Source organism: Undibacterium sp. Di27W, from assembly GCF_049340345.1.
GTDB lineage: Bacteria > Pseudomonadota > Gammaproteobacteria > Burkholderiales > Burkholderiaceae_D > Undibacterium.
Window position 1 is genome coordinate 1 of sequence record NZ_JBMPOS010000006.1, and the last position, 57,671, is coordinate 57,671.

Consider the following 57,671-nt stretch of genomic DNA (forward strand, 5'->3'; position numbering starts at 1 on the left):
TACCAGACAAATTGTTAATGCGACGGTAACCATTGATCCACCAGGCATCACCATTGTCATCATTGAGCTTGCCCTGGCTGTTGTAGGTGCGTAGCAGGGAAACATCACTGCCACGGCCTTCCATCACAGCATCGCTGTCTTGGACGACAAGGTTACCCGTACCGACGTTGACATAGGTTTTTTCTCCGGTCTTACCCGAAGAAGATTGCCCCAGGTTTCCGCGCCCTCCGAGTGGTGCCAAAGAAGCCTGACCTAAACCAGTACCATTTCCGCTGACAATCGCTACCATGTAATTTACCTTTTCTGTTCGTGCCAATTATTTTTACGACAATTGCAAGCCTGTTGCATGTCGCTTTCGTAAGTAATAATCCAAACATTTCTGAATTTGTTTAGGTGAAATCGAAAATAATTTGCATATCCGTTGATTATTTTTAAAATAATCCTAATTTATTATAAAAATATTGTTGATACTTATAATTAACAGAATAAATGATGGCAACAGCATTTTGTGAAAGGCGTGGTTTTTGAAGGTCAGGTAATGACACCTGGCTGAAATTAAGCGATCAAACGCGCATTTAAATCTGTAGGTGAGCTTTTTTCTGGCTAGAATGACGCCGTGTTTGCGTATTTGCAGCACTATTGCCCAAACCATTACCAGGACTTTATTGATGAATGCCACTACTGCCGCCAGCTTTGATGAGACCTTACAGGAGGCTTTGCGTATCAGCCAAGCTAATGATGGCCCGGCGGCGATCATGCTGTTTCAGCAAGCATTGGCGATGAATCCTCAATCAGCGACGACGTATTGTTTGCTGGCAGCGGAGTACATTACGCTGGGACAGGTAGCGGAGAGTGAAACAGCCTATGCAAATGCGCTGATGCTTGCACCTGACTTCCACTTGGCACGATTTCAGATGGGCCTGTTGCAGTTTACGTCAGCCCGGGTGGCGGTCGCGCTGTTGACTTGGCAGCCACTATTAGCTTTGCCGGATAACAATGCCTTGAAATTGTTTGCCATGGGCTTTGCACATATGGCGCAGGATGATTTCAATGCGGCGCTGGGATATTTTGAGCGGTGCATTATTTGTAATCTCGACATTCCACCTTTGAATACGGATATTGAGCGAGTGATTGCGGAGATTAAGTCCCTGCAGGAGAAATCTGACTTGGCGGCTTCGAATTCTGCTGAGGTATCTCCGGCTATTGCGCCGACTGAAGAAAAAAATGACAACGCGTCAGAGATAGAAACTAATGCGCATTTCTTGCTGAACAATTATCAGCAGCAGGGGCCAGCACATTGATTTTTCATCACTAGCAAATTAATTTGCTTTCAAATTTACCCGATTTTTTTAAATCTTCAATTTTGATGACCCCATGACTAACCCCTATCTGTTGATTTGCACTGAAAATTGACCCATTTTGCTGAATAAATTGCATCTATTGTGACCCACGTTTAGCAAGCTATCCTACTTATCTTGATGAGTAGGAAGCAGGAGTGATTGACGTAGCATTACTAGGTATTATTCGACGCTGGCACATTCGTGACCAGATTCCATTACGCGAGATCGCCAGACGACTGGGCATCTCTCGCAACACTGTCCGGCACTATCTACGCTCCGAAGTCACGGAGCCAGCCTATGCGGATAGACAAACAACAAGCACCATCGATAAATATGCATTGCAGCTTTCAAGCTGGCTTAAAACCGAAGCGGGTAAAAATCGTAAGCAGCGACGAAGCGTAAAGCAGCTTTATCTCGATCTGAAAGAGCTGGGATTTGAAGGTGAGTATGACCGGGTGGCAGCCTTTGCCAGGAAGTGGAAGGTGGATCAAACTGACAGGGTCAATTCAGCTAGCAAACGCACAACTTGGGCTTATTGATGAGCCCAAACAAACCATCAAGAGGATTTTGGACGGAACAAATCGCTCTGAAGTCGACTCTTTGCCAGATCAATTGCAACTTTTTGAGTCTTACTATGCAGGCGACTGAATACCAACCGATCTTAACGGACAGTTACTCAAGCGTCGCCGAATTTAACCCGGAAGCGGGAAGCCTCTATATTTTTGGCGAAGGAGTAGAAGAACGAACTTCGCACGTAACGAGACTTAAGAGCGAAAACCCGGATGTAATCTTTTTGCAGATAATTTCTGAGACGCAAAGTGAATTCAACGTGATTGGTGATAAAGAACCTTACTATCTTCGATCGCAGATAAGTTTCGCCAAATTCTGGGAGAAGGCGAAGGGAACTAGGAAAGTATACGTCGATATGACTGGACTTACACATCCAGTCTGGGCTGCTTTATTACGCGTAGCGTTGAAATTGCCTCAAGAAGTGCTGTTTGTGTATGTCGAACCTAATAATTACATCCGTAGTACTGCGCCTGTTGACGGACAGATTTTTGAATTAAGTGCTCGTATAACCGGAATAGCTCCGTTACCTGGCTTTGCTGTGCTCTCAGCAAAGAGCCACGTAGATCCACTTTTCGCATGCCTCCTAGGTTTTGAGGGAACCCGACTTAAGCACATTATTGAGAAAATCGATCCAAACTACGAGGATATTATTCCGATCATCGGTGTTCCCGGATTCAAGCCCTGGTATCTATTTGAGACCTTTCTGGGTAATCGCACCACTCTCTCGGAAAATTCTATATGGCAGTCAGTCTTATATGCGCCAGCCCACTGTCCATTCAGTTGTTTTTATACTTTAGGAGATTTGCATGAAGAGTTTCCTAACAGAGCAATAAAAATTGCCTTGGTTGGAACCAAGCCTCATGCTTTGGGAGCTGTTTTGTTCCATCTTGCTGATTTTTGCGCAACGGAATTGATTTACGATCATCCGATTCGCAAGCATGGTCGAACCGATGGAACAGAGAGATTGCACGTGTATCACGTATCAGCAATAATGAAATTAGCAAATCAAAAAATAATGCCCCGTTTACCGGGGGAAGTAGCAATGAACTAATATGCTGGACGCTCACTACACGCCGCCGGGAATAGCCCGGCAAATGATTATGGGACTGCCATCGCAGTTTTCTCCAAACTCCGTAGCGGATTTCGCCTGCGGAGATGGAGCACTATTGTCTGAAGCCTTTAAACGTTGGCCAAACTCTCAGTTCATCGCAAACGATATTGATATCAATCTCACTAGAAGGTTGCGCCGGATATATGGAGAATGGAACATAAGTGCTGCTGATTTCCTTTCTGACTCATCTTTGAAACGCTCCAAACTATCTTCACTCCAAAAGAAGATTGACTGTATTCTCATCAACCCTCCGTTTAGTGAAAAAGGAAAAGCGAGAATAAAATCTGAATTTTTTGACTCACAAGTGACTGCCGGTAGCACCATGACTTTTCTTCTCCGTGCGCTGCAGTTTCTTGCACCGAGGGGATATATGGTGGCGATCTTGCCGGATAGCTGCTTTATTAGTCAACGAGATAGGAACGCGTGGAATTTGATTAAGACTCACTTCGCTGTGCAGAAAATCCTATCAAATTCAAGCTCTACTTTCAAGGGTATCGCGGCGTCGACCACTGTGGCGATTCTACACTATCACCATGTTGGACGAGTGATATCACCAGCAGCAGTACCGGTTGTGCCTCGTGAACTAGAGATCATCAGGGGGAAGTTACAGATGCACTTGGTGGATGAGTGGGTGTCTGTAGATGGTTATCCTTTGGTGCACACTTCGAATTTGTCAAAAAATCTAGTAAGTCTACGCGGTTGTCGTACAGTAGACTACAAACACATAATGCATGGACCCGCTGTCCTCGTGCCACGAGTGGGATTAGTTACTCCAGAAAAGATTGCATTTCTACCGGAAGGTGTGTCAGTAGTGCTGTCTGACTGCGTTCTTGGTATTAAGTGCAAAATGAATACTAATGCAAGTCTGCTGAATCAAGCCATCTTGGATGACTGGGAAATTTTTCGAAGTGCTTATGGAGGAACTGGAGCTCCTTATACGACACTGGAGCGAATTCGTGAAGTACTATCAAGTTGCGTCAATGTCCAGTATGTGATGCAACCTCAATCCAAAAAAGCTCAAAGGAATGATAATTCCAAACCTAGAGTAACACTAGTTTTAGACTAATCAACGTACAGAATATTTTTAAAAACATGGTTCAAATTTTAGTGAATATCTAAAATACTGAGTCACGAGAATATAAAAATGCCTGCATTGTATGCAGGCATTTTTATAAATGAAGAAGGAAATACTGCACAACGGCACTAACTCAAAAAATGGAACCCTCAGCATTCCATTATAGGGCAACCATCAACGATGTCCGCAAAAAAACAACATATCTCATGCGATCCAAGCATGAGATGATCATCGAAATGCAATCTCACTTTTCAAGGCAGAAATCTCACCTTCTGCGGCAAGAATCTCACCTTCCGTGGCACTTTACGAACTCACAGATGTTGATAACAAACAGCCTAATTAAACTGGCTAAAATCCGGTTTGCGCTTCTGGAAGAAAGCCATGAATGCCTCTTTCGCTTCTGGCGCATTCAGCATGGCCGAGAAATATTTATTCTCCTCTGTCATCTTGTCACTGATAGCGGCAGGTTGATTGCCTTTCATTAAACGCTTGGTGGTGCGTATGGAGGCTGCTGGCAAGGCGACCAGTTTGGCTGCCTGTTGCTGGGCGTAAGGCAATAATGCCTCCAGTGGCAGGACTTTATTGACGAAGCCGATTTCAAAAGCTTCTGCCGCAGTGAAGGATTCACCCAGCATGAGTTTTTCTGCGGCGCGTTGGTAGCCGACGATTTGCTGGAATATCATGCTGGAGGCAAATTCAGGGCACAGGCCCAGTTGCGTAAAGGGCATGGAGAGTTTGGCATTGTCGGCCAGGTAAATCAGGTCGCAATGCATGAGCAGCGTGGTGCCTATGCCGACTGCTGCGCCGGAAACGGCAGCGATGACTGGTTTGCCTGATTCATTCAATGCCTGCATGAATTGATAGACAGAGGGAATAGCGTCTGACGATGTGATGCTGCTGGCATTCTTCATGAAATCTTCGAGGTCATTACCGGCAGTGAAAATTTCTGGTTTACCAGTGATGAGGATGGCGCGTACTGCCACGTCGGTTTCTGCATCGCGCAGTGCATCTGCCATGGTTTGGTACATGGCCTGGGTGATGGCGTTTTTCTTTTCTGGACGATTGAAGTTGATCGTCAAAATTCCGTTTTCTTTGTGGGTCAGGATATCCATAGTGCTAGTCTCTTTTTTATTGATCAAGTAGATTGTGGTGCGGTAGTCAGCCATTGTAAGGCTTGCTGCCAAAGTGTGTTGCGGAACTGTGGGCGGAAAAAGCCAAAATGCCCTATGCGTCTGGCATCGACGTCTTTGGGATTGATGTAACGGCGCTCTACCCTGGCATTGCTGTAATAGTCATGCATGCTGTCTATGCTGCGGCGGCTCATCATTTCATCGTCGGTAAAGCTCATGCAGAGTATGGGCTTGTGGATTTTATGGTGACCGGTTTGCATGGGGCTACCGTCTTTTTCGACAAAATATTCCGGGCTGCGGCACCAGCGTGACCATTGATAAATCACGCCCTTGGGCAAGTCACCGACCTTGCGCATTTTTTTTCCGGGGAAGTAACCCCAGATGCGGGTATACAAAGGCACGAGAAAATACCACATCAGCCACACCATGCGTTTCAATTGCGGCGCATTATCGCGCCAGTAGCCACTGCCGCAACCTACAGTCAGCATGCCGTCAATGAGATGGTTATCCGGTACCAGGCCAGGCAGTTGCCCGCCTAGCGAATGGCCAACGATGAGCAAGGGTACATCCGGCTGCCATTCTTTTGCCATTTTCAGGGCGGCATTGTAATCACGCTCTGCCCAGATCAGGATGTCGGCATCAAAACCGCGTAATGAATGACGGTATTGCTCGGGGATGGATTCACCCATGCCGCGGTAATCAAAACTCAGTACGGCAATGCCATTTTCTGCCAGGAATTCAGCAAAGGGTTCGTAAAAATTTTGCTTCACGCCCATGGCTGCCGGCATGACGACAACTGATTTTATTGTGCTTGTGGGTGTGAATTTTTTTGCTGTCAGCGCAGCGCCGTCAGCGGTGATAATTTGTACCGTCTCCATCATGGCTCCTTCAAACTCAGCTCATTAAAAAAAACCGCGCAGAAAATACAGTCTGCGCGGTTGTTTTTGCTCAGGCAGGCAGCTTACATGCGTTCAAAAATACCTGCTGCGCCCATACCTGTACCTACGCACATGGTAACCATGCCGTATTTGAGGTTGTTGCGATGCAGGGCATGGATAGTCGTTGCAGAACGGATCGCACCGGTTGCACCCAGTGGGTGACCCAGGGCAATCGCGCCACCCATAGGGTTGACCTTGGATGGGTCCAGACCCAGGTCTTGTACGACGGCCAGGGATTGTGCTGCGAAAGCTTCATTCAATTCAAACCAGTCGATCTGGTCTTGTGTGATGCCAGCGGCACGGCATGCTGCCGGGATGGCTTCTTTAGGACCGATACCCATGATTTCTGGTGGTACGCCACGTACTGCGAAAGAAGCGAAACGTGCCAGTGGTGTCAGGTTGAATTCTCTCAGGATTTTTTCGCTGACCAGGATCAGGGCACCAGCGCCGTCGGAAGTTTGCGAGCTGTTGCCTGCAGTGACGCTGCCTTTGGCGGCGAATACAGGCTTCAGTTTTGCCAGGCCTTCGATGGAGGTATCTGGACGTGCGCCTTCGTCACGGCTGACGGTACGGGTTTTCAGTTCGATTTCGCCCGTTGCCAGGTTAGGTACGCGGTCGATGATATCGACAGAAGTAGTCTCTGCATCAAAGTAGCCAGCGTTTTGCGCAGCGATGGCACGTTGATGTGATTGCAGGGCAAATGCATCTTGTGCTTCGCGGGATACTTTCCATTGCTGGGCGACTTTTTCTGCTGTCAGACCCATGCCGTAGGCCATGCCTACGTTTTCATCTTTCAGGATGGCCATGTTCATCGATGGGTTGCTGCCCATCATGGGGACCATGGACATGGATTCGACACCGCCAGCGATCATCACGTCAGCCTGGCCAACGCGGATGCGGTCTGCCGCCATCGCAACGGCAGTGATGCCGGATGCGCAATAACGGTTGATGGTAACGCCACCGATAGTGTTAGGCAAACCGGCCAGCAAGATACCCATGCGTGCCAGGTTCAGGCCTTGTGCGCCTTCAGGGAAAGAGCAACCGATGATCGCATCTTCAGCCAGTTTAGGATCAAGGTTAGGTACTTGTGCAAAAGCAGATTGCAGTACGCGCACCAGCAAGTCATCAGGGCGGGTGTTACGGAACATGCCACGACCAGATTTACCGATCGGGGTACGGGTAGCAGAGACGATGTAGGCGTCTTGGAGTTGTTTAGTCATTTTTGATTACCTCAATTCGTTAAGGTCAGCTAAAACTTATTCTCAACAAAGACCCCTCACCACAGAGGCACAGAGACACAGAGGAAAGGCGGAGAAGATCGAGTTGCCAGGTTATTCTCTGCGTCAACTCTGTGTCTCGGGGTTTCTGTGCTTCGGTGATGAGAGGTCTTGGATCTTAAGTTTTTCCTTTTTAGTTACGGACTGGCTTGCCAGTTTGCATCATGCCCATAATGCGCTCTTGTGTTTTTGGATGATTCAGCAATTCCATAAACGCCTTGCGCTCCATGTCGAGCAACCATTGTTCGCTGACCAGGCTGCCATTATCGATGTCGCCACCGCTGACCACTTCAGCAATCATTTTGCCCAGTTTGAAATCATGTGCAGAAATGAAACCGCCATCACGCATATTGATCAGTTGTGCAGCGATCGTGGCGATGCCATGACGGCCAGTGACTGGCACCAGTTTGCGCATAGGTGCGCGGTAACCGGCATCAAACATGGCGCGTGCTTCAACTTTCGCAACGTGCAGCAATTCGTAAGGATTGAAGACGATGACGTCATCCGCAGACAAATAGCCCATTTTCTGTGCTTCCAGCGCAGATTTGGAGACGGCGGCTGTGGCTGCATTGGTGAAGTAGTTTTTCAGGAATTGCAGCAGATCCGTACCTTTGGCATCTGCCGCTGCACGTACTGCTGCTTCTTTCAAACCACCACCACCAGGAACCAGGCCTACGCCCACTTCTACCAGACCGATGTAAGACTCTATGGATGCCACGCGTTTGGCTGTGTGCATCATCAATTCGCAACCACCACCCAGTGCCAGGCCAGATACGGCAGCAACTACAGGGATGTTCGCGTATTTCAAGGCCTGATGCGCATTTTGCAGGCGGGAGATTGCTGGTTCTATGGCTTTTACACCACCGGACATGAACAAAGGCAGCATCGCTTGCAAATCAGCACCGGCAGAGAAGGCGCCGCCGTCAGCCGCGTCTGCACTCCAGATGACCAGACCCTTGAAGTTTTTCTCGGCTTCAGCGATGGCTTTTTCCATGCCTTCGATCACGCCTGGGCCAATCACGTGCATCTTGGTTTTCAGTGACAGGACCAGTACGTCGTCATTCTGATGCCAGATACGGACGGATTCATCTTCAAAGAAAGTCGTTCCAGCAGTTGCGCCAGTTGCCACGCCTGTGCCCAGTACCGGCGCGCGGAAAGCTTGACGGTCATATACGGCCAATGTAGAACGTGGCACGTAAGTATTGCTGGCAGGTGACCAGGAGCCTTCTGCAGTATGAACACCCGTGCGGCCATCAAATACCCAGGCTGGCAGCGGTGCATTGCACAGTGCCTTGCCTGCATCGATATCTTCCTTGACCCAGCCAGCCACTTCTTGCCAGCCAGATGCCTGCCATGTTTCGAACGGGCCCACATTCCAGCCAAAGCCCCAGCGCATCGCAAAGTCGATGTCGCGTGCATTGTCAGCAATCGTTGCGCCGTGAACGGCGATGTAATGGAAGGCATCACGGAAAATCGCCCACAGGAACTGTGCCTGTACATTGGTCGATTCACGCAGGGTCTTCATTTTCTTGACCGGGTCTTTTTCTTTCAACATGCGGGCGACGACGTCGTCAGCCTTGGCGCCACCAGTCACATATTGTGCTGTAGCGAAGTCCAGGCGCTGGATGTCCTTGCCAACTTTTTTGTAGAAACCGGCACCGGATTTTTGACCGAGAGCACCTGCAGCGACCAGTTTGGCCAGCACTTCAGGTGTTTTATAGACAGCGAAGAAAGGATCATCAGACAGATTGTCTTGCATGGTCTTGATGACATGGCCCATGGTATCGAGACCAACCACGTCAGCAGTACGGAAAGTACCGGAAGAAGCACGGCCCAGTTTTTTGCCTGTCAGGTCATCGACGACATCGACAGTCAGACCAAATTTTTCTGCTTCATAAATCGTTGCCAGCATGCCGAAGATACCGACGCGGTTGGCGATGAAGTTAGGTGTGTCTTTGGCGCGAACGACGCCTTTGCCCAGTGTCGTTGTCAGAAAGCCTTCGAGCTGGTCGATGATTTCTGGACGGGTCGCAACAGTAGGTATCAATTCCACCAGGTGCATATAGCGTGGTGGGTTGAAGAAGTGCACGCCGCAAAAACGGGCTTTCAGTTCTGCATCAAAGCCATCAGACAGGGCAGTGATGGACAGGCCGGAAGTGTTGGATGCGAAAATCGCATTTGGTGCAATGTGCGGTGAAACCTTCTTGTACAGATCATGCTTCCAGTCCATGCGTTCTGCAATGGCTTCGATGATCAGGTCGCAACCGGCCAGCACGTCGAGGTTGTCTTCGTAGTTGGCAACTTCGATCAGTGCTGCATCATCCTTGTTGCCCAGCGGCGCAGGATTCAACTTTTTCAGGTTTTCGATGGCGCGCAGGACGATGCCGTTCTTTGGGCCTTCCTTGGCTGGCAGATCGAACAGGACGACAGGCACTTTTGCATTGATGCAGTGGGCAGCGATTTGCGCACCCATCACGCCAGCGCCCAGAACGGCGACTTTTTTAACGATGAAATTGGTCATTTTTAACCTCAAGAGTTTCGCGCCAGCCCATCCACATGGGATGGCGCGAATGTTTGATTAGAACAAGTCAGCTTCGAGTGACAACAGGTTGGCAGAACCAGAACGTGCCTGACGGATCAGCATCGCTGTTTCCGGATACAGGCGGGCAAAGTAGAAACGTGCTGTTGCCAGTTTGGAGACATAGAACTTGTCGCCAGAATCTTGTTTTTCAAGAGCGATCTTTGCCATTTGTGCAAAGAAATAGCTGTACACCAGATGACCGACTACACGCAGGTAAGGCACCGCAGCAGCGCCGACTTCATCCGGATTCTGGAAAGCTTTCATGCCGATTTCCATAGTCAGCTTGGTGACCTTGTCGCCCAGATCAGCCAATGGCGTGATGAATTCCGCCAGTGCTTCGTTAGTGCCATTGGCTTCAACAAAAGCCTGTACCTTGGCACCGAACTTGCGCAGTTTTGCACCGTTGTCCATGAGGATTTTACGGCCCAGCAAATCCAGCGACTGGATCGTGTTCGTGCCTTCATAAATCATGTTGATGCGGGCATCGCGTACATATTGCTCCATGCCCCATTCAGCGATAAAGCCGTGGCCACCGTAAACTTGCAGACATTCAGAAGTTGCAGTCCATGCATTGTCAGTGATGAAGGCTTTGATGACTGGTGTCAGCAAGGCGACTTCGTCAGCGCAATCTTTACGGACTTGTTCGTCAGGGTGATTGAATTCTTTATCCAGTTGCAGGGCAACATAAGAACAGAATGCACGTGCACCTTCAGCATAGGCTTTTGCTGTCAACAGCATGCGGCGTACGTCAGCATGAACGATGATAGGGTCAGCTGGTTTGTCCGGTGCCTTAGGGCCAGACAGGCTGCGCATCTGGATACGGTCTTTGGCGTAGACCAGGGCATTTTGGTAAGCCACTTCTGTCAAGCCTAGGCCTTGCATGCCTACGCCCAGACGTGCAGCATTCATGAACACGAACATCGCATTCAAACCCTTGTTCGGGCCGCCGATGAGCCAGCCAGTTGCACCGTCCAGATTCATCTGGCAAGTGGAATTGCCGTGGATACCCATTTTTTCTTCGATCGCGCCGCAGAAAATAGGATTGCGCTCACCAATGCTGCCATCTGCATTCGACAGGAATTTAGGAACGATGAACAGGGAAATACCTTTCGAACCTTCTGGTGCACCTGGCAGACGTGCCAGTACCAGATGGATGATATTCTCAGCCATATCATGTTCACCGGCAGAGATAAAAATCTTTGCGCCTGTGATTTTGTAGCTGCCGTCAGCCTGTGGCTCTGCTTTGGAACGCAGCATGCCCAGGTCAGTACCGCAATGTGGCTCGGTCAGGCACATGGTGCCAGTCCAGTCGCCAGAGATCAGCTTGGGCAGGTACAGGGATTTTTGTTCTGGAGTGCCATGCTCATGGATACATTCATAGGCACCATGGGACAAGCCTGGATACATGGACCAGGCCTGGTTGGATGAATTCAACATTTCATAGAAAGAATTGTTGACCACCAGTGGCAAGCCCTGGCCGCCGAATTCCGGGTCGCAAGACAAAGCAGGCCAGCCAGCTTCCACATATTGCTTGTAGGCTTCTTTAAAGCCCTTTGGTGTCGTGACAGTGTGGTTGGTCTTGTCGTGGTGGCAGCCTTCGCGGTCACCGGAGTGGTTCAGTGGGAACAATACATTGGCAGTGAACTTGCCGCCTTCTTCCAAAATCTGGTTGATGATGTCGCCATCAACATCAGCGTGCTTGGGCAGCTGTTTCAATTCTTCTTCTACATTCAACAGCTCATGCAACACGAACTGCATATCACGCAATGGAGCGATATATTGACCCATGATTTTCTCCTGACGGCAAAGTTAAAACGGTAAATGTGGATACTAAATTTTTGCGACTGTGCCAGCTCAGGCTGTGACCTGCACCGGCGCGTAATACTCGATCATTCGTTCAAATCCGATCTCGGCACGGCTTACACTGCCCGGCTTGCGCAAGAAACGCGCATCATGGTGCAGGGCTAAGATGAGGCCATACATTTCATACACAATCTGTTCAGGTTCGACATCATCACGCAAATGGCCCAGTTGTATCGCCTGTGCTGCGGCGCGGTGCAAGGCACCCTGCCACGCGTGGACCATACCAACCAGCTCATCCCTGATGGGCCCTGCCCTGTCATCGTATTCGGCTGCACCGCTGATGTAGATACAACCAGATGCAATCTCTACCGTGACGCGCTTGACCCATAAGGCAAACATGGATTGCAAACGCGGCAAGCCACGTTCTTCTTTCATGCTTGGATAAAACACCTCTTGCTCGAAATGATGGTGGTACAGCTTCAGCACTTCGATCTGTAAATCTTCACGCGAACCGAAATGGGCGAACACGCCAGACTTGCTCATGTTCATCTTGTCGGCCAGCAAACCTATGGTCAGCCCCTCGATACCATCACGGCTGGCAGCGTCCAGGGCTACATCCAGAATGGCGGCGCGGGTCAGTTCCCCCTTGCGCATGAATTTTGATGTCATATTCATATTACATTGATTGTGTTGAAAAGATTCATGTCTGCCCGTAGTGACCATTAAGTGAAGCAAAAAGTGATGCAAACAAATGAATTTATCGAACGCTCGTACTATTATGCACAGCGCATGAAAAGTCAAACCAGATTCCGTCTTTAGAGGAGAGTATCTATTATCAGGACTTACGCAAAACCGCCCCAGCTGCGTTGCAGCGCCTCGCCGTACTAAAGTACTGTCTTCGTTGCTGCGCCTTGCTGGGACAATTTTGCGTAAGTCCTGAGAGCTTTGCCTCCTGTTCTTTCTTTTTTTTGTTTTCTGCTTAATCCTGGCTCAACCCCGACCTAGTCTTGATTATGCGTCTGGTCCAGTTGTCGCCGGTCGCGCTTGGTGGGCCTGCTTGTCATGGTCGCAGTTGGTTCGCGGAAATACTTCCTGTCTTCTGCCACTTTGGCGCGTTTTGCTGCACTTTCTGCCGTTTCTTCATACATGGTCTGGGCAATGGTTGCCGAGCCACGGGTTTCCAGTATGCGCAAGACCCTGACTTGCCAGACCTGCTCAGCCTGCTGCACTTCGATCAGGTCGCCGACTTTGACATTGTGGGCAGGTTTGACGCGCTGCTCGTTCTGCAAAGCGCGGCCCAGCTCTATGGCATTGGTGGCCAGGCTGCGGGTTTTAAAGAATCTGGCTGCCCATAGCCATTTATCGATACGGGTGGTCTCACTCATGAAGGTTATCGCTTTTCAGTTCAGGATAAACTAGCTTTGTAAAGCAAGTATGACGTTAAAAAATACGTTCATTCTATTTTGATGCAATTTATGGCAGCTGTCAGTCAATTACAAGGCATTTTCGCCCAATGTTTGTGCATACAACAAAGCCTGCCATTAAGTTGAGCTATGTTGCAGTGCGCATAGACAATAAACTGAACGACCGTACAATTCGGCAAAGATTTGTATTAATTTATTTACATTCGCATGCTTGCCAATTTGGCCGGATCAGCCCATGAGCTCTGTTGAAGAACTAAGTGGAAAAAAACGCGCGATTCTCATTGCTGCAGAGAAATGCTTTGCCGCGCAAAGCTACGAAGGCGTATCCATCCGCGACATTGCCCATGAGGCTGCCGTACCCATCGCCCTGATAGGCTATTACTTTGGCGCAAAGAATGAGTTGTACCACGCCATCTATGAACACCACAGCGGCTATATCGCCGAGCGCCTGAATGGCTTGCGCCTCGCACGCACGCATAGTGCACCCGGTACCACGCTGGAAGCCATCATCGCCGCCTTTGTACTGCCGGTACTCAAGCTCAATGAAAAAGCCGAAGGGGCCAATTTTTCGCGCATGGTCATGCGCGGCGTCATCGATCAACATGAAGCCAGCGAACGCATCACCCGGGAATTCTACGACCCTATGGCTCGCGAATTCATCGCTGCCCTGCACGATGCCCTGCCCCATGCGTCTGCGGAGAGTGTCTACTGGAGTTATCAGTTCGCTCTTGGTGCCCTGCTACACCATGTCGTTGATACCCGCATAGAACGCCTGTCTGATGGCCTGTGCCCGGCCCGCCAGGCTGATCAGGCGGCACCACATCTGCTGCGCTTCATTACTGCTGGTATCAAGGCGGCTACGCAGGCTGGCTGAGCCAGGTTTATAATCAACTTTAAAATTCTCCAGAAAAACTTGTGAACTCAATGAGGCAGAAAGTAGCTGCAACCAGCTCACTTTCTGCCTCAAACTTAGCTGCTACATCTCAACCCTACACTTTATCAATCTCGATATTCGCTAGACGCTGACGAGTATTTTGATCAAAATATTTGCCAAGCAAACCTTCCGGGAAGTACGAACGATTACGTTCACCCTCAACCACCACCTCACCTGCATCAATACGGTCTATCAGGGACTGACTCAAGCGCAAACCCGCTGGAATTTGGCGAAATGCCTGGGAGCGGATCGCATAGAGCTTGTCTTGCCAGGGCTGATGCGCCACCCCTTTAGCGTCTGGTACAAGATCTTCATAAGGTTTGAAGATAACATGCTCCGCCAATCGTTGAAGCATCCAACGCAAGGCACCATCAGAAAGACCGCATTGATTGCTGATCTTGGGGTAACCACCGCCAACATCGGCATGTGCGCCAGGGAATAGCGTTTGGGTGATGCCTTCACGATTAGTCCAGAAGGTGGGCGTAAAATCCGTACGCTCTTCATCTGCAGCGATAGCATGAAAACCAAATTGCACTTTGGTATTGAGTTCGCCATTGGCAAACTCGAACAAATCAGTGGGTGTTCCATCTTCACCGACAAACTGCGGGATGCCGAGAGCGCCAACAGTATCCCATACCGCAATCGCCTTGATGCCTACTTCTTTTTGATAAATAGGCTGAGGCTCATGACTCAGTCCAGAAAGAATAGAGGCCTTTGCCAGATTGATAAAATTGTCTACACGAGCAATAAAACCAGGGCTGCGGCCATCAGGTGCCTTGCGAAATTCCGCCCAGGCTGTCATGCCCGCGGCATAGGCAGCAGGATCACCGCCATCACCGAAACGCATTTTTTTCCAGTCCAGCAATCCTTGTTTGACTATCAAGCCCGCAAGCGCACGGGCGGTATAAGCGCCACGCGAAAATCCTACGATCACGATATTGTCGCCCTCTTGCCAATAGCGTGACAAGAAGGTGTAAGCACGCACGATACGGGCAAGTATGCCTGCGCCTGTCGAGCCTTCTGCGTAGCGGGTCAGGATATTTTCGGAATCACCAACTCCATGCAGGTATTTGACCACCTGGACTTTATTGGTGGCGCTATCGCGATATTCCATCTCAAATTCTTCCTGAGCAGCTTGCAACGCTGGTGTGCCAGCAAGACGCTCAAATAACTTCTGTACATTCGATGGGGTGGGATTACCTTTTTTATCTTTTTCGCCAGGACCATTCCAAGTACCATCGAGGCAGACGACTATCGTTTTACTCATGCTGATCTCCTTATTAAAGTAATGCCTGCTGGTGCAGGTCTGTAAATGAGTTTGAAACTGCAAAAACAGGATGCATTTTTGCTGCCTCAGCCCCAAAATCTTTACCAGGCATACAGATGTTTTACTCAACAGTCGCTAAAGAATTGCCCAAGTTCCAGGGTCTGCCATATCCTCAGGCAGCAAGTCATGATTTGCTTCTTTAGCAAAAAACTACACTTCAAAACACAAGACTGTTAAAGCAAGGCCCAGCATGAATGTTCATAGTAAAATGTTGCCAATTAGTATTTATATTAAAATAATTTAACAGGCAGAATTGTACAATATTTTCTTACTGAAGTTTTATGTTTTTTACATCTACGCATGCATTCGGCAGTTTCACCATGCGCTTGCGACTTTGGGTTCAGTGTTCAATTTTGCCGCCATGTTTGTAATACAATGCCAGCCAAACAACTACACAGTCAGACAGTCAGGCAGAGGCAAGAATGGAAGCCATCATCTTCATAGGACTACAAGCGAGCGGCAAATCTTCTTTTTACAAAGAGCATTTTTTTAATAGCCACTTGCGTATCAGCAATGACTTGCTGAAAACAAAAAACCGCCAGGCCCGTTTACTGGAATTTTGCTTTGATACCAGCATGCCCTTTGTCATCGACAACACCAATCCAACAAAAGAAATCCGGGCTAGTTATCTGGAACAGATCAAGGCCAGACAATGGCCTGTGACTGCGTATTACTTCAAAACTGATTTGGAAAGAGCGCTGGCATGGAATAGCCAGCGGCAAGGCAAAGACCTGGTACCCAAAGTAGGCATACTGGATACCCATAGAAAACTGGAAATCCCCAACTATGACGAAGGCTTTGATCGCTTGTATTACGTCGATTTGATAGATGGCAAATTAACAGCCACAGATTGGAAAAAATGAAGTTTGATGAACTGGAAAAACTCATGCGCGGCTATGAAACTGCGCATGACGACTACGTCCCCAACGGGACGTATATGGTGGCGCGCATTGATGGCCGAGGCTTTACACGACTGACCAAAGAAACCTGCAACTTTGAAGCACCGTTTGACATCAGGTTTCGTGATCTGATGGTAGAAACCTGCAAGCATTTGAGGAATTGCGGCTTCAAGGTCATTTACGCCTACAACCAGAGCGATGAGATTTCCTTATTGTTTGACCTGCATATCAATGCCTTTGGCCGCAAATTAAGAAAATACAATTCCCTGCTGGCGGGTGAAGCATCGGCCAAATTTAGCCTCATGCTGGGCCAGGTAGCAGCCTTCGATTGCCGTATCTGCCAATTGCCCAGCCAAAACCTGGTCGTCGATTATTTTCGCTGGCGCAATGAAGATGCCAACAGAAATGCCTTGAATGCACATTGCTACTGGCAGCTCAGGAAAGAAGGCAAATCGCAAAACGAGACCACCAGCTTTATAGAAGGCAAGTCGCTGGCTGAAAAAGAAGCTTTACTGCAAAGCAGGGATATCAATTTCAAGACCCTGCCGCTATGGCAAAAACGCGGTACTGGTTTGTATATGATCGAAGAAGAAAAAATCGGCTTTAACCCAAAAGAAAATAAAGAAGTTGTTAGCACCAGAAAAGCCTTGAAGACAGACTATGAATTGCCACAGGGGGACGCATATAGTGAGTTCTTGTGGCAGCTACTAAAAGATAATGTCGACTGATCATCGTTCTGTACAGCAGGCCCCCTTGCAAGCCTATGCGCTGTCCCCCATGTTTGCACCGCTGATCTGGCTACTGGCTGGCGTCATGACAAACTTGGCTGGACGTGGTTTAGCCTGTATGCATTGGGGATGAAATCTATGTTCCTGATTTTGCTCCTGGCAGCTTCTTATCTGCTATGCATACCCTTGCTCTTCATCTGGGCCAGTTGTACACAGAAACTCAAAACAAGCAGATACGCGGGCTTCATTTTCGCGGTCATCACTGCGGCAGGCATGGGCTTTTTGTATGCCCAGCCACAATTCCAGGATGCGCGCCCCACTACCCGCAACCTGGTCTATCTGGCTTTCATGTTACTTACTTGCCTGGGCATGTTCGACAGTTTAAAAAACATTTTCGCTAGTAATGACAAATACCTGGCGCCCGCTGGTATTAGAAGGATGGGCCAATACCGCAGCCCATGGGGCATTTATTCCCTGCTCACGGGGAGCGTCGCCATCATCCTGATCGCTGGTGTCAATTATCTGAAATCCATCAACTTCCATCTGGATATTTCGCATTATTTCGCGCCTCAAAATGGAGGCGGCATGTTACCTGAAGAAGCTTACCTGGCGACCATCTTTGATATCAGCCCCAATCATTTAATCGACTGGTGTTTTTATGCTGCTATCGTCCTGGCCATGTCTGCGATTGCAGCTGCCCTGCTGGCAAGAATGAGGCTTGAAAATCCTCTGTACCGGGCAATCGGCTGCATCTGCGGTGTGCTGGCTTTTGCACTGATAGACCCAAGGCTGGCTGTTTATGCCGCGTTGGTCTACGGTCTTGCTGAGTATGCAATACACAGCAAGAGCGCAAGATAAAGCTGGTTCAATTGCCTAAACCCGATAATAAATCCTGAAACACTTCAGGAAGAAAATACCAGGTTGCGCAAGCGAGTATTGCGACCACGATGCCAGCACTGATCAGCCATTTTTTTGCCGTGGCCAGCCACTGCCGCATGTCGGATATTCTCTTGTATTTACCTTTGTATTTTTCCTTTTGCTTCTTCTTATGCGGCTCTTTTGTATTGCCGCCGGCTTGCAAGGTATGGCACATTTCAAAATAATTTAGCCACCATTGCACAGAAGCAGAATTGACTTCATAGACCAAAACATCCCTGGCTTCATCATGCAACTCCTGCATCAGTTTATGCATGGCCCGGAAATTCTCTGCATGTCGCAAAAACTCCTGAAATCTTGCCTCATGCGGCGGCGCACGCAAAAAACGGTATGCGATCGACGCAGGATTGCTGGCGGGCAGCTCAAGGGTGTGATTACTCCACTCACGTGCCCTGGCTTTACGTATCAACTCCAGGATGGCTTGTGAGTTTGCCCTTCCCTTCTTGCCTATGGTTTGCTGTTGCCAGTCGTAGTAAGCGATCAGGAGTTTGACCAACAGGTAACGGCTGTCAAATTCTTCATTAATCACCGTCACGAATGCTATCTCTAGCTTATTTTTGAAATCCAGATTTTCCCAACCTGCTTGCTGCAATAAATGCTTTAGTTTGCCTGCCCTTTGCCTGGCATCTGTCCTGAGCAGGCTTTTGCAAACGCTTGCAGCGGCAATATAGGGGTCTGGGCTCTTATCCAGATGTACGCCACCTGCCTTGCTGTCCGAACTATCGCTGCCTCCCAGGCTGACACCCGCTTTCTTGGAAAAATAGCGGGTCAGGGGCCGCGGGCCTGGTGCCCATTTTTGCGTCTGTTGCTGTTCAAGCTGCGTATCAGTTTCCAGGCTCAAATCCAGCTTGGGTTTCCAGTCCAGGGTTTGGTCCAGCAAGTGCGCAGGGAAAGTCTCAGCCTGGCGTTTTTCGTTTGCTGCATCAGCATGCCCGGCAATTTGCGCTTCCAGTTCTGCGGTGTCGGGCAACGCCGCTTCCTCGTGCAAATGTATGTCCGGCAGCATGGCGGCTTCTGTTGCCATGGCTGGCAAAGCCTGGACACCATTCGCCGCCTGGGACAGCGCTTCTTCATAGGCACGCCGCAAAGCCTGGAAACCTTCCGGGTCATCTTCAGGATGGGCTTGCTTGAGCAAAGCCGCATAAGCCAGCTTGATTTGCCGCTTGTCAGCGGTCGCTTCTATGCCCAAGCGCTGAAACGGGCTCATAGCAAGGGCGCGCCTTCAAAGCGTGTCAGCACTTCAGAAAAAACTTCATTGGCTTTGGCAATTTCCCTGGGGTTTTGCCTTTCCAGGATTTGCTCATATTGGCTGATGCGGGCTGCTACCCAGTCACGCCGGTTGCCAAGATTTTGCTCATACAGGCGCTTCATGCGTTCCAGTATGGATTGATTTTCAAGCTGGTCACGAGGATGAATTTTCAAGGTCTTCATGACTTGCTGACTATGCGCTATTTGTTCCTCAGACATGGAGCCAGGATTTTGTTCTATCAGCAAAATCTTGCTTTCACCAGTTTCCTTGACGGTCGCCTCTACCTCTAGCAAACCATTGATATCATAAGTAAAACGCACATCTACGCCGCGATCGACATCGGGGGCGAAAGGCAGGTAAACCTTGAGCGCACCCAGGGCAATATTGTCTTTCACTTCGCGGCTTTCACCCTGAAAGATACGGATATCTATGCATTCCTGACGCTCGTTGACAGGATAAAATTCTTTTGAACGGCTCACCGGCACGACGGTATTGCGTTCTATCAAAGGGCAAAAAAGACCAGTCCTGAGTTCGTTGCGACCATATTCTTCTGATACTGCTATGCCCAGTGAATAAGGGCTGACGTCTGTCATGACGACATCATTGAGGGCAGCGTCACGTGCTTTCAAGCCTGCTTGCACGGCTGCACCGATGACGATGGCTTCGTCAGGATCAATGTCGCGGCTGGGGAAGCGGCCAAATAAGCGGGTCAGCATGCGGTGCGCCATGTTGAGGCGGGTAGAGCCCCCCACCATGACGACACGGTCAAGCTCGGCAGGTTTGATATTCGAATCACGCAAGGCGCGCTCTACCGGTATGCTCAAGCGTTGCAGTAATTCTTCACTCAGCTTTTCAAACATGTCGGCGCTGACATCCCAGCGCACTTCACGCTCATTAAAGTAAAAAGAAAACACTTGCTTGTCGCCACTGGAGAAAGCACGCTTGACTCGTTCAGCCTCTATGCGCAATTGGGCAGACTGGGCTGGCGTCAATTGCTTTTCCACGATACCGGCAAGCTTGCCCGCCTCTGCCAGAAAGCCTTTCAGCAAGGCATCAGTAAAGTCTTCACCACCCAGGAAGTTATCACCGGCGGTAGCCCTTACTTCCATGATGCCAGCAAACAATTCCAGTATCGAGACATCGAAGGTACCACCACCCAGATCAAACACCAGGAACTGCGATTCTTTGGGTGCATTATGCAAACCATAGGCCAGTGCGGCGGCGGTGGGCTCGTTCAACAGTCGCTCCACCTTCAAACCTGCCAGCTCGCCAGCAATGCGGGTGGCCTTGCGCTGGGTATCATTGAAATAGGCTGGCACGGTAATCACTGCCTCAGTGACTTTCTCACCCAAAAATGCTTCGGCATCCGCCACCAGAGCCTTGAGGACCAGGGACGATAATTCTTCTGGTCTGAAACTACGCTCACCCAGTTGAAAACGTTTTTCTGTTCCCATGTAGCGCTTGAAAAAAGCGACGGAAGATGCAGGCTTGCTCAACAAGCGGTCGCGCGCAGGCAAGCCAACCAGGACTTCACCATCATCATTGATACTGACACAGGAAGGTGTCAATTTATGTCCCAGGGCATTGGGTATCAACTGTGCCTTGCCATCCTTCCAGGCTGCAATCAAGCTATTGGTGGTACCCAGGTCTATGCCGACTATCATTTTTCTAACCTTTTACTCATTATTCATTGCCAGTTCAAGCAGCTTGTTGCACGGGCCAGCCATAGGCCGCACATTCTCTGGCGATTGCTGCTGTCCAAAAATATCCAGGCAAAGCTGTCGCAATGCCGGGCATATCATCGTGTATCAATATCGGTAAATACGATGAAAACAGGCGTCCACCGGGCAAATGCTTGCGCGTTAATACCAGGGTGGAAGTGCATAAATCATCACTGGACAAGCGGTAGGGTATTTTCACACCCAAGACAGAGGTAGCTTCATCGGTCATCACATCTGCCAGGAAACGCAGGCGCGCATCATAAGGGCGACATCCTTTGTAAGACATGACCTTGCTGGCAACTGCGTTCAACTGCTGTGGTGACAATATACCCTGAGGGTCAAAAATAATCTCTGCCAGGTGGTCAGCTTTATCATCGGTATACAAATCATTATGCGCCTGGATGATACAGCCCCAGACCAGCCTGCTGCCTTGAAACAGCTTGTGATATTGTTGAAACCATTGATCAAAATATTTACCTTCAAACCAGGCCATTCTTTGTATCGCCAAAAAATCTCGCTGGTGCGCAGGCAAGGCATTGATCTTTTTTTGTATCAAAGGCATTTCATCATTGATTTGACTGGCCCTGTGCCCTTGCGCAGCCTCGCCCCAGGCTTTGAAAGTATCCAGCAATTGCTGGGCACTACCCTTGCCAAACAAACGCTGCAACAAAGCTTGCACAGGAAAGAAAACCTGCCCCATGTCACCACCCCTGGCATTAAATACACCTATCAGGCCAGTGGCAGGGCTGGCTGGAAAATTGAGCTGTGCGGGGAAACGCTGACTGAATTGCGCATAGGTATACCAGTCCACTTGGGTAGCAGCCCCCTTGGCTATGACCTTGCCACAATACATAGCGACGCAATACAAGAAATTCATATTCGCTGTACGTGCCAGGAATTCAGTTTCACTCAGTTGCAGGGTGGGCTGCAGTTCAGTCAACAGATAATCTATGCGTAATAAACTGGACACACTGAAATCCAGCTGCAATTGATACAGTGCTTTTTGCCAGGAGATACCATCTTCAAAGCAATAACGCTCCATCAAGGCATCCAGATAGCGCGCGGTTATGTCATTACTATTTTGTGTCGTTTCTGTCAAAGCTGTGATGGATGGACAGCGCGCATTGACTGGATCGGATTCTGACTCAAACTTGATTTGCGAAGGACGAGCCTTGCGATCATATTCCAGGGGACTTAACCAATGCTTTGCACAGCGCTGCCTGAGTCCGGTCGCGAATGCAGGCAGTATTTCATCCAGCAAAAAATAAGAAGTTTCCAGATAACGCCGCACTTGCACCGTGCCAGTGACCAGGCCAGTTCCTTTTGTCGTATGTTTATAGGGTAATGCCAGGGTCAAGCCATGCAGGGGCGTCGCTACACTGGCGAACTCCATATACAAGGCCTTGGTAAAAAAGGAATCTGGCAATACCACAGTGCGACTATCCACGACCAATTTCACCAGCGTGCCTGGCATCTTGATTTGCGACCAGGCCTTGGCCTGCTGATCTATATCCTGCTCATTACCAACTGGTTTTTCTTCCCAGCGCTTGCCATTTTCATGGATATCATAGAAAGTCAGCGGCCATTCGCGCTCAGCCAATACCTGAAAGGCCTCAGCAGCAATATCAACTGCCTGGTCTATGGTGGCAAGCATGGCGGGCGTTAACAACATGAAACACTATCCTGAAAAATGAATGGCGAATAAGCTTTTTAGCATCAGTTTTTGCTATACGAGGCGCGTAGTTTAACATTGCCTTTTAGCTTGTGCGATGGGGATTTAACTAGCCAACTTATCAACATCACTGCCAACTATCCAGCCTTCCAGCGCATCAAATTCTGGCAAGCCATAATTCTGATCTCGTCTTTGCCAGGCCCAGGCTGCCAGCAACATGCATAACACAGCATCAAGCAGATCAGCGCTGCCGTCTGCTATGAGTTCTGTCTTGTAGATTCCCAGATCCAGCTTGATATCCCAGGGTGTTGCTCCTGCTTCCAAAGCAGCAACAATCAACTCGCGGGCTTGCTGGCGTGCTGGTGTTTGCTTGTTCTTGTCATCGCTTTTATACGAGGCTTTGGTGATGCTGCGTGCCACCATGCCGGGGTAGGCTTCGAGGGCGATGCGTTGCAGATCGCCTTCGCACATGCCAGGGATGCTGACACCAGCGTCCAGCAAGCGTGGAGCACCCGCATGCAGCATATAGGCGACCGGTGGATTGACCCATTTCATCGAAGGCGAAGAACCGGCGGGGATATCTGTTGCCCTGTGGGCGAATTTATTGCCGCTGGCGCGGGCGTCGCAAAAGGCCTTGAATTGCAGGCGCAATTCTGCGCGTGTCTGTGTTTGCAGATGGCGCATCAGGTCTGGCCAGTTGCCTGGCCATTGCAAATGTTCAATCAGCTCGCGCGGTAGAGAAAATGGCAAGTCAAAACCGGCAACCCAGGGGCCAGGCTGTATGAGCCAGTTATCAAAAGCAGTAAAGTCGCTGAGTGTTTGCAGGGATTCCAGACAGAGCACATCGCCTTGCATCTGGCCGCTGGCAATCGTAATACCTTTGCGGCGCGACGGAGCCGAAGTGAAATCCACGCCAAGCAATTTCATCCGTAATGCCCAAAAGTGACGACGCGCATGAGGCCGCGGTAAATCAGATAGGCCACGCCATGCCAGGCTCGCCTATACCAGGCTTTCTTGTGTACATCTTCGGCCTGGATTTCCATGCCATCGGCAATGCCCAGTTCCAGCTCATGCGCCAGACTGGCGGCAAAGATCTTGTCACGGATAACGACATTGGCTTCATGGTTGACGAACAGGCTGAGGCCATCAAAATTGCTGGAACCTACCGTTGCCCAGTCTTCATCAATGACGGCAACTTTGGCATGCAATTGTGTCTTGCGGTATTCAACGATGCGCACGCCTGCTGCCAGCAACCTGGGATAGAAAGACTGCGACACGGCATCCTGCAGAGCGAATTGACCTACCCCCAGCAAGAGCACGACATCGACACCACGAGTAGCCGCAGACACCAGGGCACGGCGGAATTTTCTGCCGGGTGCAAAATAAGGCGTCACCAGGATGGCGCGTGATCTTGCCATACCCAGTGCCTGCAAATAGGCGCGTTGTATGGTGGCGCGGTTACGCAAATTATCGCGCACCACCAGCGCCGCTGCGGTGATTTGCTTACCGGCGATTTTGGCATCAGCACGCAGATGCTTCATCAATGCCAGACGGGTGCGCAAACCAAGTTTGCCAAGCTTGCGCCATTGTGCCGCGACTTCCTGATGGATATTCGCAACCAGAGGGCCGGTCACGCTGACGGCAAAGTCCCAGCGTGGAAATGGGAGTACATGGCCAGAGCCATCATCGGCAATATTGTCATCGATGATATTCAAGCCACCGACGATGGCGATTTGTTGATCAACGACCAGGATTTTTCTGTGGGTGCGTGCCAGGCCGCGTTTGAACCAGGGGTTAAAGCAGCGACAAGCCACACCCTGCTCATTGAAGCGCTGGGTCAGGTCCAGTGCCACATTTCTATCACTACCTATCCAGTCTATGACTACCCGGACTTGCACGCCACGCCGGGCAGCGTCTACCAATGCAGCTTGCACAGCCTGTGCCGTCTGGTCGGTCGCAAAGATATAAGACTCCAGATAGACTTCATGCTGCGCCTGCTCTATTGAAGTAATCAGGGCCGGAAAAAATTGTGCTCCGCTATGCAAGAGTTCGACATCATTGCCTTCAATGAAATGCAGCTTTCTCATGTGCTTTCAACTTGGCCCAGCAATTCCAGGCTGGCGGTAATCGGCACATGATCCGATAAGGTGGTCCATGGTGCACCTTTCATGACACGTGCTTCTTCAACCTTGAAGCCACGCAGGTAGACGCGGTCCAGACATAACCAGGGCAAGCCAGCGGGAAAGGTGCGGGCATGTCCGCCAGTGTTCTTCTTGCCCAGTATTTTACGCATACCCTTCAGCGAAAAGCGTGATGCAGGCCCCTGAGCCTCGACATCAAAGGCTTCAATGACGCCGAGTTCCTGGTACAGGGTCTGGCTCAGGCGCTGGCTCCAGTCATTGAAGTCCCCAGCGATCACCAGCGGCGCATTGGCGGGCAAGTCTTGTTTGATGGTGTTGATCAGTGCCTGTATCTGCCGACGGCGGCTGCCTGCAAACAAGCCCAGATGAATGACGAAGCAATGTACCTGGACTTTGTCTATCTGTACGATGGCATGCAGGATACCGCGCTGCTCGTAGGCGTGGTCTGATACATCATGATTGGTGAATGAGGCAATCGGGTAGCGGCTCAACAAGGCATTGCCATGGTGGCCGTGTTCATAGACGGCATTCATGCCATATACAGCCTGATGAGATTGCCCGGCCAGGAAGTCATGCTGACTCTCTTGTGGCCACAGGGTATGGTTTTCTGCATGCAGGTCATGCTGGCCCTGCACTTCCTGCAGAAATACCAGGTCGGCGTCGAGTAAATCTATCGCTTCCTTGATGCCATGGATGCGGGCCTTGCGGCCAAATGCACTGACGCCCTTATGGATATTGTAGGTGGCAATGCGCAGCTTCATGGTGACTCCCTTTAGCTTGTTAAACCTCGATCAGCTTCGGTAGTTGCAGTATGGCTTCGGCATTCGATGCGGAAAAACATTTATCCGCTGCATCCCGCCATGGCAACCACAGATATTGCAGATGTTCACGCGGTGCCAGCCTGATTGTTACATCGGGGCTGACACACAGGCCAAACACATGCTCGGTATTTTGCGTCACACCCGGCGCATAGCGATGACGCCACACCGGGTAGATTTCATATATATTGGTCAGACCCCAATCTTGCAAGTCGAATTGCAAGGCATTAATACCGGTTTCTTCAGCCACTTCACGGATGGCGGTGGTCTGCCAGGCCTCGCCCACGGTATCTTTCGACCCAGTGACAGATTGCCAGAATCCAGCCTTGTCGGCGCGTTCCAGCAAGAGAACATCAAGTGCGGCGGTGTAAATAACTACCAGGACAGATTCAGGGATTTTATGCGTTGACATGCCAGGCCGAAATGATGATCCGGTGTTTTCAAAACCACCATTCTAACGCCTTTGGCTCATCCATATTTGATACCGCAAAGTAAAACGGCACTCCCTGAGCAATATACTCAATAGAATGCCGCTAAAACTAGAGCAACGTAGCTTAATACAGAGCAACGCTGCCTTGAAATATTTTCGCCTGTCTGGTCAGTGATATTTATTTCTTCTCGAAGTAAGTACCCACGCAAACCATGCTGTCACCAACGCCGCGCTCGCAATATGAACGTTTCAGGTCATAGCCCTGCGTCGCAGGATTATTGAACTTATAAGGGCCATACCAGCCTTTTGACGAGGTTTTCACCAGGTCTATCATGCCCTTGATGAAGGCGTTACCATCTACATCCTTCATGGTCATCAGGTTTTTACCTACCATTTTTGCATTCGCACCCTGCGCCAGGCAATTGCCTTCAAAGTCATATACAAAGACGTATAAGTCTTTTTCCTTGAATGCGCCATCAGGATGGTCCATGAACACTTTGTAGGCTTTTTCTGCGCCAGCTGACTTGACCAGGGCCACGGCTTTTTTGACCATGTCCTGCGCTTCAGCCTCTGAACCATGTTCACCTGCGGCAAGAACCGGTGCCGCGCATGCAGCAATTATTAAACCCAGCGGCAATATTTTTTTAAACTGATGCATCGTCATTTCCCCTCAAAAAGTGAACACTTACCCATACGGCAAGTAGGCCAGCACTAGCAATTTGTTTCTTTATAGCAGTTTTTTGGCGCAGCTTCATTTTTGCAACAAGAGTTGACATTGAGGGATACTTGCTGCGCTGCCATAGATAAAGAACAAACTAATCTGAGATGGACGACTGTCAGCAAGCAAAGCTGTGCAGTCTGAATCTTTTATGCAACGCAGCAAATATAAAAAAAGGCCTGCAGAGCAGGCCTTTTAGGTCTAACAAATAACAACGCAAATGAAGACTTACTTTTTCACCGGCACTGCAGGCGGCATTTCTTTTTCCTGCAATTGCCGGACCTGTGGCACCAGTTTATTGTGTGCATCCAAAAACGCGGCAACAATCACCTTGGCTTCATTGGTATTACTCCAGCCTGCGCCAAAGCCACCGCCGGCAGCACCAAAGCTGAGGCCGCCCATGCCCAGATCTGTCGTCTTGGCAGAACCGGTGGCAGCCGCCAGTTGCTCGGTGGTTTCATTATCGGTCAATAATAAAACTACCTGCGCTTCCTTGAAGCTGACCTTCTCTGCATAGCCAGTGAAATTCCTGAGGATAGGGATCATACCCATGATGGCACCTATACCGCCACCTGCCTTGCTTTCAGAAAAAGTCAGGCTGGGGGTAATCGTGTATTGCGCTTCATAGCCCTTGCCCTTGGCCACCGTAGAATTTTTACGGATGATGCCCTGGTCCTTGAGTTCCTGTTCCTGTATCACGGCCTTCAAACCCGAAGAACGGTCCACCACGCGGAAGCAGCCGCTTTGCTGTGCCAGCAAGCGTATCAAAGGCACAGGCGAAGAAGGCAGATTGTACTGGCTGCTCATAGTGTAGCCATTCGGGTTCTCGACCAATGACAGGGTCGCCACAGGCGCATCACACTTGACCAGGGTCTTGCTGGCACCCTTGGCACCAGCAGGACCGGCAGCGCCTGTCACTTCAGAAGAGCCTTCACCCAGTTCGGTTTTCTTTTCTCCGCAAGCGGCGAGAAACAAACTGCTGCTCAACAATAAAAATAAGGCTGTCTTGTTATTCACTTGCATACTCTTTTCACTGTTGTCAGTTTCATTAATACGTCCTTGCGGATGAAGAATTACGCGATTTTTGGTTCTGCTGCACGCAAACGGATATGCAGTTCACGCAATTGCTTTTCGTCGACTTCAGACGGTGCTTGTGTCAACAGACATTGGGCACGCTGGGTTTTCGGGAAGGCGATCACGTCACGGATGGATTCTGCACCTGTCATCATGGTGACGATACGGTCCAGACCAAAAGCCAGGCCACCATGTGGAGGCGCGCCGTATTGCAATGCATCCAGCAAGAAGCCAAATTTCAATTGTGCTTCTGCGTCATCAATCTTCAAGGCACGGAATACTTTGCTTTGTACTTCAGCACGGTGGATACGGACAGAACCGCCGCCCAGTTCCCAACCATTCAGGACCATGTCGTAGGCCTTGGCGATACACTTGCCTGGATCTGTTTCCATCAAATCTTCATGGCCATCTTTTGGTGCCGTGAATGGATGATGAGTTGCTGTCCAGCGGTCGTTTTCTTCATCATGTTCAAACATAGGGAAGTCAACTACCCACAATGGTTTCCATACGTCGTCAAACAAGCCATTGGCTTTGCCGAATTCGCTATGGCCGATTTTCACGCGCAATGCACCGATCGCGTCATTGACGACTTTAGCCTTGTCAGCACCGAAGAAAATCAGGTCGCCATCTTGTGCGCCTGTAAGTTCCAGGATTTGTGCCAATGCTGCATCATGGATGTTCTTGACGATAGGAGATTGCAAGCCATCACGACCTTGTGCCTTGTCATTGACTTTGATGTAAGCCAGGCCTTTAGCACCGTAAATACCAACAAACTGTGTGTAAGCATCGATCTCTGAACGTGGCATGTTGGAGCCGCCAGGTACGCGCAAGCCGACGACACGGCCATTGGCCATGTTGGCTGCACCAGCGAATACTTTGAAATCCACGTCTTTCATGACGTCTGTCAATTCTGTGAATTGCAGTTTGACGCGCATGTCTGGCTTGTCGGAACCATACAGACCCATGGCCTCAGCAAATTCCATGACAGGGAAAGGATTTGGCAGATCGATATCCAGCGTGTTTTTGAAGACCAGGCGTATCATGCCTTCAAACATGTCGCGAATCTCTTGCTCATTCATGAAAGAAGTTTCGCAATCGATCTGGGTAAATTCTGGCTGGCGATCAGCACGCAAATCTTCATCACGGAAGCATTTGGTGATCTGGTAGTAACGATCAAAGTTGGCCACCATCAGCAATTGTTTGAACAATTGTGGGGATTGTGGCAGCGCAAAGAAGTTACCAGCGTTAACACGGGATGGCACCAGATAGTCACGTGCGCCTTCAGGCGTGGACTTGGTCAGCATCGGTGTTTCGATATCGATAAAGCCGTTCGCATCGAGGAACTTGCGCACTTCCATCGTTACCTTGTAACGCAGGCGCAGATTGTTTTGCATTTGCGGACGGCGCAAATCCAATACTCGGTGAGTCAGGCGTGTAGTTTCAGACAGGTTGTCATCATCGAGCTGGAACGGTGGCGTGACGGAAGGATTCAAGACTTCCACTTCATGCGCCAGCACTTCGATCTTGCCGGATTTCAGATTGCTGTTGCCAGTACCATCTGGACGGGCACGTACCAGGCCAGTAATGCGCAGGCAGAATTCATTGCGTACGGATTCAGCCGCTTTAAATACATCAACGCGATCAGGATCGCAAACTACCTGCACCAGACCTTCGCGGTCACGCAAATCAATAAAGATCACGCCGCCGTGATCGCGACGACGATGCACCCAGCCACACAGGCTGACGGTTTGGCCGAGTAATTCCTCAGTAGTGAGGCCGCAGTATTGGGTACGCATGGACATATTTCTTACCTGTCTGTATTCAAAATTAAAAATGATTTGATGCAGTGGATAACCACATCATTTATTTGGTGGGGAGATGCTCGGGAGCCACCACGCCCATGGAAACAATGTACTTGAGTGCGGCATCAACACTCATGTCCAGCTCTATGGCTTCATCCTTGGGTAACATCAGGAAAAAGCCGGAAGTCGGATTCGGCGTAGTCGGCACATATACGCTGACGAAATCGCCTTTGAGGTGATTGACGACATCACCACCCGGTACACCGGTCAGAAAACCTATGGTCCAGCAATCACGGCGCGGATACTCAATCAGCACGGCTTTGCGGAAGGCATTGCCGGATGATGAAAACAGGGTATCAGATACCTGTTTCACACTGGAATAGATGGAGCTGACGATAGGAATGCGTTGCAGCAGACTTTCCCAGGCTCTGATGACGTAATTACCAATAAAGTTCTGGGCCAGCAAACCCGTCACAAAGACAATGAGCAAGGTCAGGATCGTACCTATGCCCAGCACCTTGAAACCCACCAGTTTTTCTGGACGCCATTCAATTGGCAACAGTAACAGGGACTGGTCCATGGTACTGATAATGGCATGCAGCACCCATAGCGTGATCGCCAGAGGTACTAAAATCAGCAAGCCAGTAATAAAGTATTTACGCATGGTAATCGCAAGTTTTCTGAGTGAAACGACAATGATAAAGGATTAAGGGGCATTAAGGGTCATTCAGGCAGCTTTGCCTGCATCGCTTGCTGGCGTTGCTGCGGGAGCAGACACAGCAGTTGTACTGGTTTCTGCCGCTGGTGCTGCTGCTGTGGATGCAGCCGCTCCGCCTTCAGTCGCCGGTGCAGCTGCAGCGCCGCCCGAACCGCCGCGGAAATCCGTCACATACCAGCCCGAGCCCTTCAGTTGGAAGCCAGCAGCGGTCACTTGCTTGCGAAAAGAAGATTTGCCGCAGGTCGGACAGACACTGAGCGGATCTTCGGACATCTTTTGCAATACATCCTTGGCAAACCCGCATTCTTCACAGCGGTAAGCATAAATCGGCATGGTGTAGCCTTAAAAAAACTGATAAAACCCTGAATTATAAAGGTTTTTGATCAGAATTTGCGCATTGCATCATGCCGAAACTCTAGCCGTGGTCAAACAGCTAAGGGCTTACGGACAAATTGCGGCAGCAAAGACCCGGCTATCATACCTGTCACACTCATGAGTACGCCCACCAGTTGTGGCGGCCACAAGCCTTCGGGTGCAAAAACTTCCATGCTGACCCAGCAGACTATACCCAGGATGATGGATGCCAGACCGCCCTGAGTAGTAGCACGCTTCCAGTACAGGCCAAACGATAGCGGTACAAAAGCGGCAACCAGGGTCACTTTATAGGCGTTTTCCACCATTTTATAAATACTGGATTCAGTATTCATGGCAAAAACAGTAATAATTGCAGTGAATACCAGCACTACTACACGCATCATGAACAGAAATTGCTTGTCACTTTGCTTGGGGAAGAAAGGTTTCAGGATATTTTCAGAAAAGGTCACTGAAGGTGCCAGCAAGGTTGCGCTGGCACAGCTCTTGATCGCTGACAGCAAGGCACCAAAGAACATTACCTGGGCCAGCATGGGCACCTTGGTCATGATCAGGGTGGGCAAAATCAGTTGCGGGTCTTTGTCTATCAGGCTTTCGACCATCTTGGGGTCGATCAGGGTGGCTGAATACGCCAGGAACATGGGAATGAAGGCAAAGCAGAAATACAAGGCGCCGCCCAATACCGATGCATTACCGGCAATTTTTTCATTCTTGGAAGAAGCTACGCGCTGGAATACGTCTTGCTGAGGTATCGAGCCCAGCATCATGGTGATCCAGGCGGCAAAGAACCAGAGTGACTCCTTGGCAGTGGGCTTGGGCCAGAATTCCAGCTTGCCTGCATTTGCGGCATGTTCTATGACCACTTTGGCACCACCCACCATGCCTGAGACTTCCCAGCCTATATACAGCATGCCAACGACGATGATGATCATTTGCAAAAAGTCAGTGATCGCCACCGACCACATGCCCCCCATCAGGGTATAGATCAGCACGCTGCCAGCACCTATCATCATGCCAACTTCGTTGGTGATATAACCGCCTGACACCACATTGAACACCAAGCCCAGGGCCTTGATCTGGGCTGCCACCCAACCGAGGTAAGAAACCACAATACACAGGGTCACCAAAATCTCGGCAGTACGGCCAAATTTATTGCGGTAATAATCACCGATGGTCAGCAAGTTCATGCGGTACAGCGGGCGCGCGAAGAACAGGCCGACAAAGATCAGACACAGGGAAGAACCAAAAGGATCAGCCACCACGCCCTTCAAACCATCCTTGACGAAGGTGGAAGATATACCCAGCACGGTTTCCGAGCCAAACCAGGTGGCGAATACCGTTGCAGTCACCACATACATGGGCAGGGAGCGGCCTGCTACCGCATAATCCTTGGAGTTATTGACATAACGGGCGGCATACAAACCTATGCCAACAGAGATGACCCAGTACAGGATGACGAACCAGATGAGTGTATTCATGGGAGAAACGTACAATGATGTCAATAAAAAACCCGCTTTTTTTGCTGCGGGCATTATAGACGTAAGTTACACGAAGTTTGTGTAGCGAAGAGGCAATTTTCTCGCATGTACCAGGCTTATTTGTGTAAAAAACACGCTAAAAGCCTTATGTATCGAAATGTACCGGGGTATGCGGGCTTTCCTTAAGAAATTCCGCTCAGAAAACGCCATTCATGAAATTTCCACAAAGAAATATCACTGGAAATCAAATAGTTTTTATTTCAACAACAATTTGCAACACTTTGAAACTCTGGTATGTTTCCGCCATCTTATTCATATAAAATCCAAAACAGCTTGTAACTTGCATTAGTTGCAGGTTTATTCATTAATCCCAGCGGCAGAGTTGCGCAAAGCGCATGCAGCATATCTCGATAGGAACATCCATGGAACTGGCAAACACCCAGCAAGGTTACGGACCAGCGCGTGAGCGTTTTATCAGCAAAACCTTTAATCACCTTGGTGGCGCAATTCTGGCGTTCACCGCAATTGAAGTCATTTTATTTAAATCCGGCATGGCCGAGGTCATGGCACAAGCCATGCGTCATTTGCCATGGTTTCTCATCCTTGGCGCATTCATGCTGATAGGCTGGCTGGCATCCCGTGCAGCACATACGGTAGAAAGCCTGCCTCTGCAATATGCGGCACTGGGTGCTTATGTTATTGCAGAAGCAATTATCTTCGTCCCCATGCTTTACATCGCCAATCAGGTAGCGCCTGGTGCCATCGCCACTGCTGGCCTGGTAACAGTGCTGGCAACCGTCGGCCTGGTCGGTGTGGCTTATGTCTCCAAGAAAGACTTTTCTTTCCTTGGCGCTATCTTGAAATGGTGTGGCCTGGTAGCTCTGGTCTTGATCGCCTGCGGTATGATTTTTGGCTTCCAGCTTGGTTTGCTCTTTAGCGTAGCGATGGTAGCTGTTGCTGGCGCATCTATCTTGTACGATGCTTCCAATATCATTCATCACTATCCTGAAGATCGTTATGTCGGCGCGTCTCTGGAATTGTTTGCTTCCGTCGCCCTGCTGTTCTGGTATGTCTTGCGTATTGTCATGAAATTACGCGACTAAGCTTACTCTGTCTAACGAAGCAGTGATTTAACTCAGTAGCAATTCTTTCATTCCAGCCTGCATTTTGCGGGCTGGAATCAGATTTACCTCCCTGGTTTTACTTATTCCCTTCATTTACTCCCTTTGCCCGCTTCTTCCAAAGCCGCGGTCTGCCCTGCTTTATTCTTCAAGCGAAAGTCCGTCGTCAGCATGGCCTGATCCAGCAGATAGCTGGCCCTGGTCAACAAATCCACTGCGCCCAGATAAAACTGCGGATTGATCTTGTCTGCCGTATCGCTGGGTTGATGGTAGTCAGCATGATCTTCCACCCCAAAATAAATATGCGGGACGCCTGCCAGAAAAAAGGGTAAGTGATCTGATTGTCTGGTCCAGTCGTCCTGCCCCTGCTCTGGCCTGTCATGGCCAAATTTGAGTTTTACACCCTGCGTACCATCCAGGCCCAGCAACAAGTCCTTGAGGGCTGGTGTATGGTAAGCGCCACTGGCATACAGTTCCCCCTTGTCACCACGGGCTATCATGTCAAAATTGATATTGACGCCTATGCGCCCGAGATCAACGACAGGTTTGGCGGCAAAAGCGTGAGAGCCACTGAGGCCCAGCTCTTCTGCATCAAACAGGATGTACATGACATCGTGCTGCGGTGGCTGCTTTTGCATGGTATCGGCAATCGCCAATACCGCTGCCACACCTGAGGCATTGTCGTCAGCACCATAAAAAATTTTGCCATCACGTACACCCAGATGATCGTAATGGGCGGTAATGGCTACTAGTGGGGCTGTCGCATGCCCTGCCATGCTACCAGACTGGCAAGCCAGGATATTCTGGCCCTTGCGCGTCACACCCTGGCGGGTCTGGAATTCAAATTCGTGGACAAAGCCATCCTTGCAGGGTGCCAGCCCTATTTGCTGTAAGCGGCTGACTATATAATCACGCGCCAGTGCACTGCCCTTGCTTTCCGTCGCCCGGCCTGCCATTTCTTCACTGGCCAGCTTGCTGACATCCAGCATGGCCTGCGCCGGTTCAGCTGCCTGCATGGGCAGATGAGTCAGGCTGAGGAAGGCGACAGGGAGTAAAGTTTTTAATTTTCTTGCAAATTTCAGCATGGGTTTTCAACTGTTATAAGAAATGACAAGTATCAGACAAGCTGACATGAACTTAAGTTCTTATTGTATAAAATATCATATATCCTTTATAAAAATGCGCTAATACCAGCATATAAGCCTGAGCAGGCTTGCAATTAGCCGCATTCCATGGGATAAACCCCAACCTGACTTTTTTGCGACAAAGTATTTAACAATTGTCCCAGCGAGTCTTTTTAGCCTGTGCATGCGTATCACCAGATTTATCGCTAGATGTCGAATTTAAAAAAACTTGTCGTTAGTACAGAAAAAGAGTTTGAAGCCCTGGCGGCTTCATGGCGTCTGCTGGAAACACAAGTACCACAACTCTTGCCCTTCCAGACCTATGACTGGAACCGGGCCTGGTGGAAGATATTCTCCGATGCTTCGTGGTATCACAAGGATGAGTTGGCCATCTGTACCTTGTACGATGAAGGGCAACTGGTCGCCGTCATGCCTTTGACGAATACCCATGTAGGCTTGCATAGCCTGTTCATGTATCGCTATGTGCGCCCCTTTGGTGCTGACCCCAATCTGACTGAGATACGCATACCGCTGGCCATGCCTGCCTACGATGAAACCATCTTGCAGCAGTGGGAAGACTTGTCCAGACAAGAAACCTTTGGCCTGACCGAGTTCCAGGTCATCCATACCAAACAGCATGCAGCCCATTTTTTGGCCAGCAATGCGGCGGTTCATCCACTGGAAGCCAGGGATGTGCCCAATTTCGTCTTGCACCTGGGCGATAGCTGGGCCAGTTTCAAGAGCGGGCTCAAGCGTAATATCAAGGAGTCCTTGCGCCATTGCTATAACTCGCTGGCACGCGACAATCTGCCAGTACGTCTGCAAGTCTGGCAAGGCGCAGCGGAGATACGAGCCCGCTTGCATGATTTCTATGCTCTGCACGCCGCCCGCGCCGGTGCCACCAATACCGTAGAACACCCTGATTACTTTGCAGATCCCCAGCACCGCGCCTTCATGGCGGCCTTGCTGGAGAGCGACTTTGCCAGCCGCATGCAATTGTTTTGCCTGGAACTGGATGGCCGCGTAGTCGCCATGCGCCTGGGCTTTGCCATGGGTGAAGAGCTATATTTATATTATTCAGGCTATGACTTGCAGTTCGCCCGCTACAGCGTCATGACTACATTGCTGGCCGAAATCATACAATGGTCTTACACACAAAATTTCAAGCGCATCAATTTGTCTGTCGGTGAAGATGTCTCGAAAACCCGCTGGGGACCAAGCGTCACCCATTATGTGGAATACCAGTGCGTGAAAAACAATGCCTGGCGCAGAAACCTGGGCAACAGTATTTTGAAGATGCGCAAACTGCGCAGGAGCTGGGCCGGACAAAAGTCAGAATAAGCCATCCTTGCCGATAAGCTGAATCAAGTTTCATCCCCATGTAAAAACGTTTACACTTGCCCTGCTTAACACCTACACAAGCATAGGCTAAGGACTTCACTTGCGCTTCATCCACACTTCAGACTGGCACCTTGGCCAAACCCTGCATAGCGCCGAACGCGGGCTGGAACATCAGCATTTTCTTGACTGGCTGTGCATTACACTACAAGAACAAAAAGCCGATGCCCTGCTGATAGCGGGCGATATCTTCGACAATGCCAATCCCTCCGCCGCATCGCAAAAACAGTTTTACCGTTTTTTGCAGCAGGCCAGAAACACGCTGCCAGACTTAAATATTGTCATCATCGCTGGCAATCATGATTCTCCCGGCAGGCTGGAAGCACCAGCGCCTTTGCTGGATGTCATGGGCGTCAGCATCATTGGCTTTGTACCACGCATGGCAGATGGCAACATCGATATCACCAGACTGGTGCTGCCCTTACGACGTGCTGGTGAAGTCGTGGCCTGGTGCCTGGCCATCCCTTTCCTGCGTCCTGGCGATGTGCCCCGAGTAGAAACTACCGGTGATCCTTACATGGCGGGTATCGCCCGCTTATATGCAGATGCCATGCAATATGCACTGAGCCTGCGCCAGCCTGGTCAGGCCATCGTCGCCATGGGCCATTGCCATATGGTAGGCGGTGAGATTTCTGAAGATTCAGAAAGGCGCATCGTCATTGGTGGGACGGAGGCCTTGTCAGCAAATATCTTTGATAGCAATATCGCCTACGCCGCCCTGGGCCATTTGCATATGGCGCAAAAAGTCGGCAAGCAAGAACATTTACGTTATTGCGGCAGCCCCCTGCCCATGTCGTTTGCAGAAGTAGATTATCAGCATCAAGTTTTATGTGTGGATCTGTTGGGTGAACAAGTCAGCCAGATCACGCCTCTGTATGTGCCGCGTGCCATAGAATTATTGCGCATACCGAGACAGCCCGCACCACTGGCCACCGTGCTGGCAGCGTTAACGCACCTGGATTTGCCTGTGCAAACCGACGCCAGTTATTACCCTTACCTGGAAGTGCGCGTCAGGCTCGATGCGCCAGAGCCAGGTTTGCGCGCCAGCATAGAAGCCGCGCTTGAAGGCAAGCCAGTACGCCTTGCAAAAATCGATACCAGCTTTGCCAGCAAAACCAGGTCTGAGCAAAGCCAGGCAGATATTGAACTGGCCAGCCTGGAAAAATTCCAGCCAGAAGATATTTTCCAGCGTCTGTATCAGGATAAATACCAGCAAGCGACCCCGGACAATATGCTGCAAGCCTTTCATGAATTATTGCTGAGCCGCGAGGATGGGCTATGAAGATATTGGCCATACGCGGCAAAAACCTGGCATCACTCGCGGGTGAATTTGTAGTCGACTTTGAGCAAGAACCCTTGCAATCTGCCGGACTCTTCGCCATCAGTGGTCCTACCGGGGCTGGTAAAAGTACTTTGCTTGATGCCATGTGCATGGCCTTGTATGACGATACCCCGCGCCTGGTCAAAGCGAGTATGGGAAAAAACCTGCCGGATGGCGGTGAACTGATTTCCCAGCAAGATACCGGTAATCTCTTGCGCCGGGGTACGGCTGATGGCTATGCCGAAGTTGATTTTGTTGGCACCGATGGTAAATCCTACCGCGCACGCTGGATGGTCAGGCGCTCTTATGGAAAGCCAGGCGGCAAACTGCAGTCACCCAGCATGAGTTTAAAAGAACTGCCCGCATTGCTCCCGATAGGCGGCACCAAGACCGAGGTCAAGCTGGAAATCGTCAAGCGACTGGGTCTGGAATTTGAACAATTCACCCGGGCAGTGCTGCTCGCACAAAATGAATTTTCCAGCTTCTTGAAAGCAGATGATGGCGACCGCGGTGAGTTGCTGGAAACCCTGACGGGCAGCCTCATCTACGGGCAAATTTCGAAACGTGCTTTTGCCCGTGCCAAACTGGAAAATGAAGCTCTGGACAGATTTCATCTCAGACTGGCCGATAATAAACCCCTGAGTACGGAAGAACGTCAGCTGCAAGAGGCAGAATTGCAGCAAGCCAGCCAACAGTTATTACAGCTGGACACCCGCCTTGGCGCAATCAAAACCCATCTGCAATGGCATCAGGAAGAACATAAGCTAGAAGCCAGCGTGCAAGCCGCCATCAACACTGTAGCAATGCGCGAACAAGAGTTGGCCGCAGCCCAGCCACGGCTGGAATATGTGCATAAAATTGATGCCTTACAAACCGCCCGACCTTTGCTGCTGGAACAAACGCGACTGGAATCAGCCATCAAGAGCAGCCAGTTGCATCTGGGTGAGACCGAAGAAAAACTGCAAACATCCGTGCAAGCCGAGCAAGCCATGCAGCTCGCCGCGGCACTGGCGCAAAGCAAGTTACTGCAAGCCGAGCAAGCGCAAGCTACCGCCACTGCAAGCCTGGATACGGCCAAAGCTCTGGATGCCGGTATCAGCATTTTGCAAACCAGCCATCAGTCTGCACACATAGCAAAAACCCAGGCGCAAGAGAGCTTGCTCAAAGTCGGCCAGCAACACAAAAACAAGCAAGAAGAATTATTGCAGCTAAAAAAGAAACAGCAAGAAAATATACTATGGCTGGAACAACATGAAAGCCTGCAAAGCCTGGCCATGAACTGGCCAGCGTGGGAGCAATTGCTGAAGCAAGCCACGAATCTGTATGGCAAACAGCAAAACCTGCGCCTGCAACTCACTGAGCTGCATGGCAAAAGCAAGAATCAGGAACAATTACTGCAAACCCAGACAGGCAAATTGCAAACCAGTGCAGCTAGCTTGCAAAACGCCGAGACCTTGCGCCAGCAAAGCACTGCATCGCTAAGCCAATATGACATAGTCAAGTTGCAAGCGCAGCGCCAGCAAGTCGACAACAGACGACAACAATTAAGCAGTGCCAGCACTCTGCAACTCAATTTACAGGAGCAGTGCAATCGCGCAACGACGCTGGAGGCGCAATTAAGCCGCTTGCAGCAAACCTGGCAAGTGACTATGCGTACAGCTGCGACAGCGCAGCAACAATTACCGGCCTTGACTGCGGCCCTGGCACAGGCAGAACAAGGCTGGCAATTAGCGCAGGCGGCCTGCAATGCCAGCGTAGAAGACCTGCGCGCCAATTTACAAGAGGATGCCCCCTGCCCGGTCTGCGGCTCGCATGAGCACCCGTATAAAAGCCAGGACCCGCAATTGCACAAGCTGCTGGGGCAATTGCAACTGCAGGTACAACAATGTCGCCAGGCAGAACAAGAAGCGCACCAGCAATTCGCCACCGCCAACAGTCTGGGGCAGCAACAAAGCAGGCAAATTGAGACGCAAACTGCCGAACTGCAGCAACTGCGCGACAATCTCAGCAAGTTGGAGCAGCAATGGCAACAGCATCCGCTGGCAGCAGAATCCGAGGGAAATGCAGATGTTCAGGCATGGCTGGAACAAGCGCATGCAGACGCGCAGCAAGAGCAGGCACAACTACTCACGAATGAGAGCGCCAGCCATCTGGCCATCAAAGCCAGGGATGCCGCGCAACTGGCATGGGAACAAGCCAGGCTCCAGCATCAAACTCTCAAAGATGCGCATGTGCATGCCATGGCCATGCTGGAGAAACTAGAAACTGAACAGGATAATCTCAAGCAACAGGCAGCGCAATCACGCCAGCAATTGAGCGATGCACTCGATGAACTGGAAGCCGCTTTCCCTGCTCAGGCAGATGATGGCGATGATAGCAATCACTGGCGAGACGCCTGGCAAGCAGCGCCGCAAGAGTTCCAGCAAAATTGCGCGCGCCATGCGCAGCAATGGCAGACACAGCAAAACAGCCATACACAATTGACGCAAGCCATCACCAGCGCGCAGATGGAAGTCAGGCAATTTGCTGCACAACAATTGCAGGCTGAAGAACAGGCACTTGCAGCCAGCACGCAATTTGGCAGCCTTGATACTGAACTCAGGCAAAAGCAAGCACAGAGATCGCAACTGTTTGGCGGCCATGCTGTGCAAGCTGTGGAAGCTGAATTAACTGCCGCAATCAGGCATGCGAAGCAGCAAGTCAGCCAGCAAAACCAGGCCCATGATGCCAGCCGCCAGCAAATGCTGCGTCTGACGGAAATGCTGGGACTCGGCCGTGAGCGTTTGAAGCAGGACCAGGCGGCCCTGGAATCAACACATGAGCAACTACAGGCATGGCTGGCAGAGCAGGCAGACGCGCAAGAAGACGCGCTGACACTCACTGATTTGCGCAGCTTGCTCAGTCATGATGCAGACTGGCTCAAGGCGGAACGCCAGGCACTGCAAACCCTGGCCGAAGCCAGTCAACAAGCGGCGACGATATTGCAAGAGCGCTGCCAGCAAAGATTACAGCATCAGCAGCAAATTCCAGCTGCCCTCGACATGCTGGATATCCCCGCTGAAGCGTCAGCAGATGCGCAAGTGGCAGACCAGCAAGATCAACTGCAAACCCTGCTGGATAAATTACAGGTTGAACACCGGCAAGCACAGCAGCAATGCAGCAAACACCAGCTTATCCTGGCGCAAGATGATGCACGCCACCAGCAAGCCCATGCCCTGATACTGAGTATGCAGGAACAGGAAGCCAGCACCAGGCTTTGGGCGCAAATGAATGAACTCATAGGTGCTGCCGATGGCAAGAAATTCCGCAACTATGCCCAGCAAACCACGCTGGATGTCTTGCTGGCCTATGCCAACCAGCATTTGCAACAGTTATCACGCCGCTACCGCCTGCAACGCATCACCGACAGCCTGGCATTGATGGTGCTGGACCAGGACATGGGGGATGAACGTCGCTCTGTGTATTCCTTGTCTGGTGGTGAATCCTTCCTGGTATCGCTGGCGCTGGCGCTGGGCCTGGCTTCACTATCCAGCAATCGCGTCAAGGTCGAGTCCTTGTTTATCGATGAAGGTTTCGGCAGCCTGGACGTGGATACGCTCAGCATCGCCATGGATGCCCTGGACAGCCTGCAAGCCCAGGGCCGCAAGGTCGGTGTCATATCGCATGTGCAGGAAATGACGGAACGCATCTCAACCCGTATACTGGTGCAAAGAGCGGCAGGTGGCAGTAGCCTGGTGCGCGTGGCTTAACAACGGCAAGCGCCGTATAGAATTCAAATAACAAAGAAAAATATCATGATAGACGCACTCATCGCCGGACGTATTTATGGCCAGGTCGAAGAACGCGCAGGACAAAATGGTTCTGTGTATGTCACCTGCAAGGTGAAGGCATCCACGGATGATGGTGATTTCATCATCTGCAATGTCATCGCCTTCAATGACAAGGTGCGCGAGACTTTACTGGCCCTGGGCGATGGCGACAGCCTGTCCTTGTCGGGCGCATTGACACCCAAGGTGTGGACAGATAAACAGGGTAAATCCAGGCCAGCCCTGGATTTGATCGCTCATGCGGCCATCACAGCTCACCTGGATCGCCTGACTTAGCTTTGGCTTTGGCTTTGGCTCTCTGTTCCTGCGCGGTAAGCTAAGCCCTTACCAAGCCAGTCACATGCAATTCAGACAAGAATAAAGTAAAACATCGTTTCCTGGATCAGGAAAAAGCCACAAGGGCATTTGCCAGCTTCAGGCACGGGCGTACTATTCAGGATATGTTCATGCTCAGGCTTACTGTATCCAAGGGGAAACATGCCAGCTCCTGTCCGCTCATCTCTGCCTTGCCAGCCAGCTTGCTTGCCAAGGCTATTCGCGCTGATACTGGTTTGTCTGCTATGCCTGTCCGGCACTATGGCGCAAGCGCAAAAACTGAGTATCTACACTGAAGACTGGCCACCCATGAACTTCAAGACCAAGACGGGTATTGATGGCATGGCAGTGGACATGGTCAAGGCTTTGCAGACGCTGACCGGTAGCAAGGAAAGCATACAACTGGTGCCCTGGGCACGCGGTTATAAGGCTGTGCTGGAAGATGAAAGCGTGCTGTTGTTCAGCCTGGGCCGCTCGCCCGAGCGTGAAAAACTCATGCATATGCTGGGGCCTATCGCCATTTCAAAAACTGCCGTCTACACCCGCAAGGGCGAGGCTGCGCGGCTGAAGGCGCTGGATAACGATATCTACAAATTACCGGTCGGTGCCTATCGCGGCAGCATCTTTGCCGATGCCGCCAAGAAGAAAGGCTTTATCAATCTGGCGCAGGCCGATTCACCATTGAATTCATCGAAGATGCTGTTTGCCTATCGCTTTGATCTGTGGGTAGAAGGCAGCCTTGCCGTGAATTCCATCTTGCAGGAAAGTGGCCGCACTGCTGCGGATGTAGAAGAAGTCATGGTACTCGACAGCCTGGAATTGTATCTGGCCTTTTCTTTAAAAACCCCGGCAGCGACGATCAGCCTGTGGGAAAACGCCTTGCGGCAAATGAAGAAGGATGGCAGCTTTCAAAAGATCCATCAAAAGTGGTTGCCGGGTGAAGCACCGCCGGTGGAAGTGTTTAGAGTTGAGGGTGGGCATTGAATGCCAACATCTGCGGTCTTTATCTGCGGTCTTTATCTGTGCACTTCTCATTGCTAGACTATGTTGTCCTGCTTGACGTCAAGCATTGTGGATATTTTTGAGCATTTCCATTGCCCCAGCCCAATTCTGTTTCGACTTGTAAAAGCACTCCCCCTGCTTATACTTTGCTCTTATCCTACCGCCTTTCCTGGCGTGCCATGATAGAGCAGATCTACAAAAATCAGCCTTCAGCATGGCAATACTGGCTCATTTTCTATCCACATCATGCTGAAAATTTTAAAGAATATAATTTCCGGAAAACCTGTCAATGAAACTACATCAAATGTAGTGGAAAGCACGGCAGCATCTGACTTTGCCCAAGAGATAGATATCAACAGTGCCAGCAGTATTTTGATCAATGCTTATTGCACATGCGCACAAATACCGGCGCTGAATTTCCCCCATCAATTGAATAGCCTGCGCGATTTGCATGACCCTGAAATGCATGAGCACCTGCAAGGCTTTATCGGCTATGTGCTCAAACGTGGCGATGGGCAAATGACGCATCAGCGTTATCATGTAATGCGCCATATACAGCGCGTACAGCAGCAAGTCAGCCTGTGGATAGATGAGAGCCAGCTGGATGCCTTTTCTGATTGGGCTGTGGCGGCCAATGCCATCGTATTCATGCCTGATGGTGATATCCGTGACCCGCATGGCTTTGTCTTGCTGGCTGCGACAGACGGCGGTATGGAAACCGGTGCTGCCGTCCCTTATCCTGCGCTGGCCTGGCAAAGAAAAACCCGTACCGATAATTTTCTGACGGATAAAGGCATCGCTGTCCCTGCGCACTTACCACCACTGGTCAGCGAAAGAGAATTGCAATTGCGCCCGGTCGCAGAAATACTGGGGCGGGCGCTGGCTTTGTACGTGGTTGCCTTGCGTGCAGAATCAGTGGCTACCCATCAGCCCATACCCTCGCATGAATTGACTGAGCGCTTCCCGCAGGTGCATGCCTGGTTATCCCCCAGCGAGCGTGAGTTCCTGGAAACAGAAGAGCCTGGGGATGATGTCCTGCCGCAGTTTGCCTGGCGTTATGAATCCCTGTATGTGCTGGAATGGGTATTGGGCTTGCAGGACGAACTGGTATTTACCGATGCGATTTGCGATGTGCCGCTAATCGCCCGTACCATGATGAATCTGGATTTCGAAGACACACTGGCAAAAGCCAGCACGCGTCCGGCCAGCCAGATACTCGATGCCCTGGACTTGCATTATCGCCTGCACTGGCTGATACGTCAGGCCAGGATGAAGAAAGAGATGCTGCCGCAAGACCTGGATGCCGGTGTCATCTATGAAAGACATTATGCCTTGAACTGGCTGGTGAACTTTGAAAACGCTGAGTGGGACGAGGTAGATACGCCTACCTAGGGCCGGTCTGCTCGCATATGAATGGCATGCTGCTCGCAGGCAACTGATATGCAGTTTAGCTCCTGCACAAGCATGCAACCCTGGTAATTTCACTGTCAGTAGCCCAGCTTCACTGCCAGAATCACCACATTCTCCAGGCCCAGGTGCAAGCCCAGCTTGCATTATTGAAATACCATTTCTACAATGAATAAGATGGATATTGCTTAATTTTTAACGCAATCCTGAGTGAAGAAATTGATGGTGTTCACTGTTAGCCTGCTGCACTGATATGTTTGCCATAGTCTGCTAACAACTCCAGATCATCATTCGAGCTCGGGGCTTATTCAAGGCAACAGGGCTGCCCTTCATGCTTAGTGTGATGAGCAAACTGCCCCGTCATCAAGAGTCGTCACAAGCTCATTTGGGGAGCCAATGGTGCTGACAGAAAGGACGCAGCCAGTGGCCGACAAGAATTTTGTATTCTTGTCCACGATGCCTGCAACACTGACCCAGCGCCGCCTTGCGCTGGCGGTCATCCTTGTTTCTACACTGATCTTTGCTGCCATAGTGCCATACGCCAAGCAGGCGCTGACCAAGGTCTGGGCTTTTATTCCAGCCTACCAGGCTGCGCTGGTTGTCAGCGATCTGGTGACTGCCGTCTTACTCTATAGTCAGTTCGGGATTTTAAAGTCCAGGGCCTTACTGATACTGGCCAGTGCCTATTTGTTTACGGCAGCCATGGCAGTAGTGCATGCACTGAGTTTTCCTGGCCTGTTTGCCGAGCATGGTTTGCTGGGTGCCGGCCCGCAAACTACGGCCTGGATGTATATGCTGTGGCATGGTGGCTTCCCCTTGATCGTGATTGCCTATGCACTTTACAAGGAGCCTGCAGGCCATGCTCGGGAGCGCCTGCATGCTGGCGCGCTGGTGCTGGCAAGCAGCATCGCCGTGATTGCCGCGGTCTGCGGCTTCACGCTGCTGACCACGGCAGGGCAAGACTATTTGCCCAGGATCATGCAGGGCAACCAGCATACATCTGTCATGCTCGCGACCGTCTCCTGCGTCTGGATACTGAGCCTGGTAGCACTGCTCTTGCTGTGGCGACGCCAGCCCAGTACCGTGCTTGATCTGTGGCTGATGGTGGTGATGATTTCCTGGCTGTTTGACATCGCACTCTCAGCTGTCCTCAATGGTGGACGTTTTGATCTGGGGTTTTATGCTGGCCGCATCTATGGCTTGCTGGCAGCCAACTTCGTGCTGGTCGTGCTGCTGCTCGAAAATGGCATGCTGTATGTGCGGCTGGCGCAAGCCCACGAAGAATTGCATGAGGCCAAGGACGTCGCCGAGCAGGCGACGCAAGCCAAATCCATGTTCCTGGCCAATATGAGCCACGAGATACGCACTCCCATGAATGCCATCATCGGCATGTCTTACCTGGCATTAAAAACTGAGCTCACTGCCAGGCAAGCCGACTATGTTGCCAAGATCCACAATGCAGGTACCTCATTGCTGGGCATCATCAATGACATACTTGATTTTTCCAAAGTCGAAGCAGGCAAACTGGACCTGGAAGCAGAAGATTTTCCCCTGGATGAAGTGCTGGAACATGTCTCGTCCCTGGTAGCAAAAAAAGCCGCTGACAAGGGTCTGGAATTTCTCATCGATATTGCACCTGATATCCCGCAGCAACTCATCGGTGACCAGTTACGCCTGGGCCAGATCTTGGTCAATCTGGTCAATAATGCGGTCAAATTTACTGAGCAAGGGCAAGTTGCTATTGCTGTGCGCAAACTGGAACAATTTGGTGACAAATTGCAGTTGCGCTTTGCGGTCAGTGATAGCGGCATAGGCATGAATGAACAACAACTGGCACGTTTATTCCAGGCATTTACCCAGGCAGATGGCTCAACCACCCGCAAATATGGCGGCACCGGTTTGGGCTTGATGATCGCCAAACGCCTGGTCGAACTCATGGGTGGTGTGATACAGGTAGATTCTTTGCCTGGGCGCGGCAGCAATTTCAGTTTTGCCATATGGCTGGGGCTGTCAACGGCAGCGCCGCAACACCGCCAGTCGCTACCGGAAGACTTCAAGCGCCTGCGCATGCTGGTCGTGGACGACAATGCTTCTGCCCGTGAAATTCTGTCGACCCAGCTCAATGCCCTGGAATTTGCCGTCAGCACAGTCGCTTCCGGGCAAGATGCCATCACAGCAGTGCAACAGGCGGAGCTGGACCATCCCTTCGATGTCGCCTTTATAGATTGGCAAATGCCAAAACTGGATGGTATAGAAACAGCCCGGCGCCTGAAAAGCCTGAGTATCAGGTTACGCATCGTCCTGGTGACCGCTTTTGGCAAAGACGATGTACGTGCCCAAAGCGAGAAGGCAAGAATCGATGCCTTCCTCGTCAAACCTGTCAGCCAGTCGTCACTGCTCGATACCATCCTGGGTTTGTTTGGATTGCAAGCTGGCATGTCGCAAAAGTCCATGCGCTTTCTTGATGCCGCTCCCGTACTGCGCGGCGTGAGATTATTGCTGGCGGAAGATAATGAAATCAATCAACAAATTGCCACAGAATTGCTGGAAAGTGCCGGTGCCCAGATAGATATTGCCAGCGATGGCCAGCAGGCAATTGACATGCTCAAGGCTGCAGGTCCTACAGTGTATGACGCCGTCTTGATGGATGTGCAAATGCCCAAGCTGGATGGCATAGAGGCCGCCAAGCTGATACGTGCCGATGGCCGCTTTGCTCACCTGCCTGTCATCGCCATGACTGCGCACGCCCTGGATGTAGAGCGCGAACGCTGCCTGGCGGCTGGCATGGTCGATCATATCGTCAAACCGATAGACCCACCATCCATGTTCGAGACCCTGGCCCGCTGGATCAAAGTGACGGACACCACCAGCATTGCAGTCGCAATACAGCCCAAGCAAGAGGAGCACAGCATGCTCCCGCATGTCGATGGACTGGATCAAGTCTCAGGCTTGCGACATACCGGTGGTAATTTGCAGTTGTATGAAAGCCTGTTGCGGCAATTTACCGACAAGGAAGCCGACGCCACAGCACGCCTGGCAGCAGCATTGCAAGCCAGTGACCTGCAAACCGCCGAACGTATCGCGCATACCATGAAGGGTCTGGCTGGCTCTACAGGCTTGCGCAATCTGCAGACTGCCGCCACTGCGCTTGAATATGCGATACGTTCACGTAGCGAACTCGGTAGTGCGGTTATGTATTTCGACCGCGAAATGGCGTCCGCGCTGACGACACTTAATACCGCCCTGAGCAACACTGTGCAGCCAGTACACAGCGTCGCTACAAATGCAGCTACGGCCACAGATGCAGCACAGCATTTGCGCCACTTGCAGGCCTTGCTGCGCAATAGCGATGGCGAAGCGGTGGCTTATTACCTGGAACATGCAAAAGACATCAGCAGCTTGTTTATTGATGGGAAGGCCCGTGAGTTTGACCGGGCCATCACCAATTTCGATTTTGTTGCGGCCCTCGATCAATTGCAATACAACACGACCGAGCCTGCCATTGTTTTGGAGGAACCATGAATACCAAGTACACCGCAAGTGAGCGGCAGACCTTATTGATTGTCGATGACACCCCTGAAAATCTCGCGCTGATGACTGGCTTGCTCAAGGACAAGTATGTCGTCAAGGTCGCCAATAGCGGAGAACGTGCGCTGGAAATCCTTGCCAGCCAGCCCTTGCCGGATTTGGTCTTGCTCGATGTCATGATGCCCGGCATAGGTGGACTTGAAGTTTGCCGTCAACTCAAGAATAACGTCAGGACTACAGAAATTCCCGTGATCTTCCTGACGTCGATGGCAGACATGGAAGATGAGCAAGCTGGCCTGGACGCAGGTGCAGTTGATTACATCGTCAAACCCATTTCACCTGCCATCGTACATGCTCGGGTAAAGACCCATCTGAAGCTAAAAGCGGCAGCAGATTTTTTAAGCGACAGGAATGTGTTTTTATCACAGGAAATCGAGCGCCGCACCCGTGAAGTGCAAGTCATCCAGGACGTCACCATCATCGCCATGGCATCGCTGGCCGAGACACGTGACAATGAGACTGGCAACCACATACGCCGCACCCAGCATTACGTGCGCCTGCTGGCCAACACCCTGCAATCACATCCGCGATTTTGTGAAATACTCAGCGATGACATGATAGAAACGCTATTCAAGTCTGCCCCTTTGCATGATATAGGCAAGGTTGGCATCCCTGACCGTATCTTGCTCAAACCCGGCCAGCTGACCCCGGAAGAATTTGAGATCATGAAAACCCATACCGTCCTTGGACGTGACACTATCGCCACGGCAGAAAAACTGCTGGATACCCCCAGCAGTTTTTTGCGTTGCGCGCTAGAGATTGCCCATAGTCATCAAGAGAAGTGGGACGGCAGCGGCTATCCCCTGGGTTTGGCCGGAGATCATATCCCTGTCCCGGCACGCCTGATGGCCGTTGCCGACGTGTATGACGCCCTTATCTCCAAGCGCGTCTACAAGCCAGCTTTCCCGCATACGCAGGCAGTGGACATCATCAGAGAAGGCCGCGGCCGTCACTTTGATCCAGACATGGTCGATGCATTTTTACTCATCAGCGATGAGTTTCAAAAGATAGGCAAGCTGTATGCAGACAGTGACGAGGATGTGGCAAGAAAATCCAGGGAAATATGAAATAACTTCCGACCCGGCGAGGCCTGAACCTGCCACCAACTATCTGTCGGGCTCACAGATATTCAACCAGTTGCCCACTCACGCTGCGCAAACGCTGGCTCATGAGCTTGGCCAGCCTTGCCAGTATATGCACGGCCAGCACCGGCTTTTCCTTGATGATGCGGGTATAGTGGTCTTTGGTCAGTAAGAGCAAAATACTGGTCTGGGTGGCGACGCAGCTTGCGGAACGCTTTTCACCATCGATGATGGACATTTCACCGACTATCTTGCCATGCGTAACCAGGACTATGCGGTGCGACACACCATCCTGGCCAGTCTTGAGGATTTCAACCTCGCCCTTCACCAGCAAGAACATATAGGTACCCGATTCACCCTCCTTGAATACCACAGTACCGCTGGAAACTTCATAGCATTGCACATACTCAGCCAGGGCCTGGATATCTTTCCAGTCCAAATCGGCAAATAACTGGGATTCGGCAATCATGTCGCAAACTTCGCTCTTGAATCCACTGCCTATCCCCACCAGACGAAAACCGTCCAAAGCCTGATCTGCATTCATTTTGCACCCGCTCTTGTCAATATCTGCAAGGACATGGAAATTGCGCCCCATACAGCGACACCTGACTACGCAACTGAATGGGGATGCAGGAATAGTTTATCGCAATCCAGATCACAGCAACAGTGACATTTGTGACGCACGCTTTATCTGAACTCGGCAAATCTGGGGGCAAAGCTTTCCAGTTCAACAATCACGGCATTGGTAATGAAAGAGACGGTATGGTAACTGCCTGTCAGGTTGATGATTTCCAATAGCTGTGCCGCATTGTAATAATGGGTCAATGCCATCCATAAAGCATCACTGATGCCAGAGCTGTCATGCAATTCATCGACTGTCTTGAACAATAAAATTTCTTTGGCAGACAATAGACTAAGATCAGGGTCGGCACGCAGACTGGCGGCGATGTCCGCCTTCGTCAGCCCGGCCTTTTCTGCGAACAAGGCGACATGCACACCCCACTCATATTCAGAACCGCAACGTGCGCATGTGCGCAAGATAATCAATTCACGTTCGCGCAAATCAATACTGCCCTTATCCAGCAAATTACCGGCAAACATGCGTTGCAGTACTCTTTTGTTATGCGCCTGGGTACGAAATAATTTCAAGGCTGGCATGCCGGGTGGCATGACACGCTCAAACGCTGCGGCGACTTCTGCTTCATAAGGTGGCTCTAGTGGCGCAATTCTGGTGATTGGCATCAAGTTCTCCTGAAAAAAAATGCACGGCCAGGCTAGCCAGGCATTTGCCCGCATATCTGCCCCGCAGTGTAATATCTGCTATTCGCTACTAATTACGTAGCATACCGCTACACTTAATGTAGCGCAAGGAGAAAATATGACTACCCCAAAACCCAGGCAAGCCGTGCGAGGATCACAGAGTGGCCGCCCCATCATGGCTTTGCTGGATTTGCTGGGCAGGCGCTGGGCATTGCGCATGATCTGGGAGCTGCGCAGCGAGCCCCTGAGTTTCCGGCAATTGCGCGATCGTTGCGACGCCATGTCGCCTACGGTACTGAACCAGCGTCTGCGCGAACTACGCGAAACCCGCATCATAGAAATGGCGGCCACAGGCGGTTATTGTCTCAGCCCTTCAGGACTAAGCCTGGTACAGGCCATGCTGCCTTTGCTGGCTTGGTCGGAGGATTGGCAGCAGTTGCTGGATGGCGAAGAATTAGAGGATATCTAAGCGATAGCATGCTGTCGTCCAGTGGGATGCGCCACGCGCACCGAGGCATACCAGCATGCCAAGCTCAATACTGAATTTACCAGTCCAGCACAAGATGAATTACACTAGCGCTTCCATCCTGGAATGAATCCAGGTGTCTGCCGTTTTAGTCTGCCGAATTAATTGCCACTCATGTTGAAATCCACACTTGTCGCCACCCTCCTTGCTACCCAGCTAATGACAGCCAATGCTGCGGTCACTGCCGCCGCGCCTGCCAAACCTGATGTAGCAGCCGCTGCTTTCAGGGAAGGTAATTTTGCACTGGCTTTCCAGGACTGGAGTCAGCGTGCCGAAAATGGCGAAGCAGCAGCCCAACACAATCTGGGCAGCCTGTACCTGAGTGGTAAAGGCCCGGACAAAAATGAGGCCAAGGCCATGGCCTGGTTCCACAAGGCTGCCGAGGCTGGCAATGCCAGTTCACAATTCAACCTGGCAGAAGGCTATCGCCTGGGTGTAGGGGTAGAGAAAGACATGGCGCAAGCCATCAGCTGGTATCAAAAAGCTGCGGCGCAAGGTCTAGCCAGCGCCCAGGTGACGCTGGGTATCTGCCATGAAATGGGCCTGGGTCTGCCCAAAGACATGGTACAAGCCACAGCCTTGTACAGAGCTGCAGCAGACCAGCATGAAGCTGAAGCGCAGTTCCGCCTGGCGCGCATTTTTGCCCTGGGCCTGGGTACAGAAGTCAATCAGCGTGTCGCCAATATCTATGCCAGTGAGGCCGCCAGCCAGGGGCATCCACAGGCCCAGACTTACCTGGCGACCCAATACCTGTCAGGCAACAGCATGCCACGCGATGTCAACCTCGCCATCAACTTGCTGGCGCAAGCTGCCCGCCAGGGACATGCCCGTGCCTTTGCCTGGCTGGGCAATATCTATAGCGAAGGCAATGGCGTCACGCCAGACTTGCCGCGCGCGTATCTGTATTTCAGCATCGCTGACAAGCTTGATGCCGAAAAAGAAATGCAAGACATGCCCAATAAACAAAAACTGGGCCTGGCATTTCGTTTGAAAACCGAAGACATACAGCAAGCCGTGACTTTGTCGAGTGAATGGCAAGTCGGTTCTTGGCCACCCAAGCTGGTCTTGCCTGCCTTGAAAAATGATCAAGCCAAGCCCGATATTTACCAGGGCCAGGTTTATTATTTGAAAAACTAAACAAGAATTTTCCATGCATGAGCGCCTTCTCATATTCAGCGCCAGCCCGCCTGCGTGTCAGCATGCTGCGCGGACTGGTTGCCATCGCCAGCAGCCTGGCACTCACGATCGCAGCGCAGGCACAAACTGCTGCCACTAGTGTCACTAATGTCACGGGCATCAATGACGGCCCCTACGCTGTCTACCAGTCACCAGCACAGCCAGACAAAGCTGGCCTGGATGTCAGCTGGGTCTGCAATGACCAGTTGCACAAGCAAAGCTTTGCCAAGTCCGCCCATGTCAAGCTACCTGCTCCCTGTGGCTATCCCCAGGCCTTGACAATACGCCCGGCTGAGACCGCCTTCCCGCTTACCGTCAAATTCAAGGCAGATAAAGTCGCTGCCATCAGCGATATACATGGACAGTTTGAGCTCATGCTCAAGCTTTTACAGGCCAACGGCATCATCAACCAGGAATGGCAATGGACTTTCGGTAAAGGCCACCTCGTCATCACGGGTGATGTGCTGGACCGCGGCCCCCAGGTCACCGAGGCATTGTGGCTACTGTATGCACTGGAAGCCCAGGCCAGCGCCGCTGGCGGTGCCGTGCACCTGCTGCTTGGTAACCATGAAGCCATTTCCATGGCGGGTGACGTGCGCTACCTGAATAAAAAATATGCGAGCGTCGCCCAGCATTTGAATACCAGCTACCAGCAGATGTTTGACAATAGCAGCGTGCTGGGTCGCTGGCTGCGCAGCAAGCCTGTCATCATCCAGGTCAACGACATGCTGTTCATGCATGGCGGCCTGCATCCCGACTATGTCAGCCTCAATATGAGCCTGCCGCAAATCAATGAAAAATATCGCCAAACCCTGGGGCTGAGCAAGGCTGAAGTCAAAACTGATGATGTACTCAGCTGGCTGTATGGCAGCGTGGGGCCGCTCTGGTATCGCGGCTATTTCCATGCCCCGGTCCTGCCTGCAAATGATCTCGATAAAGTCCTGCAGCAACTCAAGCTTGGCCGCATCGTCGTCGGCCATACCACCATGGATGGTGTGTATTTCCACTACCAGGGCAAAGTCATTTCCATAGACTCTGGCATCAAGGGCGGCCTCAAGGGTGAAATGCTGTTCTGGGACAAAGGTCAGCTCAGTAAGGCAGGCCTGGATGGACAAAGAGTGGCGGTGCCGGACGCGCCGGAGAAGCGTAAGGATGTGGGGGATTGAAACTTTGCAGTAAAGATAAAACAGCTTAACAGCGAACTGAACCAACGCAATGCGCTACCACACGCATTGCGTCCCCTTACTCACCCCAGCAACACACTCTTCAGCACCGCACAAATCTCATCCACATCCCCGACTGTCAAGCCCACATGCAAAGGCAGGGTCACTGTCTCGCGGGCGATGCGTTCCGCATTCGGGAACATGCCATCACAATAGCCAAAACTCTTGCCCACGGTAGTCAGGTGACAGGCTTCATAAGAGACACCCGTACCTATGCCCGCCTCATGCAGGGCCGCGCGGAAACTGCTGCGGGTAAGGCCAAAGTTTTCATACGGGATGAGGACGCAGAACATACCCCAGGTCTGCCCGGGCTGGCCTTGCGGTGGTAATACGACGCCAGGAATTTGCGGAAAGCTGGTGAAATAACGTTCGGCCAATACCTGGCGCTGTGCCATGAACTCGTCGAACTGGGTCAACTGGTGCAGGCCTATTACGGCAGAAACGTCTGACATATTGAACTTGCCGCTGGCCGCTACCACATCACGGGTCTGGTCTGGCAATTTGCTGATGCCGTGAAAGCGCAAGATATCTACGCGTTGCGCTTCTGCCTCATCATTGACGACGATGGCACCGCCTTCTATCGTGGTCATGTTTTTATTTGGGTGGAAGCTGAAGATGGCAATATCACCAAATGAACCTACTGGCTGGCCCTGCCATGTGGAACCCTGGACCAGGGCTGCATCTTCTATCACACGCAATTGATATTTTCTGGCCAGCGCATACAGTGCATCCATATCACCCAGCGCGCCAGGAAAATGCGTGGGCATGATGGCCCGTGTTTTGGGCGTGATGGCGGCTTCGACCTGGGCCAGATCGATAGCCCGGGTGACCAGGTCGCAATCAACAAAGACAGGCTTGGCACCGCATTTGACGATCATGTTCATGGCAGAGAAAAAAGTCTGCGCTGAAGTGATGACTTCATCACCCTCGCCAATATTGCACAGTGCCAGCGCAACTTCCATCGCACCGGTGGCCGAGGTCAGCAGCCTGGTCGGGCGATTGCCAAATGTCTGCGAGAGTGCCAGCTCCAGTTCTGCGACCTTGGGGCCAGTAGCAATCCAGTTGGAACGCAGCACCTCGACCACAGCCTGTATGCTGGCCTCGGATAATTGTGGCTGGGCGAACTTGCGGTAAGCTGATGTCATGGCAAATAATGGAGCAGAAAAATGGATGCCCATTGTAGCGCAAGAATTTCCCTCACATGCTGACCACTAATGCGGTTCAGGCATCAAGGCTCGGGCCTGGCCCATTTTCTTTCTATCGCCGCATACACACCATTCGCCCGTATCAGGCGCAAGCCCTGATCGAGAGCATTAGCGTAGCGGGCAGATTCTGGCCGCAGTTTGGAAAAACTGACGTAAAGATAGTCTTCCACCAGGATACCCACTTGCTGGATGGCCCCTTTGAATTCATCCGGGTGGGTGCTGGTCAGATAGTCTGCCACGCGGGTGTAGATCAGGGAATAATCAGAACGCCCCAGGATAAGTTTGCGCAGATTGGACAAATCATTCGGCGCAGGTTCGCGGACGATGCGGCTATCTTTTTCAAATGCCGTACCATAGGTATAGCCATGCGTGACGCCAATGACGTATTTGTGCAATTCCAGTACATTGATTTTGTTGAGCCTGCTTTGCGGGCTATCGGTCCTGGCGTAAATGCCGACACTGGCCTTGAAGATGGCTTCTTTGTGGAAGATAAAATCAGATTCCAGCTTGACATCTTTGAGGCTGTCGAAACAGCCCAGCTCTTGCCCGCTTTGTACCAGCATCAGGCAGCGTGAATAGGGGGTAGAGATGAATTTGACATCGATCTTGACGGCCGCATAAGCCGCCTTGATGACATCGACCGCAAAACCACGATTCTGCCCCTCCTTGACAGCAGAATAGGGATACCAGCTATCCTCGCCCACCAGAGTGATCGTCTCTGCATGGCTGTGAAAAGTGAACATACAGCACAATAAAATGCTGATTAGTCTATAGACAATTTTATGGGCGGCTGCTACGGGCATGCTGTTTTTTTAACCTGGATACCACTCTTGCCAGTGTGCCATACATTTTCCATGGGAATATAAATTTAACTTAGGGGCTGAAAGCTAATACCAGTCAAGCTATGCATGTGGATATACGTATATATTCGTTTTATTATAGATATATTCTTGATATTTTCCGGTCTTCCAACATTATTCGAGAAGACTTATGTACAACAACACCTGTCAACGCAAGCCTGCGCTGAAACCCATAGCAGCTTGTCTTTTGGCGCTTTTTTACAGCCAGACCGTCAGCAACAATGCTTATGCCCAAACCACAGATGGCAAACCGGAAGCCGTAGTCATCACTGGTTCGCGCATCCCGCGTGCCAGCCTGGAAGGCCCGGCAGCCATCACTGTCATTACCGGTGAAGAAATCACCAAACAAGGCTACAAGAATGTCTATGATGCGTTAAATAATTCCGTACAAAACTCCGGCTTTACCCAGGGTGAGGATTTTGGTAACACCTTTACGCCGTCGGCCAATACGATCAGCTTGCGTGGCCTGGGACCCAATCATACGCTGATATTGCTGGATGGCAGGCGCATGGCCGATTTCCCTATCGCCTATGAAGGAACGGTCAACTTTACCAATCTGGCCAATATCCCGTCTAACATTGTTGAGCGTATCGAAATTTTGAACGGCGGCGCATCAGCGATTTATGGTTCGGATGCGATTGCCGGTGTGGTGAACATCATCCTGAAAAAAGACAGCCAGGGTTATAACCTGAATGCCAGACTCGGTGACACTGAGCGCGGCGGCGGCAGCAACAAGCGCGTACAATTTTCAGGTACCGCCAACGTGGATCAGTTGCGCAATCTCTTCAGCCTTGAATACAGCGAACGTGAACCCCTGCGTGCCACTCAACGCGACTTCATGGCGACACGCAGCACGCCCAGTGGCACGCTGATACGCAAAGATATCAAGTCTGGCAAATACCTGGATCTGGGAGACGCCTGTAGCCAGTTAGCCGATCTGTTTGAAGGCACACAAATCAGCTATAAAACCAGCAAAGGCAGCTACTGCGCCAGCCCACGCGTGAGCCCCATGCACTGGTCAGTGCAAACCAAGAACCAGAGTCTGAATTTATTCACGAGCAGCAATCTGGATTTGAATGCCGACACAACCTTGTTTGCCGATATTTTGCTGGGCAAGAACAAGACTGAAAATGATACCCGCTCACCCAGCTGGACATCGTCCTCTACCAACCAGAGCTATTTCTGGAATAAGAACAGTAATGCCTATGAAGCCTGGAGCAAGGTATTGGCACCAGAAGAAATCAATGGCATAAACCGTTTCAACCGTCTCTGGGATGACTTCTCGGCTGGTATCAACCTGGGTATCAAGGGTGTCATCCCCGGTACACAATGGAATTATGAGGCGGCCTATAGCGCCTCAGGCTATCGCAGCGAAAACGTCGTGCCACGTTCCCTGGCCAATATCGACCAATTCTTTCTGGGACCAAAACTGGGGCTGGACAAGGCCGGCATCGCCATCTATGCGCCTGACCCCAAGCGTTTGACACAAAGACTGACACCTGCAGAATATGATCAAATCATCGGCACATCGCGCAGCTCAGACAGCTCGCGCACACAAACCCTGAGCCTGGCTGTGAATACAGAACTCTGGAAACTGCCCGCAGGTACGATTAAAACTGCCGGTATCGCCGAGATAGGCCGCCAGAGCTTTGATAATCTGCCCGACCCCAGAATCAATCAGGGTCTCTTCAATACCGTTACCAAGTCAGATGATGTGCATGGCTCACGCGATCGCTATGCTCTCGGTGCCGAAGTTTATGTACCGGTACTGAAAGAAGTCACGGCCAGCCTGGCTGGTCGCTATGATAATTACCAGTTCGCTGGTCGCAAGGATGGCAAGCTGACCTATAACGGCGGTCTGGAAATTCGCCCTACTACAGAATTGCTGTTGCGCGCCAACTATGCCACCAGCTTCCGTGCACCAGACATGAATTACATCTTCAAGGCACGTGGCACAGGCTATTACTCCAGCACCACAGATTATTATCGCTGCAAAACCGAAGGCCAGGAACTTAAGGATTGCGACTATGCGAATTATTCGCCAGGAGCTAATTACGTACAATTCGGCAGCCCTGATCTGAAGTCTGAAAAAGGCAAATCCCTGGGCCTGGGTGTGGTCTGGTCACCGAATAATCAATTCGATGTCTCGCTCGACTACTGGAATATCAAGATCAGCGACATGGTGGTCAACCTGAGCTCAGACCAGTTACTGCGTGATGAAGCCGATTGCCGCACTGGCATACGCGACATCAATTCCAGCCAGTGTGCTGATACCATTAGCCGTATCAAGCGCTATCCCAAAGATGCGCTCAGTCGTGCTGGCGAGATACAAGAAATTTGGGTCAACCCCATTAATGCAGCGTATCAGGCGACCAGTGGCATCGATATCAGTGGCAAGTATCAATTGAAATCCAGCGACTATGGCAGTCTCGTTGTCAAAGCCAACTACAGCAAGGTTTTGAGTAAAAAATCCAAGCAGTTTGAAGGCGACGCTTTATTTGATGACTTGAACGATCTGGGCAATAGCGACTGGCGCGATAAACTTATCACCACCGTCAACTGGAATAAGGGTGACTGGTCAAATACCCTGACTGTGACACGTTACGGCAAGATACCTAGCGGTTCTGGCAAGTACTATCTTTCCCCTACTGGCATCGCCAACTGGAGTACGGTATACCAGGCGAATAAAAACCTGACCGTCTCGGTCATCGTCAACAATGTCTTTAACAAGATCAAGTACGACGAGAGCGGCGGCTGGCCAAATTACCCTATTGGTTCTTTTAATCCATTTGGTCGCCAGGGCTGGGTGGAGGTAAATTACAAATTTGGGGCCTGATCATTTCAACAGATAAAGATTAACAATCCATGAGGGTGCGCCATGCGCACCCTTTTTCATATGGAAAACCAACCTGCGCAGTGCCCCTGCCAAAGCTCTTGATTAATCCAGAAAATTCACCCGCCCAAACTTGG

General features: G+C 50.9%; 49 protein-coding genes and 1 pseudogene (1 of these 50 running past the window's edge). 22 read left to right on the plus strand and 28 right to left on the minus strand.

The window, feature by feature from the left end; translation table 11 throughout:
• Positions 1-289 (minus strand): DUF6531 domain-containing protein (locus ACO0LF_RS13485; RefSeq protein ID WP_423014690.1); only part of this gene is annotated, 289 nt, incomplete at its 3' end.
• Positions 290-668: 379 nt separating this feature from the next.
• On the opposite strand from ACO0LF_RS13485, the gene ACO0LF_RS13490 reads away from it, so the two are divergent.
• From ACO0LF_RS13490 to ACO0LF_RS13505, 4 genes and pseudogenes are all read left to right on the plus strand, one after another.
• Complete coding sequence (locus tag ACO0LF_RS13490) at positions 669-1,301, plus strand: hypothetical protein (RefSeq protein WP_423014692.1); 633 nt, start codon at positions 669-671, stop codon at positions 1,299-1,301.
• A 194-nt stretch (positions 1,302-1,495) separates the two neighbouring features.
• A pseudogene (locus tag ACO0LF_RS13495) lies at positions 1,496-1,822 on the plus strand (winged helix-turn-helix transcriptional regulator); the annotation flags it as partial.
• Between the two features lie 152 nt (positions 1,823-1,974).
• Positions 1,975-2,961 carry a hypothetical protein gene (locus ACO0LF_RS13500; RefSeq protein ID WP_423014694.1) on the plus strand — a complete coding sequence of 329 codons (987 nt, stop codon included), beginning with the start codon at positions 1,975-1,977 and terminating at the stop codon, positions 2,959-2,961.
• Between the two features lies 1 nt (position 2,962).
• Positions 2,963-4,087: an N-6 DNA methylase gene (locus tag ACO0LF_RS13505; protein WP_423014696.1), complete on the plus strand. Its 1,125-nt coding sequence runs from the start codon at positions 2,963-2,965 to the stop codon at positions 4,085-4,087.
• A gap of 344 nt (positions 4,088-4,431) precedes the next feature.
• Here ACO0LF_RS13505 and ACO0LF_RS13510 read toward each other — a convergent pair whose 3' ends face one another.
• From ACO0LF_RS13510 to ACO0LF_RS13540, 7 genes are all read right to left on the minus strand, one after another.
• The gene (locus tag ACO0LF_RS13510) at positions 4,432-5,208 is read right to left on the minus strand and encodes an enoyl-CoA hydratase (protein WP_423014698.1); all 777 of its coding nucleotides are present in this window, start codon (positions 5,206-5,208) and stop codon (positions 4,432-4,434) included.
• 23 nt (positions 5,209-5,231) lie between these two features.
• Complete coding sequence (locus ACO0LF_RS13515) at positions 5,232-6,107, minus strand: alpha/beta fold hydrolase (protein ID WP_423014700.1); 876 nt, start codon at positions 6,105-6,107, stop codon at positions 5,232-5,234.
• A gap of 80 nt (positions 6,108-6,187) precedes the next feature.
• Complete coding sequence (locus tag ACO0LF_RS13520; RefSeq protein WP_423014702.1) at positions 6,188-7,384, minus strand: acetyl-CoA C-acyltransferase; 1,197 nt, start codon at positions 7,382-7,384, stop codon at positions 6,188-6,190.
• 190 nt (positions 7,385-7,574) lie between these two features.
• Positions 7,575-9,962 carry a 3-hydroxyacyl-CoA dehydrogenase/enoyl-CoA hydratase family protein gene (locus ACO0LF_RS13525; RefSeq protein ID WP_423014704.1) on the minus strand — a complete coding sequence of 796 codons (2,388 nt, stop codon included), beginning with the start codon at positions 9,960-9,962 and terminating at the stop codon, positions 7,575-7,577.
• Between the two features lie 57 nt (positions 9,963-10,019).
• Positions 10,020-11,810 (minus strand): acyl-CoA dehydrogenase C-terminal domain-containing protein, encoded by a 1,791-nt coding sequence (locus ACO0LF_RS13530; RefSeq protein WP_423014706.1) that lies wholly within the window; start codon positions 11,808-11,810, stop codon positions 10,020-10,022.
• Between the two features lie 66 nt (positions 11,811-11,876).
• Positions 11,877-12,479: a TetR/AcrR family transcriptional regulator gene (locus tag ACO0LF_RS13535; protein WP_423015311.1), complete on the minus strand. Its 603-nt coding sequence runs from the start codon at positions 12,477-12,479 to the stop codon at positions 11,877-11,879.
• Positions 12,480-12,826: 347 nt separating this feature from the next.
• Complete coding sequence (locus ACO0LF_RS13540; RefSeq protein ID WP_423014708.1) at positions 12,827-13,210, minus strand: RNA-binding S4 domain-containing protein; 384 nt, start codon at positions 13,208-13,210, stop codon at positions 12,827-12,829.
• A 274-nt stretch (positions 13,211-13,484) separates the two neighbouring features.
• On the opposite strand from ACO0LF_RS13540, the gene ACO0LF_RS13545 reads away from it, so the two are divergent.
• On the plus strand, positions 13,485-14,123 hold the full coding sequence (locus ACO0LF_RS13545) for a TetR/AcrR family transcriptional regulator (protein WP_423014710.1): 639 nt from the start codon (positions 13,485-13,487) through the stop codon (positions 14,121-14,123).
• A 115-nt stretch (positions 14,124-14,238) separates the two neighbouring features.
• Here ACO0LF_RS13545 and ACO0LF_RS13550 read toward each other — a convergent pair whose 3' ends face one another.
• Positions 14,239-15,450: a DUF2235 domain-containing protein gene (locus tag ACO0LF_RS13550; RefSeq protein WP_423014712.1), complete on the minus strand. Its 1,212-nt coding sequence runs from the start codon at positions 15,448-15,450 to the stop codon at positions 14,239-14,241.
• Positions 15,451-15,932: 482 nt separating this feature from the next.
• On the opposite strand from ACO0LF_RS13550, the gene ACO0LF_RS13555 reads away from it, so the two are divergent.
• The 4 genes from ACO0LF_RS13555 to ACO0LF_RS13570 are packed head-to-tail and all read left to right on the plus strand — an operon-like array spanning position 15,933 to position 17,995.
• Positions 15,933-16,373, plus strand: a complete 441-nt coding sequence (locus ACO0LF_RS13555) for an AAA family ATPase (protein ID WP_423014714.1) — start codon at positions 15,933-15,935, stop codon at positions 16,371-16,373.
• Positions 16,370-17,137 (plus strand): tRNA(His) guanylyltransferase Thg1 family protein, encoded by a 768-nt coding sequence (locus ACO0LF_RS13560; protein WP_423014716.1) that lies wholly within the window; start codon positions 16,370-16,372, stop codon positions 17,135-17,137. Before ACO0LF_RS13555 ends, ACO0LF_RS13560 begins: the two co-directional genes overlap by 4 nt.
• A complete protein-coding gene (locus tag ACO0LF_RS13565) occupies positions 17,127-17,270 on the plus strand; it encodes a hypothetical protein (RefSeq protein WP_423014718.1) in 144 nt (47 codons plus the stop codon). Before ACO0LF_RS13560 ends, ACO0LF_RS13565 begins: the two co-directional genes overlap by 11 nt.
• Positions 17,267-17,995, plus strand: coding sequence for a hypothetical protein (locus tag ACO0LF_RS13570; RefSeq protein WP_423014720.1), 729 nt, complete (start codon positions 17,267-17,269; stop codon positions 17,993-17,995). Before ACO0LF_RS13565 ends, ACO0LF_RS13570 begins: the two co-directional genes overlap by 4 nt.
• 7 nt (positions 17,996-18,002) lie before the next feature.
• Here the strand turns inward: ACO0LF_RS13570 and ACO0LF_RS13575 are convergent, their stop codons facing one another.
• The 13 genes from ACO0LF_RS13575 to ACO0LF_RS13635 form a co-directional block, all read right to left on the minus strand.
• Positions 18,003-19,280 (minus strand): hypothetical protein, encoded by a 1,278-nt coding sequence (locus ACO0LF_RS13575; RefSeq protein WP_423014722.1) that lies wholly within the window; start codon positions 19,278-19,280, stop codon positions 18,003-18,005.
• On the minus strand, positions 19,277-20,986 hold the full coding sequence (locus ACO0LF_RS13580) for an Hsp70 family protein (RefSeq protein WP_423014724.1): 1,710 nt from the start codon (positions 20,984-20,986) through the stop codon (positions 19,277-19,279). Before ACO0LF_RS13580 ends, ACO0LF_RS13575 begins: the two co-directional genes overlap by 4 nt.
• 34 nt (positions 20,987-21,020) lie before the next feature.
• The gene (locus ACO0LF_RS13585; protein ID WP_423014726.1) at positions 21,021-22,715 is read right to left on the minus strand and encodes a hypothetical protein; all 1,695 of its coding nucleotides are present in this window, start codon (positions 22,713-22,715) and stop codon (positions 21,021-21,023) included.
• 105 nt (positions 22,716-22,820) lie between these two features.
• Positions 22,821-23,642 (minus strand): DUF429 domain-containing protein, encoded by an 822-nt coding sequence (locus ACO0LF_RS13590; protein WP_423014728.1) that lies wholly within the window; start codon positions 23,640-23,642, stop codon positions 22,821-22,823.
• A complete protein-coding gene (clsB, locus tag ACO0LF_RS13595) occupies positions 23,639-24,802 on the minus strand; it encodes a cardiolipin synthase ClsB (protein ID WP_423014730.1) in 1,164 nt (387 codons plus the stop codon). Before clsB ends, ACO0LF_RS13590 begins: the two co-directional genes overlap by 4 nt.
• Entirely contained in the window at positions 24,799-25,617 is an 819-nt protein-coding gene (locus ACO0LF_RS13600) for an endonuclease/exonuclease/phosphatase family protein (protein WP_423014732.1), read from the minus strand. Before ACO0LF_RS13600 ends, clsB begins: the two co-directional genes overlap by 4 nt.
• A gap of 19 nt (positions 25,618-25,636) precedes the next feature.
• Complete coding sequence (gene nudB, locus ACO0LF_RS13605; RefSeq protein ID WP_423014734.1) at positions 25,637-26,086, minus strand: dihydroneopterin triphosphate diphosphatase; 450 nt, start codon at positions 26,084-26,086, stop codon at positions 25,637-25,639.
• A 196-nt stretch (positions 26,087-26,282) separates the two neighbouring features.
• Complete coding sequence (locus ACO0LF_RS13610) at positions 26,283-26,762, minus strand: cache domain-containing protein (RefSeq protein ID WP_423014736.1); 480 nt, start codon at positions 26,760-26,762, stop codon at positions 26,283-26,285.
• Between the two features lie 288 nt (positions 26,763-27,050).
• Positions 27,051-27,839: a CsgG/HfaB family protein gene (locus ACO0LF_RS13615; RefSeq protein WP_423014738.1), complete on the minus strand. Its 789-nt coding sequence runs from the start codon at positions 27,837-27,839 to the stop codon at positions 27,051-27,053.
• Between the two features lie 56 nt (positions 27,840-27,895).
• Positions 27,896-29,698 (minus strand): aspartate--tRNA ligase, encoded by a 1,803-nt coding sequence (gene aspS / locus ACO0LF_RS13620; RefSeq protein ID WP_423014740.1) that lies wholly within the window; start codon positions 29,696-29,698, stop codon positions 27,896-27,898.
• 61 nt (positions 29,699-29,759) lie between these two features.
• The gene (locus ACO0LF_RS13625) at positions 29,760-30,362 is read right to left on the minus strand and encodes a DUF502 domain-containing protein (RefSeq protein WP_423014742.1); all 603 of its coding nucleotides are present in this window, start codon (positions 30,360-30,362) and stop codon (positions 29,760-29,762) included.
• A gap of 63 nt (positions 30,363-30,425) precedes the next feature.
• A complete protein-coding gene (locus ACO0LF_RS13630) occupies positions 30,426-30,749 on the minus strand; it encodes an FmdB family zinc ribbon protein (RefSeq protein ID WP_423014744.1) in 324 nt (107 codons plus the stop codon).
• Positions 30,750-30,841: 92 nt separating this feature from the next.
• Positions 30,842-32,266: a sodium:solute symporter family protein gene (locus ACO0LF_RS13635; RefSeq protein ID WP_423014746.1), complete on the minus strand. Its 1,425-nt coding sequence runs from the start codon at positions 32,264-32,266 to the stop codon at positions 30,842-30,844.
• A gap of 395 nt (positions 32,267-32,661) precedes the next feature.
• Here ACO0LF_RS13635 and ACO0LF_RS13640 point away from each other — a divergent pair, with 395 nt between their 5' ends.
• A complete protein-coding gene (locus ACO0LF_RS13640; RefSeq protein ID WP_423014748.1) occupies positions 32,662-33,369 on the plus strand; it encodes a Bax inhibitor-1/YccA family protein in 708 nt (235 codons plus the stop codon).
• A 110-nt stretch (positions 33,370-33,479) separates the two neighbouring features.
• On the opposite strand, the gene ACO0LF_RS13645 is transcribed toward ACO0LF_RS13640, so the two are convergent.
• A complete protein-coding gene (locus tag ACO0LF_RS13645) occupies positions 33,480-34,472 on the minus strand; it encodes a M28 family peptidase (RefSeq protein WP_423014750.1) in 993 nt (330 codons plus the stop codon).
• Between the two features lie 249 nt (positions 34,473-34,721).
• Between ACO0LF_RS13645 and ACO0LF_RS13650 the strand changes: the two genes are divergently transcribed.
• The 8 genes from ACO0LF_RS13650 (at position 34,722) to ACO0LF_RS13685 (ending at position 48,436) form a co-directional block, all read left to right on the plus strand.
• The gene (locus tag ACO0LF_RS13650) at positions 34,722-35,852 is read left to right on the plus strand and encodes a GNAT family N-acetyltransferase (RefSeq protein ID WP_423014752.1); all 1,131 of its coding nucleotides are present in this window, start codon (positions 34,722-34,724) and stop codon (positions 35,850-35,852) included.
• A gap of 100 nt (positions 35,853-35,952) precedes the next feature.
• Positions 35,953-37,191 carry an exonuclease SbcCD subunit D C-terminal domain-containing protein gene (locus ACO0LF_RS13655; protein WP_423014754.1) on the plus strand — a complete coding sequence of 413 codons (1,239 nt, stop codon included), beginning with the start codon at positions 35,953-35,955 and terminating at the stop codon, positions 37,189-37,191.
• Positions 37,188-40,979, plus strand: a complete 3,792-nt coding sequence (locus tag ACO0LF_RS13660) for an AAA family ATPase (protein WP_423014756.1) — start codon at positions 37,188-37,190, stop codon at positions 40,977-40,979. Before ACO0LF_RS13655 ends, ACO0LF_RS13660 begins: the two co-directional genes overlap by 4 nt.
• Positions 40,980-41,024: 45 nt before the next feature.
• On the plus strand, positions 41,025-41,333 hold the full coding sequence (locus tag ACO0LF_RS13665; RefSeq protein ID WP_423014758.1) for a single-stranded DNA-binding protein: 309 nt from the start codon (positions 41,025-41,027) through the stop codon (positions 41,331-41,333).
• Between the two features lie 201 nt (positions 41,334-41,534).
• On the plus strand, positions 41,535-42,356 hold the full coding sequence (locus ACO0LF_RS13670) for a substrate-binding periplasmic protein (RefSeq protein ID WP_423014760.1): 822 nt from the start codon (positions 41,535-41,537) through the stop codon (positions 42,354-42,356).
• Between the two features lie 327 nt (positions 42,357-42,683).
• On the plus strand, positions 42,684-43,766 hold the full coding sequence (locus tag ACO0LF_RS13675) for a DUF4272 domain-containing protein (RefSeq protein ID WP_423014761.1): 1,083 nt from the start codon (positions 42,684-42,686) through the stop codon (positions 43,764-43,766).
• Positions 43,767-44,177: 411 nt separating this feature from the next.
• Positions 44,178-47,303 (plus strand): response regulator, encoded by a 3,126-nt coding sequence (locus tag ACO0LF_RS13680; RefSeq protein ID WP_423014763.1) that lies wholly within the window; start codon positions 44,178-44,180, stop codon positions 47,301-47,303.
• On the plus strand, positions 47,300-48,436 hold the full coding sequence (locus ACO0LF_RS13685) for an HD domain-containing phosphohydrolase (RefSeq protein ID WP_423014765.1): 1,137 nt from the start codon (positions 47,300-47,302) through the stop codon (positions 48,434-48,436). The genes ACO0LF_RS13680 and ACO0LF_RS13685 overlap by 4 nt, the downstream gene beginning before the upstream one ends.
• Positions 48,437-48,488: 52 nt before the next feature.
• On the opposite strand, the gene ACO0LF_RS13690 is transcribed toward ACO0LF_RS13685, so the two are convergent.
• Positions 48,489-48,995, minus strand: coding sequence for a Crp/Fnr family transcriptional regulator (locus tag ACO0LF_RS13690; RefSeq protein WP_423014767.1), 507 nt, complete (start codon positions 48,993-48,995; stop codon positions 48,489-48,491).
• A 143-nt stretch (positions 48,996-49,138) separates the two neighbouring features.
• Positions 49,139-49,693: a carboxymuconolactone decarboxylase family protein gene (locus tag ACO0LF_RS13695; protein ID WP_423014769.1), complete on the minus strand. Its 555-nt coding sequence runs from the start codon at positions 49,691-49,693 to the stop codon at positions 49,139-49,141.
• Positions 49,694-49,829: 136 nt separating this feature from the next.
• Between ACO0LF_RS13695 and ACO0LF_RS13700 the strand changes: the two genes are divergently transcribed.
• The 3 genes from ACO0LF_RS13700 to ACO0LF_RS13710 all read left to right on the plus strand — a co-directional run bounded on the left by ACO0LF_RS13700 (position 49,830) and on the right by ACO0LF_RS13710 (position 52,579).
• Positions 49,830-50,180 (plus strand): winged helix-turn-helix transcriptional regulator, encoded by a 351-nt coding sequence (locus ACO0LF_RS13700; RefSeq protein ID WP_423014771.1) that lies wholly within the window; start codon positions 49,830-49,832, stop codon positions 50,178-50,180.
• A gap of 171 nt (positions 50,181-50,351) precedes the next feature.
• Positions 50,352-51,374: a tetratricopeptide repeat protein gene (locus ACO0LF_RS13705; RefSeq protein ID WP_423014773.1), complete on the plus strand. Its 1,023-nt coding sequence runs from the start codon at positions 50,352-50,354 to the stop codon at positions 51,372-51,374.
• A 17-nt stretch (positions 51,375-51,391) separates the two neighbouring features.
• On the plus strand, positions 51,392-52,579 hold the full coding sequence (locus tag ACO0LF_RS13710) for a metallophosphoesterase (protein ID WP_423014775.1): 1,188 nt from the start codon (positions 51,392-51,394) through the stop codon (positions 52,577-52,579).
• An 80-nt stretch (positions 52,580-52,659) separates the two neighbouring features.
• Here ACO0LF_RS13710 and ACO0LF_RS13715 read toward each other — a convergent pair whose 3' ends face one another.
• The gene (locus tag ACO0LF_RS13715) at positions 52,660-53,781 is read right to left on the minus strand and encodes a DegT/DnrJ/EryC1/StrS family aminotransferase (RefSeq protein ID WP_423014777.1); all 1,122 of its coding nucleotides are present in this window, start codon (positions 53,779-53,781) and stop codon (positions 52,660-52,662) included.
• 83 nt (positions 53,782-53,864) lie between these two features.
• Positions 53,865-54,584, minus strand: a complete 720-nt coding sequence (locus tag ACO0LF_RS13720; RefSeq protein ID WP_423014779.1) for a substrate-binding periplasmic protein — start codon at positions 54,582-54,584, stop codon at positions 53,865-53,867.
• Positions 54,585-54,831: 247 nt separating this feature from the next.
• Between ACO0LF_RS13720 and ACO0LF_RS13725 the strand changes: the two genes are divergently transcribed.
• The gene (locus ACO0LF_RS13725) at positions 54,832-57,537 is read left to right on the plus strand and encodes a TonB-dependent receptor domain-containing protein (RefSeq protein ID WP_423014781.1); all 2,706 of its coding nucleotides are present in this window, start codon (positions 54,832-54,834) and stop codon (positions 57,535-57,537) included.
• A 102-nt stretch (positions 57,538-57,639) separates the two neighbouring features.
• On the opposite strand, the gene ACO0LF_RS13730 is transcribed toward ACO0LF_RS13725, so the two are convergent.
• On the minus strand, positions 57,640-57,671 hold the end of the coding sequence (locus tag ACO0LF_RS13730; protein WP_423014783.1) for a thioesterase family protein. The gene runs 412 nt beyond the window's last position; only the last 32 of its 444 coding nucleotides appear in the window; its start codon lies off the right edge, out of view; its stop codon occupies positions 57,640-57,642.

Bases quoted from the DNA above. Each gene is read 5' to 3' on its own strand.
- ACO0LF_RS13490 (WP_423014692.1), top strand. From the start codon at position 669: ATGAATGCCACTACTGCCGCCAGCTTTGATGAGACCTTACAGGAGGCT.
- ACO0LF_RS13500 (WP_423014694.1), top strand. From the start codon at position 1,975: ATGCAGGCGACTGAATACCAACCGATCTTAACGGACAGTTACTCAAGC.
- ACO0LF_RS13505 (WP_423014696.1), top strand. From the start codon at position 2,963: ATGCTGGACGCTCACTACACGCCGCCGGGAATAGCCCGGCAAATGATT.
- ACO0LF_RS13510 (WP_423014698.1), bottom strand. From the start codon at position 5,208: ATGGATATCCTGACCCACAAAGAAAACGGAATTTTGACGATCAACTTC.
- ACO0LF_RS13515 (WP_423014700.1), bottom strand. From the start codon at position 6,107: ATGATGGAGACGGTACAAATTATCACCGCTGACGGCGCTGCGCTGACA.
- ACO0LF_RS13520 (WP_423014702.1), bottom strand. From the start codon at position 7,384: ATGACTAAACAACTCCAAGACGCCTACATCGTCTCTGCTACCCGTACC.
- ACO0LF_RS13525 (WP_423014704.1), bottom strand. From the start codon at position 9,962: ATGACCAATTTCATCGTTAAAAAAGTCGCCGTTCTGGGCGCTGGCGTG.
- ACO0LF_RS13530 (WP_423014706.1), bottom strand. From the start codon at position 11,810: ATGGGTCAATATATCGCTCCATTGCGTGATATGCAGTTCGTGTTGCAT.
- ACO0LF_RS13535 (WP_423015311.1), bottom strand. From the start codon at position 12,479: ATGCGCAAGGGGGAACTGACCCGCGCCGCCATTCTGGATGTAGCCCTG.
- ACO0LF_RS13540 (WP_423014708.1), bottom strand. From the start codon at position 13,210: ATGAGTGAGACCACCCGTATCGATAAATGGCTATGGGCAGCCAGATTC.
- ACO0LF_RS13545 (WP_423014710.1), top strand. From the start codon at position 13,485: ATGAGCTCTGTTGAAGAACTAAGTGGAAAAAAACGCGCGATTCTCATT.
- ACO0LF_RS13550 (WP_423014712.1), bottom strand. From the start codon at position 15,450: ATGAGTAAAACGATAGTCGTCTGCCTCGATGGTACTTGGAATGGTCCT.
- ACO0LF_RS13555 (WP_423014714.1), top strand. From the start codon at position 15,933: ATGGAAGCCATCATCTTCATAGGACTACAAGCGAGCGGCAAATCTTCT.
- ACO0LF_RS13560 (WP_423014716.1), top strand. From the start codon at position 16,370: ATGAAGTTTGATGAACTGGAAAAACTCATGCGCGGCTATGAAACTGCG.
- ACO0LF_RS13565 (WP_423014718.1), top strand. From the start codon at position 17,127: ATGTCGACTGATCATCGTTCTGTACAGCAGGCCCCCTTGCAAGCCTAT.
- ACO0LF_RS13570 (WP_423014720.1), top strand. From the start codon at position 17,267: ATGAAATCTATGTTCCTGATTTTGCTCCTGGCAGCTTCTTATCTGCTA.
- ACO0LF_RS13575 (WP_423014722.1), bottom strand. From the start codon at position 19,280: ATGAGCCCGTTTCAGCGCTTGGGCATAGAAGCGACCGCTGACAAGCGG.
- ACO0LF_RS13580 (WP_423014724.1), bottom strand. From the start codon at position 20,986: ATGATAGTCGGCATAGACCTGGGTACCACCAATAGCTTGATTGCAGCC.
- ACO0LF_RS13585 (WP_423014726.1), bottom strand. From the start codon at position 22,715: ATGTTGTTAACGCCCGCCATGCTTGCCACCATAGACCAGGCAGTTGAT.
- ACO0LF_RS13590 (WP_423014728.1), bottom strand. From the start codon at position 23,642: ATGAAATTGCTTGGCGTGGATTTCACTTCGGCTCCGTCGCGCCGCAAA.
- clsB (WP_423014730.1), bottom strand. From the start codon at position 24,802: ATGAGAAAGCTGCATTTCATTGAAGGCAATGATGTCGAACTCTTGCAT.
- ACO0LF_RS13600 (WP_423014732.1), bottom strand. From the start codon at position 25,617: ATGAAGCTGCGCATTGCCACCTACAATATCCATAAGGGCGTCAGTGCA.
- nudB (WP_423014734.1), bottom strand. From the start codon at position 26,086: ATGTCAACGCATAAAATCCCTGAATCTGTCCTGGTAGTTATTTACACC.
- ACO0LF_RS13610 (WP_423014736.1), bottom strand. From the start codon at position 26,762: ATGCATCAGTTTAAAAAAATATTGCCGCTGGGTTTAATAATTGCTGCA.
- aspS (WP_423014740.1), bottom strand. From the start codon at position 29,698: ATGTCCATGCGTACCCAATACTGCGGCCTCACTACTGAGGAATTACTC.
- ACO0LF_RS13625 (WP_423014742.1), bottom strand. From the start codon at position 30,362: ATGCGTAAATACTTTATTACTGGCTTGCTGATTTTAGTACCTCTGGCG.
- ACO0LF_RS13630 (WP_423014744.1), bottom strand. From the start codon at position 30,749: ATGCCGATTTATGCTTACCGCTGTGAAGAATGCGGGTTTGCCAAGGAT.
- ACO0LF_RS13635 (WP_423014746.1), bottom strand. From the start codon at position 32,266: ATGAATACACTCATCTGGTTCGTCATCCTGTACTGGGTCATCTCTGTT.
- ACO0LF_RS13640 (WP_423014748.1), top strand. From the start codon at position 32,662: ATGCAGCATATCTCGATAGGAACATCCATGGAACTGGCAAACACCCAG.
- ACO0LF_RS13645 (WP_423014750.1), bottom strand. From the start codon at position 34,472: ATGCTGAAATTTGCAAGAAAATTAAAAACTTTACTCCCTGTCGCCTTC.
- ACO0LF_RS13650 (WP_423014752.1), top strand. From the start codon at position 34,722: ATGTCGAATTTAAAAAAACTTGTCGTTAGTACAGAAAAAGAGTTTGAA.
- ACO0LF_RS13660 (WP_423014756.1), top strand. From the start codon at position 37,188: ATGAAGATATTGGCCATACGCGGCAAAAACCTGGCATCACTCGCGGGT.
- ACO0LF_RS13665 (WP_423014758.1), top strand. From the start codon at position 41,025: ATGATAGACGCACTCATCGCCGGACGTATTTATGGCCAGGTCGAAGAA.
- ACO0LF_RS13670 (WP_423014760.1), top strand. From the start codon at position 41,535: ATGCCAGCTCCTGTCCGCTCATCTCTGCCTTGCCAGCCAGCTTGCTTG.
- ACO0LF_RS13680 (WP_423014763.1), top strand. From the start codon at position 44,178: ATGGTGCTGACAGAAAGGACGCAGCCAGTGGCCGACAAGAATTTTGTA.
- ACO0LF_RS13685 (WP_423014765.1), top strand. From the start codon at position 47,300: ATGAATACCAAGTACACCGCAAGTGAGCGGCAGACCTTATTGATTGTC.
- ACO0LF_RS13690 (WP_423014767.1), bottom strand. From the start codon at position 48,995: ATGAATGCAGATCAGGCTTTGGACGGTTTTCGTCTGGTGGGGATAGGC.
- ACO0LF_RS13695 (WP_423014769.1), bottom strand. From the start codon at position 49,693: ATGCCAATCACCAGAATTGCGCCACTAGAGCCACCTTATGAAGCAGAA.
- ACO0LF_RS13700 (WP_423014771.1), top strand. From the start codon at position 49,830: ATGACTACCCCAAAACCCAGGCAAGCCGTGCGAGGATCACAGAGTGGC.
- ACO0LF_RS13705 (WP_423014773.1), top strand. From the start codon at position 50,352: ATGTTGAAATCCACACTTGTCGCCACCCTCCTTGCTACCCAGCTAATG.
- ACO0LF_RS13710 (WP_423014775.1), top strand. From the start codon at position 51,392: ATGAGCGCCTTCTCATATTCAGCGCCAGCCCGCCTGCGTGTCAGCATG.
- ACO0LF_RS13715 (WP_423014777.1), bottom strand. From the start codon at position 53,781: ATGACATCAGCTTACCGCAAGTTCGCCCAGCCACAATTATCCGAGGCC.
- ACO0LF_RS13720 (WP_423014779.1), bottom strand. From the start codon at position 54,584: ATGTTCACTTTTCACAGCCATGCAGAGACGATCACTCTGGTGGGCGAG.
- ACO0LF_RS13725 (WP_423014781.1), top strand. From the start codon at position 54,832: ATGTACAACAACACCTGTCAACGCAAGCCTGCGCTGAAACCCATAGCA.